Origin of the sequence: Thermococcus sp., assembly GCF_027052235.1 — an archaeon.
Lineage (GTDB): Archaea > Methanobacteriota_B > Thermococci > Thermococcales > Thermococcaceae > Thermococcus.
In genome coordinates, this window is sequence record NZ_JALUFF010000047.1 from 1 (window position 1) to 56,948 (window position 56,948).

The 56,948-nt window shown below is 54.1% G+C and carries 52 protein-coding genes and 1 other RNA gene (1 of these 53 running past the window's edge); 21 read left to right on the forward strand and 32 right to left on the reverse strand.

Features of this window, described 5'->3' with window-relative positions:
- Positions 1 to 279: 279 nt before the first annotated feature.
- From MVC73_RS04785 to MVC73_RS04800, 4 genes are all read right to left on the reverse strand, one after another.
- Positions 280 to 1,134, reverse strand: a complete 855-nt coding sequence (locus tag MVC73_RS04785) for a potassium transporter Kef (RefSeq protein WP_297507614.1) — start codon at positions 1,132 to 1,134, stop codon at positions 280 to 282.
- Between the two features lie 54 nt (positions 1,135 to 1,188).
- Positions 1,189 to 1,560 carry a type II toxin-antitoxin system VapC family toxin gene (locus MVC73_RS04790; RefSeq protein WP_297507617.1) on the reverse strand — a complete coding sequence of 124 codons (372 nt, stop codon included), beginning with the start codon at positions 1,558 to 1,560 and terminating at the stop codon, positions 1,189 to 1,191.
- Positions 1,530 to 1,760 (reverse strand): antitoxin VapB family protein, encoded by a 231-nt coding sequence (locus MVC73_RS04795; RefSeq protein ID WP_297507895.1) that lies wholly within the window; start codon positions 1,758 to 1,760, stop codon positions 1,530 to 1,532. The genes MVC73_RS04790 and MVC73_RS04795 overlap by 31 nt, the downstream gene beginning before the upstream one ends.
- Before the next feature lie 76 nt (positions 1,761 to 1,836).
- Complete coding sequence (locus MVC73_RS04800) at positions 1,837 to 2,922, reverse strand: radical SAM protein (protein WP_297507898.1); 1,086 nt, start codon at positions 2,920 to 2,922, stop codon at positions 1,837 to 1,839.
- Between the two features lie 62 nt (positions 2,923 to 2,984).
- Here MVC73_RS04800 and MVC73_RS04805 point away from each other — a divergent pair, with 62 nt between their 5' ends.
- Complete coding sequence (locus MVC73_RS04805) at positions 2,985 to 3,347, forward strand: ribonuclease P protein component 2 (protein WP_297507620.1); 363 nt, start codon at positions 2,985 to 2,987, stop codon at positions 3,345 to 3,347.
- Here the strand turns inward: MVC73_RS04805 and MVC73_RS04810 are convergent.
- Positions 3,344 to 4,696 carry a glycogen/starch synthase gene (locus tag MVC73_RS04810; RefSeq protein WP_297507623.1) on the reverse strand — a complete coding sequence of 451 codons (1,353 nt, stop codon included), beginning with the start codon at positions 4,694 to 4,696 and terminating at the stop codon, positions 3,344 to 3,346. The two genes, MVC73_RS04805 and MVC73_RS04810, sit on opposite strands and share 4 nt — an antisense overlap.
- 5 nt (positions 4,697 to 4,701) lie before the next feature.
- Positions 4,702 to 5,724, reverse strand: coding sequence for a TrmB family transcriptional regulator (locus MVC73_RS04815; protein ID WP_297507625.1), 1,023 nt, complete (start codon positions 5,722 to 5,724; stop codon positions 4,702 to 4,704).
- Between the two features lie 71 nt (positions 5,725 to 5,795).
- Here MVC73_RS04815 and MVC73_RS04820 point away from each other — a divergent pair, with 71 nt between their 5' ends.
- The 8 genes from MVC73_RS04820 to glmM all read left to right on the forward strand — a co-directional run bounded on the left by MVC73_RS04820 (position 5,796) and on the right by glmM (position 18,451).
- Positions 5,796 to 7,775: an alpha amylase N-terminal ig-like domain-containing protein gene (locus MVC73_RS04820; RefSeq protein ID WP_297507628.1), complete on the forward strand. Its 1,980-nt coding sequence runs from the start codon at positions 5,796 to 5,798 to the stop codon at positions 7,773 to 7,775.
- Between the two features lie 99 nt (positions 7,776 to 7,874).
- Positions 7,875 to 9,197, forward strand: coding sequence for an extracellular solute-binding protein (locus MVC73_RS04825; RefSeq protein ID WP_297507630.1), 1,323 nt, complete (start codon positions 7,875 to 7,877; stop codon positions 9,195 to 9,197).
- A 42-nt stretch (positions 9,198 to 9,239) separates the two neighbouring features.
- Positions 9,240 to 10,145: a carbohydrate ABC transporter permease gene (locus tag MVC73_RS04830; protein WP_297507633.1), complete on the forward strand. Its 906-nt coding sequence runs from the start codon at positions 9,240 to 9,242 to the stop codon at positions 10,143 to 10,145.
- The gene (locus MVC73_RS04835) at positions 10,142 to 11,377 is read left to right on the forward strand and encodes an ABC transporter permease subunit (RefSeq protein WP_297507636.1); all 1,236 of its coding nucleotides are present in this window, start codon (positions 10,142 to 10,144) and stop codon (positions 11,375 to 11,377) included. The genes MVC73_RS04830 and MVC73_RS04835 overlap by 4 nt, the downstream gene beginning before the upstream one ends.
- A 9-nt stretch (positions 11,378 to 11,386) precedes the next feature.
- On the forward strand, positions 11,387 to 15,481 hold the full coding sequence (locus MVC73_RS04840) for a glucodextranase DOMON-like domain-containing protein (protein WP_297507639.1): 4,095 nt from the start codon (positions 11,387 to 11,389) through the stop codon (positions 15,479 to 15,481).
- Between the two features lie 30 nt (positions 15,482 to 15,511).
- Complete coding sequence (locus MVC73_RS04845) at positions 15,512 to 16,630, forward strand: ABC transporter ATP-binding protein (protein WP_297507642.1); 1,119 nt, start codon at positions 15,512 to 15,514, stop codon at positions 16,628 to 16,630.
- Positions 16,631 to 16,662: 32 nt separating this feature from the next.
- The gene (locus tag MVC73_RS04850) at positions 16,663 to 17,073 is read left to right on the forward strand and encodes a UPF0146 family protein (RefSeq protein WP_297507645.1); all 411 of its coding nucleotides are present in this window, start codon (positions 16,663 to 16,665) and stop codon (positions 17,071 to 17,073) included.
- A 13-nt stretch (positions 17,074 to 17,086) separates the two neighbouring features.
- Entirely contained in the window at positions 17,087 to 18,451 is a 1,365-nt protein-coding gene (gene glmM, locus MVC73_RS04855) for a phosphoglucosamine mutase (protein ID WP_297507648.1), read from the forward strand.
- On the opposite strand, the gene MVC73_RS04860 is transcribed toward glmM, so the two are convergent.
- Positions 18,429 to 19,244 carry an MBL fold metallo-hydrolase gene (locus tag MVC73_RS04860; RefSeq protein ID WP_297507652.1) on the reverse strand — a complete coding sequence of 272 codons (816 nt, stop codon included), beginning with the start codon at positions 19,242 to 19,244 and terminating at the stop codon, positions 18,429 to 18,431. The two genes, glmM and MVC73_RS04860, sit on opposite strands and share 23 nt — an antisense overlap.
- A 112-nt stretch (positions 19,245 to 19,356) precedes the next feature.
- On the opposite strand from MVC73_RS04860, the gene MVC73_RS04865 reads away from it, so the two are divergent.
- The 3 genes from MVC73_RS04865 (at position 19,357) to MVC73_RS04875 (ending at position 22,738) form a co-directional block, all read left to right on the forward strand.
- A complete protein-coding gene (locus MVC73_RS04865; protein ID WP_297507655.1) occupies positions 19,357 to 20,625 on the forward strand; it encodes a M20 family metallo-hydrolase in 1,269 nt (422 codons plus the stop codon).
- Between the two features lie 80 nt (positions 20,626 to 20,705).
- Positions 20,706 to 21,965: a serpin family protein gene (locus MVC73_RS04870; protein ID WP_297507658.1), complete on the forward strand. Its 1,260-nt coding sequence runs from the start codon at positions 20,706 to 20,708 to the stop codon at positions 21,963 to 21,965.
- 29 nt (positions 21,966 to 21,994) lie between these two features.
- Entirely contained in the window at positions 21,995 to 22,738 is a 744-nt protein-coding gene (locus MVC73_RS04875) for an RlmF-related methyltransferase (RefSeq protein ID WP_297507661.1), read from the forward strand.
- A 76-nt stretch (positions 22,739 to 22,814) separates the two neighbouring features.
- Here MVC73_RS04875 and MVC73_RS04880 read toward each other — a convergent pair whose 3' ends face one another.
- Entirely contained in the window at positions 22,815 to 24,005 is a 1,191-nt protein-coding gene (locus tag MVC73_RS04880; protein WP_297507901.1) for a class I SAM-dependent rRNA methyltransferase, read from the reverse strand.
- Between the two features lie 69 nt (positions 24,006 to 24,074).
- Here MVC73_RS04880 and MVC73_RS04885 point away from each other — a divergent pair, with 69 nt between their 5' ends.
- On the forward strand, positions 24,075 to 24,383 hold the full coding sequence (locus MVC73_RS04885) for a DUF5748 family protein (RefSeq protein WP_297507904.1): 309 nt from the start codon (positions 24,075 to 24,077) through the stop codon (positions 24,381 to 24,383).
- Between the two features lie 13 nt (positions 24,384 to 24,396).
- On the opposite strand, the gene MVC73_RS04890 is transcribed toward MVC73_RS04885, so the two are convergent.
- The 3 genes from MVC73_RS04890 to MVC73_RS04900 are packed head-to-tail and all read right to left on the reverse strand — an operon-like array spanning position 24,397 to position 27,446.
- Entirely contained in the window at positions 24,397 to 25,512 is a 1,116-nt protein-coding gene (locus MVC73_RS04890; RefSeq protein ID WP_297507663.1) for a tripartite tricarboxylate transporter permease, read from the reverse strand.
- On the reverse strand, positions 25,491 to 26,651 hold the full coding sequence (locus MVC73_RS04895; protein ID WP_297507666.1) for a hypothetical protein: 1,161 nt from the start codon (positions 26,649 to 26,651) through the stop codon (positions 25,491 to 25,493). Before MVC73_RS04895 ends, MVC73_RS04890 begins: the two co-directional genes overlap by 22 nt.
- Before the next feature lie 42 nt (positions 26,652 to 26,693).
- Positions 26,694 to 27,446, reverse strand: coding sequence for an ATPase domain-containing protein (locus MVC73_RS04900; RefSeq protein WP_297507670.1), 753 nt, complete (start codon positions 27,444 to 27,446; stop codon positions 26,694 to 26,696).
- A 119-nt stretch (positions 27,447 to 27,565) separates the two neighbouring features.
- On the opposite strand from MVC73_RS04900, the gene priL reads away from it, so the two are divergent.
- From priL to MVC73_RS04915, 3 genes are read left to right on the forward strand one after another with little or no spacing between them, the layout of a single operon-like run.
- Complete coding sequence (gene priL / locus MVC73_RS04905) at positions 27,566 to 28,768, forward strand: DNA primase large subunit PriL (protein ID WP_297507673.1); 1,203 nt, start codon at positions 27,566 to 27,568, stop codon at positions 28,766 to 28,768.
- A complete protein-coding gene (gene priS / locus MVC73_RS04910; RefSeq protein ID WP_297507676.1) occupies positions 28,746 to 29,780 on the forward strand; it encodes a DNA primase catalytic subunit PriS in 1,035 nt (344 codons plus the stop codon). The genes priL and priS overlap by 23 nt, the downstream gene beginning before the upstream one ends.
- A complete protein-coding gene (locus MVC73_RS04915; protein ID WP_297507679.1) occupies positions 29,777 to 30,622 on the forward strand; it encodes a DMT family transporter in 846 nt (281 codons plus the stop codon). The genes priS and MVC73_RS04915 overlap by 4 nt, the downstream gene beginning before the upstream one ends.
- Here the strand turns inward: MVC73_RS04915 and rnpB are convergent.
- The 12 genes from rnpB to MVC73_RS04975 form a co-directional block, all read right to left on the reverse strand.
- Positions 30,608 to 30,928: RNase P RNA component (gene rnpB, locus MVC73_RS04920), an RNA gene on the reverse strand. The genes MVC73_RS04915 and rnpB overlap by 15 nt on opposite strands.
- A 37-nt stretch (positions 30,929 to 30,965) precedes the next feature.
- The gene (locus MVC73_RS04925; RefSeq protein WP_297507682.1) at positions 30,966 to 32,582 is read right to left on the reverse strand and encodes a hypothetical protein; all 1,617 of its coding nucleotides are present in this window, start codon (positions 32,580 to 32,582) and stop codon (positions 30,966 to 30,968) included.
- A 24-nt stretch (positions 32,583 to 32,606) separates the two neighbouring features.
- Positions 32,607 to 32,897, reverse strand: coding sequence for a hypothetical protein (locus tag MVC73_RS04930; RefSeq protein WP_366938932.1), 291 nt, complete (start codon positions 32,895 to 32,897; stop codon positions 32,607 to 32,609).
- Positions 32,897 to 33,304: a DUF61 family protein gene (locus MVC73_RS04935; protein ID WP_297507685.1), complete on the reverse strand. Its 408-nt coding sequence runs from the start codon at positions 33,302 to 33,304 to the stop codon at positions 32,897 to 32,899. The genes MVC73_RS04930 and MVC73_RS04935 overlap by 1 nt, the downstream gene beginning before the upstream one ends.
- Positions 33,305 to 33,404: 100 nt before the next feature.
- Entirely contained in the window at positions 33,405 to 34,262 is an 858-nt protein-coding gene (locus MVC73_RS04940) for an EamA family transporter (RefSeq protein WP_297507688.1), read from the reverse strand.
- A 9-nt stretch (positions 34,263 to 34,271) separates the two neighbouring features.
- Entirely contained in the window at positions 34,272 to 35,036 is a 765-nt protein-coding gene (locus MVC73_RS04945; protein ID WP_297507690.1) for an NAD+ synthase, read from the reverse strand.
- A gap of 4 nt (positions 35,037 to 35,040) precedes the next feature.
- Complete coding sequence (locus tag MVC73_RS04950) at positions 35,041 to 35,496, reverse strand: hypothetical protein (protein ID WP_297507693.1); 456 nt, start codon at positions 35,494 to 35,496, stop codon at positions 35,041 to 35,043.
- A 12-nt stretch (positions 35,497 to 35,508) separates the two neighbouring features.
- Positions 35,509 to 36,516 carry an oligopeptide/dipeptide ABC transporter ATP-binding protein gene (locus MVC73_RS04955; RefSeq protein WP_297507696.1) on the reverse strand — a complete coding sequence of 336 codons (1,008 nt, stop codon included), beginning with the start codon at positions 36,514 to 36,516 and terminating at the stop codon, positions 35,509 to 35,511.
- A 10-nt stretch (positions 36,517 to 36,526) separates the two neighbouring features.
- Positions 36,527 to 37,486 (reverse strand): ABC transporter ATP-binding protein, encoded by a 960-nt coding sequence (locus MVC73_RS04960; protein WP_297507699.1) that lies wholly within the window; start codon positions 37,484 to 37,486, stop codon positions 36,527 to 36,529.
- A gap of 10 nt (positions 37,487 to 37,496) precedes the next feature.
- On the reverse strand, positions 37,497 to 39,044 hold the full coding sequence (locus tag MVC73_RS04965) for an ABC transporter permease (RefSeq protein WP_297507702.1): 1,548 nt from the start codon (positions 39,042 to 39,044) through the stop codon (positions 37,497 to 37,499).
- An 11-nt stretch (positions 39,045 to 39,055) separates the two neighbouring features.
- Positions 39,056 to 40,096 (reverse strand): ABC transporter permease, encoded by a 1,041-nt coding sequence (locus MVC73_RS04970; RefSeq protein ID WP_366938933.1) that lies wholly within the window; start codon positions 40,094 to 40,096, stop codon positions 39,056 to 39,058.
- A gap of 190 nt (positions 40,097 to 40,286) precedes the next feature.
- Positions 40,287 to 42,770, reverse strand: coding sequence for an LPXTG cell wall anchor domain-containing protein (locus tag MVC73_RS04975; RefSeq protein WP_297507705.1), 2,484 nt, complete (start codon positions 42,768 to 42,770; stop codon positions 40,287 to 40,289).
- A gap of 389 nt (positions 42,771 to 43,159) precedes the next feature.
- Here MVC73_RS04975 and MVC73_RS04980 point away from each other — a divergent pair, with 389 nt between their 5' ends.
- Genes MVC73_RS04980 through MVC73_RS05000 form a run of 5 tightly spaced genes read left to right on the forward strand, consistent with a single transcriptional unit; the run spans position 43,160 to position 47,551 of the window.
- On the forward strand, positions 43,160 to 44,383 hold the full coding sequence (locus MVC73_RS04980) for a dihydroorotase (protein WP_297507708.1): 1,224 nt from the start codon (positions 43,160 to 43,162) through the stop codon (positions 44,381 to 44,383).
- Positions 44,367 to 45,068: a dihydroorotate dehydrogenase electron transfer subunit gene (locus tag MVC73_RS04985; RefSeq protein ID WP_297507711.1), complete on the forward strand. Its 702-nt coding sequence runs from the start codon at positions 44,367 to 44,369 to the stop codon at positions 45,066 to 45,068. Before MVC73_RS04980 ends, MVC73_RS04985 begins: the two co-directional genes overlap by 17 nt.
- A 47-nt stretch (positions 45,069 to 45,115) precedes the next feature.
- Positions 45,116 to 46,018: a radical SAM protein gene (locus MVC73_RS04990; protein WP_297507714.1), complete on the forward strand. Its 903-nt coding sequence runs from the start codon at positions 45,116 to 45,118 to the stop codon at positions 46,016 to 46,018.
- Between the two features lie 27 nt (positions 46,019 to 46,045).
- Entirely contained in the window at positions 46,046 to 46,699 is a 654-nt protein-coding gene (locus MVC73_RS04995; RefSeq protein ID WP_297507717.1) for a hypothetical protein, read from the forward strand.
- 30 nt (positions 46,700 to 46,729) lie between these two features.
- A complete protein-coding gene (locus tag MVC73_RS05000; protein WP_297507719.1) occupies positions 46,730 to 47,551 on the forward strand; it encodes a 7-cyano-7-deazaguanine synthase in 822 nt (273 codons plus the stop codon).
- Here the strand turns inward: MVC73_RS05000 and MVC73_RS05005 are convergent.
- The 9 genes in view from MVC73_RS05005 to MVC73_RS05045 are tightly spaced (at most 40 nt apart) and all read right to left on the reverse strand, a layout consistent with a single transcriptional unit that may run on beyond the window.
- The gene (locus tag MVC73_RS05005; RefSeq protein ID WP_297507721.1) at positions 47,520 to 48,752 is read right to left on the reverse strand and encodes a DHHA1 domain-containing protein; all 1,233 of its coding nucleotides are present in this window, start codon (positions 48,750 to 48,752) and stop codon (positions 47,520 to 47,522) included. The genes MVC73_RS05000 and MVC73_RS05005 overlap by 32 nt on opposite strands.
- A 38-nt stretch (positions 48,753 to 48,790) precedes the next feature.
- A complete protein-coding gene (locus tag MVC73_RS05010) occupies positions 48,791 to 49,438 on the reverse strand; it encodes a V-type ATP synthase subunit D (protein ID WP_297507724.1) in 648 nt (215 codons plus the stop codon).
- 31 nt (positions 49,439 to 49,469) lie between these two features.
- Positions 49,470 to 50,858, reverse strand: a complete 1,389-nt coding sequence (locus tag MVC73_RS05015; RefSeq protein WP_297507727.1) for an ATP synthase subunit B — start codon at positions 50,856 to 50,858, stop codon at positions 49,470 to 49,472.
- Between the two features lie 5 nt (positions 50,859 to 50,863).
- Positions 50,864 to 52,621 carry an ATP synthase subunit A gene (locus MVC73_RS05020; protein ID WP_297507731.1) on the reverse strand — a complete coding sequence of 586 codons (1,758 nt, stop codon included), beginning with the start codon at positions 52,619 to 52,621 and terminating at the stop codon, positions 50,864 to 50,866.
- A 6-nt stretch (positions 52,622 to 52,627) separates the two neighbouring features.
- The gene (locus MVC73_RS05025) at positions 52,628 to 52,936 is read right to left on the reverse strand and encodes a V-type ATP synthase subunit F (RefSeq protein ID WP_297507734.1); all 309 of its coding nucleotides are present in this window, start codon (positions 52,934 to 52,936) and stop codon (positions 52,628 to 52,630) included.
- Positions 52,933 to 54,027 carry a V-type ATP synthase subunit C gene (locus MVC73_RS05030; RefSeq protein ID WP_297507737.1) on the reverse strand — a complete coding sequence of 365 codons (1,095 nt, stop codon included), beginning with the start codon at positions 54,025 to 54,027 and terminating at the stop codon, positions 52,933 to 52,935. The genes MVC73_RS05025 and MVC73_RS05030 overlap by 4 nt, the downstream gene beginning before the upstream one ends.
- Positions 54,028 to 54,033: 6 nt before the next feature.
- On the reverse strand, positions 54,034 to 54,645 hold the full coding sequence (locus MVC73_RS05035; RefSeq protein ID WP_297507740.1) for a V-type ATP synthase subunit E: 612 nt from the start codon (positions 54,643 to 54,645) through the stop codon (positions 54,034 to 54,036).
- 40 nt (positions 54,646 to 54,685) lie between these two features.
- The gene (locus MVC73_RS05040; protein WP_297507743.1) at positions 54,686 to 55,177 is read right to left on the reverse strand and encodes a V-type ATP synthase subunit K; all 492 of its coding nucleotides are present in this window, start codon (positions 55,175 to 55,177) and stop codon (positions 54,686 to 54,688) included.
- A 3-nt stretch (positions 55,178 to 55,180) separates the two neighbouring features.
- A protein-coding gene (locus MVC73_RS05045; protein ID WP_297507746.1) for a V-type ATP synthase subunit I crosses the window boundary here: on the reverse strand, positions 55,181 to 56,948 show its 3' portion. The gene runs 230 nt beyond the window's last position; the window shows 1,768 of its 1,998 coding nt (coding positions 231-1,998); the start codon falls outside the window, past its right edge; its stop codon occupies positions 55,181 to 55,183.

Consider the following 56,948-nt stretch of genomic DNA (forward strand, 5'->3'; position numbering starts at 1 on the left):
CATTTGCTTATATAAATTTTTTCTTTTACTAGTTGGATTAGCTAACGTTTTTTTTTTTTTTTTTTTTCAATTTCCAACCGTATCAAAACAACGAGAATTAATCAAAAGAAGCCAGAGTAAAAGAGCGAACAAAAGAACACAAATGTCCATTTTCCAGTTCATTCCCAAGGGACCCTCAACCTCACCCACCCGAGAAACGTTCCGAAGGGAAGGAAAATCGCCGTGAACAGATAAAGTAGCCTAAACATCGTTAGTAGGAATCTCCTGATGAAAGAGACGTTATAATTTCCAGTGACCCCAATCAAAACTACCATCGCTCCAAACAGATAAAAGATTGCATAAAAAGATTGCATAAAACAGACCACCGGCCCCCCTCTCGGCGTATCCCCTATCCAGAAGTCCCGTTTCCACGAGCTTCCTTGTTATCCTGTAGTCTTTCTCCGAGGCAAACGCAAACAGCACTCCCATTAAAACACTTATGAACACGTTTTTGATGACAAAAAGGTAAAGTCCCAAGCTGACGGCCACGAAATTGATAACTGTCCGGATTTTAAGTATCCTCTCGGGTATGATATACCTATGCGCCATCATGGAGTAGTACCAGCCGGCCATAACAAAAACGTAAAACGCCATCGAGATGCTTTTTTCCAGCTCAACACCAGAGAGGTACGCAACTGTAAAGAGGAGGAGAGATGCTGAAAGTTCTCTCAGAAAGTTCTGCCCAGAGTAAGTGATTTTCTCAGACGTCTTATTCTTGCTATAAAACACCGAGGCGAGGAACATCAGGGAGGAGCCTATTGCAAAGAGAGCGCCAAGCACCTTGACGAGGGAAACGAACGAAGTTCCCGGTTTTGCAAAGACCAGATATATAAGCCCGAATAAGAGCACACTGAATCCAAACGAGCCCAGGAAAAAGATGAGATATCTCACACTCTTAGATTTTAAGAACCCAGACTTTCTCCATTTATCCGGTTCCTTCCGAAGCCCACGGGCCAGAGTATAGAGAAGAGTCAGAATAACCGCGAATGAGAAGCTTTCTTCCGGCGAAAGTGAGAGTGCATAGCCAAATAGCATTGCCAGAAAGATTGTCCCGACAAAGAAGCTTGGAAGAAGGAGAGATTTCCCCAATCTCAACCCCCACCACCTTGGAAGGCCAAACTCATCATTATGCAAACGGGAGCAGGGGGATTACTTTTCCAGAATTTTCACCCTGAGCCCGTACTCCTTGAACCTCTCAAAGCCCCTGTCGCAGGTATAAAGGCTCATGTTGTGGGCTATTGCAGTTGCAGCGATGAGTAGATCCTTGAAGGGAGGCCTTTGCCCCTTCTTCATCAAGTCCCTGAAGATTGCCCCCGCTATCTTAGCGGCCTCCTCGTTGAATTCGACTTTTGGCATCATTTCGAGCATGAGCTCTTCCCGCTCCTTCAAATGGCCGCAGTAGAGCTCAAAGACGACTATGGCTGGAAGTGCGTAGGTTTCCCCGGGAGAAAGACCTTCGATAACCTTCCTGTTTCCCCCAAAGAGCTCTATCACCACACTGGTGTCCAGGAGTCCATCCATTCCTCGACCTCCTTGAGCTCTTTCCTAAGTTTCTCGACCTCTTCGGGGGTTCTCGTCCCGAACGCTATCATGAGCACGTCGAGGTTGCCCTTCTTTTTCTTACCTATGAGCTCCCTGAGGAGTTCCGAGAAGCTCTTCTTACCCTTCATCTTGACGAGCTCGTAATAGACGTCATCGGCGATGGTTATCGTCTTGCCCAAGGGCATCACCTATAAGTGCATGCATGCACGAAATAAATAAGCCTTTCGAAACCCCAACCAACATGAAAAGCAAAACTCACGGAAGGGGAATTCTCTCAACCTCAATTCTGTCAAAGGTTGGATACTCCTCTACAATAAAGAACCTAACGTCCCCCTCTATTGCCTCGGCGAGCTCGATTGCAACTTCTTCCGGCATCTCTATCCTGCCCTTCTCACGGTTGATGTAGAGCCACTCCTCTGGCACTTCCGCCTCCTCAATGAGGAAGTGGTAAAGCTCGTCGAGGTCATCGTATTCAGCTATTCCAAAGCGGAGCGTTCCGTCCTCCGTGATTTCCATATAGGGTTTTGCGACCTTCCTCGCGGTTCTCCTCAGCCGGTTTCTCAGCTGGACAGCGTCTTTCAGCTTGGCGGTGCAGAGGTGGTAGCTCAGGGAGGTGTTCTCCTCACCCCATTCGAGTAGCTTAAGGCCCAGCTCAAGGGAGCCCTTTATCGCGGAGCTTTCGTTGCTTATAGGCTTGTAACCCCTGTCGAGGAGATTCCTAAGGTTGGTCTCGCTGAACTCAAGCTCATTGACGTTGAGGAACTTCGCGCCGAGCTTATCGAGAAACTCGGCGTACCACTTCATCCTCTCGAACTGGCCCGGGATTGAGGGTATCTCTCCACCAAAGTCCCAGTCGAAGTCGAAGGCCTTCCTTATGTTCTCTATCTCAACCTTGAAGAGCCTCGAATTTGGATTGAACAGGTCGGGGTGAAAGCGTATCTCGTCCAAGCCGGCATCGTAGAGCTTTTCGAGGTTCTTTTTTGTTGCCAGCGCGCCGGTGGTGTAGAGGTGGATGTGGAAGTCCTCCCCAAAGGCCTCCTTGAGGGTCTTGATGTATTCAACAGTCCTGTCAAGCCTCGCGAGCGGGTCACCGCCGGTGACGCCGGCCCCTTTGGCCTCCTGCAGGAGGGCCTCCTCGATAACGTCTTCGACACTCTTGACAGGTCTCTCGTTGGCGTAAACCACATCCTCCCTGCGCCATGGACTTAGAGGGCAGTAGAAGCAGTCCCTCGGGCATTTCCCGGTGGTGAAGAGGACGAGCTTCTCGCCCCTAACGCAGAGCTGACAGCCCTTCGGCAACTCTCGCACGGCGTATGAGAAGTAAGGCGTCTCCCAGACCAAAGCTCTCACCACCCGAAGGCTCTGGAAAGGGCTTAAAAAGGTTGGCGGACAGAGTTGGGAACATGAGGGAGAAGCCGAAGTACCTGCCACCAACCCTAAGGGACAAGCACCGCTACATAGCATTCCAGCTAATCGGTGAGAGGCCCTTCAAGAAGGAGGAAGTGAAGAGGGCCGTATGGGAGGCTTCGCTTTCAACGCTCGGTGTTCTCGGTTCTGCCAGGGCGAAGCCGTGGTTCATAAAATTCGACGAGAAAACTCAGACAGGTATAGTTAGGGTTGACAGGAAGCACGTTGAGGAGCTCCGCTTTGCTTTGACGCTCATTACTGAGATAAACGGCTCGAAGGCCATCCTTAGAACCCTTGGCGTTTCAGGGACGATAAAAAGGTTGAAGAGGAAGTTTTTAAGCGACTTCGGCTGGCGCTAGCGGAGGAAGGACATGGCCCTGTCAACGCTCCCTGTGTAAACGCTGGTGTACCTCCTACAGGCACTTTCCCATGTGAAGTCCTTTCTTGCCCTCTTCTTCCCGTTCTCCCTGAGCCTCCGGAGGGTTTCCTCCTCAAGGTTTTTGGCACTCACCAGGGTGTTGGCCAGAGCGAAAGCATCTCTCGGCGGGACAAGGAAGCCAGTTCCCCTCTCAGGGTCGGTCCTGAAGTCTATGATGGTGTCCTTTATCCCCCCAACGGCGCTCCCTATTGGGATGGCCCCTAGGCACATAGCCTCCAGCTGAACCAGACCAAAGGGCTCGAAATAGGATGGTATGACGACGAAATCCACGGAACCGTAGAGTTCCCTAACCATCTCCCTCGGGAGGAGCTCAGTGATTACCCTGACGTTCTCTGGGAAGCGCCTCTCAACGTCCTTCGCCCACTTCTCCAGCTCCGGGTCACCCTTGCCTATTATTATGAACCTCATATCCCCGAAGGCCGGGTCCGTTGAGAGTATCTCAATCGCCCTGAGGAGAGTATCAACGCCTTTCTGGGCCCTGTCGAAGCGCCCTATGAACATGAAGGCCTTTCCATCTTTGAGGCCAAAGCGCTCCAGAATGAGCTTCCTGCGCTCTTCCCTCGGCAGGTTTGCCGTTTCCATGAGCTCCTCGTTCCAGAAGGAGCAGTCTATGCCGTTGAAAACGTGCGTAACTTTCCCCTCGAAGATTCCGAAAAAACTCCACTCTTCCAGCATGTAGCTCCTGCTGACTGTGGTTACCATGTCTGCTATATAGGCAGCCGTGTGCTCCGGGTCTATGTCCGGGTAAGGTGCAAGCTCACCGAGGTTCGCCTCGTGGAAGTAGTGACCCGGTATCTTCCCCTTGTTGAGCCTGTGGACTGTGAAGACGCTCCTCACTCCAAAGTACTTCTTCAGGAGACCGAGTGAGAAGACGGTGTGCCAGTCGTGGGCGTGGACGACGTCGGGATTGAACTCCTCAATAAGGCTGTTCATCAGACCGGCGCTGGCCTTTCCAAAGAGAACCGCCTTCTTCAAAAGCCCTTCCCAGCTCGGACCGTAGACGTCGCTCTCGCTCAGCAGTCCTCCAGCTAAGGAGTAGATTGTCACCCCGTTCTCCTCTCGCTTTCGGGCCTTGATTTCAACTTCCTCCCCGAAGGCTATAACCTTGAACCTCTCAACGGCTTCTCCGAGGCCCTTTCCGTGGTCGGGAGTAAAGACGATGACCTCGTGGCCGAGCTCTGCCAGCCCCTCGGCTATGCTAGTTACCGCCTCGGCTAGGCCCCCCACCTTGACGGGAAGGTATTCAAAGGAAAGCAAAAGCACCCTCATGAGAATCACTCCAGGAGTATGAACTTCTCCCCTTCAACGTCCTCGAAGTAGCTGCCTATCCCGCCAACTTTGAGTTCACTGCCGTTGTACCTGAAGGTTATGTTTGCTGTGAGGGGGGTGTATTCGTAGTCAACTATTGTGCCCCTCAGGTTAACAGGCTCCTTAGTGTCCACCATCTTTCCAACGATTTCGGCCTTTCTCGGGAGACCGGCCATCTTGAGAACCGTGATGAGGGTTCTTATGTTAACGAGGGTGAGGGGTTTGGGAAGCTTCTCGTAGTTGAGCGGTTTTATGAGCTCGCTGTTGTCGAAGTATATCGTGTAGAACCAGTGCATGTAGTTCTGGATTATCTTTGGGCTTTTGGCCCAGAATGAGTAGAACTTCTCCCTCCTCCTGTCCTTTGGCAGGGCACCGAAGAACAGGGCGTACTCTATGTCTCCGATTATCCAGCTGGCCATCAGCCATGGTGCCCCACCGCTCTTGGCGAGTATCACGTTGTCCCCCTTCAGCCAGTCCGGGATTTCCTCGAAGTTGCTGACTATGACGAAGATGATGTCCTTTCTGGCCCTTATCTCGCTCTTGAGGAGCTTGAGGAACTCGAAGGGAGTGTTGATGAGAACCTCATGCTTTGCCGTCCTTATCACGTATTCTGCCCTCTCAACGGTGTTGTCGAAGCCCTGTATCGTCCATATCTCGGGCAGTTCCTCACCGTGGACACCGCGGTAGAGGTCCATGAAGGCTTTCTTCAGGTTCTCGATGTCCTCGATGAAGTCCTCCTTTATGCGCTCAAGCACGACCTCGGGGTTCACGGGCTTGTAAAGCCTCGGCGAGCCCTGCATGACGTCAACGAAACCCTTCCTGTGGAGTGAGCTTAGGACATCGTAAACCCTCGTGTGGGGAATCCCGCTCTCCTTTGTTATGTCGGTTGCCTTGCTCGGCCCGAGCTTCAGAAGGGTTATGTAAGCGAGACTCTCGTACTTCGTGAGGCCGAGCCTCTGAAGTTTCTCAACAATCTCTTCCTCCTTCATACCGAGACCTCCAAGTTTTTAAGTTCACTATCCTTAGTTTATTCATCAGTAGTGATACTTGGGTGAGCTAGGTGTATAAAATTTTCGGGTTCGAACCTGACGAACGCTTTGGAAGGGCCGCCATAGTCGAGTTCTCGCTCCCCCGGGAAGGGGAGTCCTACGCTTACCTCCTCGGAAGCTTCAACGCCTTCAACGAGGGCTCCTTCAGGATGACTCCCGACGGTGGGAGGTGGAAGGTTAGGATTGCCCTCCCCGAGGGTCTCTGGCACTACGGCTTTTCGCTGGGAGGGAACTTCACGCCCGATCCGGAGAACCCGAGGGTGGAAACCTACAGGAGGCCCGCTTACAGGTTCGGGAGGAGAGTTAGCGTTGCCGAAGTCGCTGGAGCTGAGGAGCTCTTCCACAGACCATCCCTTACCTATCTTTACTCCTTTGTCGATAGAACGCACGTCCTCCTGAGGGCTAGGAGGGGTTTTCTGAGTTCGGCCTCACTCCACATTGGATATGGGGAAGTCGACATGTCCCTGAAAGCCCGGGATTCGCTCTTCGAATACTGGGAGGCCGTGGTTCCCGGGCGTTCCAATGAGATAGAGTATTCCTTTTCGGTTGAAACTAACTCCGGAGCGAGGGAGACTCTCGGGCCGTTTAAGGCCGTTCCAAGGGAGCTCGAAGCCCCCGACTGGCCGTTGGGGAGCGTCTTCTACCAGATAATGCCCGACAGGTTCGCCGTTGGTATTCGGGAGAAAGAGCTACCCCTTGAGGGCGAGTTCTTTCACGGGGGAGACTTAAAGGGAATCGTGGAGCACATGGACCACCTGGAGAGCTTGGGTGTTAACGCCCTCTACCTGACCCCCATATTTGAGTCCATGACATACCACGGCTACGACATCATCGACTACTACCACGTGGCCGAGAGACTCGGAGGAGACGAGGCTTTTAGGGAGCTCGTAGAAGCTCTGAGGGAAAGGGGCATGAAGCTCGTCCTCGATGGAGTTTTCCACCACACGAGCTTTTTCCACCCCTACTTCCAAGACTTGGTTAAGGAAGGTGAGAAGAGCAGATGGAAGAACTTCTACCGCCCACTGGACTTCCCCGTCGTTGACCCGGAGTTTCTGAAGCTCCTCGGAAAGGATATGCCTTGGAGGGAGAAGTACCGCTCCCTAAAGGAACTCGACTGGAACTACGAGACCTTCTTCTCGGTCTGGTTGATGCCGAGGCTCAACCACGAGAATCCGGAGGTCGTGGATTTCATCGCCGATGTTATGAGGTTCTGGCTTGAGAGAGGTGCCGACGGCTGGCGCCTCGACGTTGCCCACGGCGTTCCCCCGGAAGTCTGGCGCGAGGTGAGGAAGAGGACGAGGGCATACCTCTTCGGGGAGGTCATGGACGACGGAAGGCTGTGGCTCTTCGACGTCTTTCACGGGATCATGAACTACCTCCTCTACGATGCCATTCTGAGGTTCTTCGCCTTTGAGGAGATTGACGCGCGGGAGTTCCTGAACGAGCTGAACCTTTTGAGCGCTTACTATGGCCCGGCCGAGCACTTCACATACAACTTCCTCGACAACCACGACACCGAGCGCTTCTTAGATTTAGTTGGTGGAGACAAAAAAAGATACCTCTGCGCCATGGCTTTCCTGATGACGTATAAAGGAATCCCTTCGATTTTTTACGGGGATGAAGTCGGCCTGAGGGGCTCGGGAGATGGGATGAGCTCCGGAAGAACTCCTATGCCCTGGAAGGAAGAGGCTTGGGATACCGGGTTGCTGGAGGTGACCAAGTCCCTGATAAGGCTCAGGCGGGAGAGTAAGGCACTTCAGGTGGGCCTTTTCCGGCCGGTCTATTTTGAGGGGAACATTGTTGCCTACGAGAGGGTTCTTGAGGGTGAGAGGGTTTTCGTCGCCATAAACCGGGGCTCAAAATCGGTCAAAGTTAATCTTGGGCCAGTAAACGATGGCAATCTTTCCCTTGAAGCTTCATCCTTTGTCATCATCGGGCCCACTAGAAAGCTACGCTACCTTGATTTGAATGATACTCATGAACACTTGTAAGTCCTACCTCAAGGTGTACCCCGGGGTTCGGGGGAGCGCAAGATATATATATCACTAAGGATGATACTAAACCACCCAAGATTAGAGTGGGTGGTTATCATGAAAAAAACGTTGTTTGGCCTGTTGTTGGTGGCCGTTTTGGCCCTTAGTGTGGTGGCCAGCGGCTGTATAAGCGGTGGTGGAACGACTACCTCCACCGCGAGTCCCTCCACAACCCAGAGTTCAGCGACTTCAAGCACTACCTCCTCAACGACTCAGACTACCAGCACTCCTCAGGTCGAATGCGGGAGCGGGAAAGTTGTCATCTGGCATGCAATGCAGCCCAACGAGCTTGAAGTCTTCCAGAGCATAGCCGAGGAGTACATGGCCCTCTGCCCGAACGTTCAGATAGTCTTTGAGCAGAAGTCCGACCTTGAGAGCGCCCTGAAGGCTGCGATTCCAGCAGGAAAGGGCCCAGACCTCTTCATCTGGGCTCACGACTGGATTGGAAAGTTCGCCGAGGCAGGTCTTCTCGAGCCCATCGACGACTCAATAACCCCCGATGTTCTCAACCAGTTCGCTCCAGTTGCCAGGGAGGCAATGGAGTACAAGGGACACTACTATGCGATGCCCTTCGCCGCTGAAACGGTCGCCCTGATATACAACAAGGACATGGTTCCGAACCCGCCGAAGACCTTCGACGAGATGAAGCAGATAATGCAGAAGTATTACGACCCCAACAACGAGAAGTACGGCATCGCTTGGCCCATAAACGCCTACTTCATCTCGGCGATAGCACAGGCCTTTGGAGGCTACTACTTCGACGACAAGACGGAGAAGCCGGGCCTTGACGACCCGAGGACGATAGAGGGCTTCGAGTTCTTCTTCAAGGAGATATGGCCCTACATGGCGCCGACTGCAGACTACAACACCCAGCAGAGCATATTCCTTGAGAAGCGCGCTCCCTTCATGGTCAACGGCCCGTGGAGCATAGCCAGCGTCAAGAAGGCGGGCATAAACTTTGGCGTTGAGCCTCTTCCACCCATCGAGAAGGACGGTAAGGAGTACTGGCCGAGGCCCTACGGTGGTGTGAAGCTCTTCTACTTCGCCAAGGGTGCCCAGAACAAGGACGCAGCCATAAAGTTCGTCAAGTGGTTCACCACAAGTCCGGATGTCATAAAACAGCTCGCCCTTCAGCTCGGCTACATACCCGTTTTGAGCAAGGTTCTCGACGACCCGCAGATTAAGGCCGACCCGGTTCTCTACGGCTTTGCTCAGGCGGTCCAGCACGCCTATCTGATGCCCAAGAGCCCGAAGATGGGCGCCGTCTGGGGCGGTGTTGACAAGGCCATCACCGATATCCTCAAGGACCCTGCCCACGCGGACATACCGGCCATACTCAAGAAGTACCAGCAGGAGATACTCCAGAATATGAACGGATGAAACCTTTTCTCTTTTCTTTTCTCAACTTGGGAGGGAGACAGGATGAAGAAGACGACAATGGTGGCCCTGTTCCTCATAATTCCCGGAATCACCGCGTTCCTGTTTTTCAACCTCTGGCCTATAGTGTACTCCATATACCTGGCATTCACCAACGCCCAGCTCGGCAACTTCCCAATCTACAATCCCAACAGCTCAGTTGAACCACTTCACTTCGTTGGTCTTGAGAACTTCAGGTGGATTCTCAGCGACCCGGGTTTCAGAGATGCCTTCGTCTGGACATGGATATTCGTTATTACGAGCGTTACCCTCAAGGTGACCGTTGGAGTATTGCTCAGTCTGCTCTATACAAACAAGTACGTGAGAGGTAAGGTTATTTATCGCTCGCTACTCATAATACCCTGGGCTCTGCCCCTGCTCTTCTCGGTCACCGTCTGGAAGTTTATGTTCGATCCGGTCTTCGGGCCGATAAACAAGGTGTTAAAATCAATTGGGGTTGCCTCTCCTCCAAACTGGATTAGCGACCCAACCTGGGCCTTTATAGCACTCAACGTAATAGAAGTCTGGCTGGCCTATCCATTCATGATGACGGTCGTCACCGCCGCGCTTCAGTCCGTGCCGGAAACTCTCATCGAAGCAGCAATTCTCGACGGCGCCAACTACTGGCAGAGGTTCAGGAACGTCGTCCTTCCAGCCGTAGGAAAACCGATAGCCTTCGCGACGATACTCACGAGCGCCGCCAGCTTCCAGTACTTCATGGTGCCCTATATCTACAACGCAGGCCTCTTCGAGAACAAGTTCATACTGCTCTATGGCTTCAGAAAGGCCTTTGGTGCGACGCCACACTACGGAAGAGCATCGGCTGTGATGGTAATAGCCACTCTCGTGCTGGCGATATACATGTACGTCAACGTTAGGGTTACAAGACTGCAGGAGGGTGCGAAGGGATGAGGAAAGTAAGCCTTAAGAGCGCCGGGATGACCCTCCTGGCAATCTTCGTAATGTTCATAATCCTCTTCCCCGTCTACTACATCTTCATAGTCTCAATAAGCCCGACGTCAACCCTAGCAACCACCGAACTGCACCTCGTGCCCAGAAAGGTCAGCTTGGATTCCTACCGCGAGGTTCTCTTCGGGCTCTCGGGCAACAGGATAATGACGAACTTCACCGGTACGATAACCGGGGACGCTTACGTCAAAGACGGCAGGCTCTACGTCACCAGCGGGATAATAACTGGCAAGATAAAGTACGGGCCCTTCACCGGTGCCAAAATAACTGTCAACGTCAGCAACGTCGTCTTTTTGGTAAACGCCCCCGATGCGAAGGGCACCCTCAACGCCAAGATACGGGGACTGTTTGTACTGACGAGACTTGAGAACGACGAGAAGATAGGCTTCGGAATAATCAGGGGTGCAACTTTAACGGACGGCAAGGTTGGGAATGTCAAAGTTACGGGCAGGATGGAGGGATACGTTCTCATAAGGGGTAACGGAAAGGCCCACTTTACGCTCCTCGGCAAGTTCGTCAACTCAACCTTCTTCAAGTACCTCAAGAACAGCACTATCCTAGCGGGCCTGACGGTTCTTCTAGCGTTGCTCTTCGTCGTCCCAGCGGCTTACGCCTTCTCGCGCCTGAAGTTCTTCGGAAGGGAGCACGTGCTATACTTCTACCTGATGTTTACACAGGTCGCTGGAGGTCTTGGAATAGCCGGCCTTATAGCGCTCTATGGTATGGTCGTCAAGCTCGGCCTTTACGACAAACTACCAGCGCTCTCGCTAATATACGCCGCGGGAAGCGTTCCCTTCAACACGTGGCTCCTTAAGGGATACATAGACTCCATAAGCCCCGATTTTGATGAAGCGGCCCTCGTTGACGGGGCGAGCTACCTCCAGATAATCAGGTACGTTCTGCTACCAATGGCACTGCCGGGAATAGCGACAGTTGCAATATTCGCCTTCATTGGAGGGTGGACGGAGTTCATTCTGGCAAGCTTGCTGTTGACGCAGGATAATCAGCCGCTCGCGGTATGGATATACACTTTACTGGGAGGCATAGGCAGGGGGATTGACTGGAGCTACTTCGCGGCGGCGGCTCTGCTCTTCGCACTGCCGGTGTTTGTGACTTTCATGCTTGCCCAGAACTACATAAGGAGCGGCCTCACGGTTGGAGGCCTGAAGGAATGAGGTGATAGTATGAGGAGGGTATTTGCCCTTTTCCTTGCAATTTTGATGGTTGGGAGCATCGTGGGAGCGAACCTGAAGACCGTTGGGGCGGTTGAACCAAAGCCCCTCAACGTCATAATAGTGTGGCATCAGCACCAGCCCTACTACTACGACCCGATACAGGACATCTACACAAGGCCATGGGTCAGACTTCATGCATCAAACGACTACTGGAAGATGGCCTACTACCTGAGCCTCTATCCCGATGTCCACGCGACAATAGACCTCTCCGGTTCACTTATAGCCCAGCTGGCGGACTACATGCACGGGAAGAAGGACACCTACCAGATAGTGACCGAGAAGATAGCCAAGGGCGAGCCACTCACAGTCGATGAGAAGTGGTTCATGCTTCAGGCCCCGGGAGGGTTCTTTGACACCACCATACCCTGGAACGGTGAACCCGTCACGGACAAGGACGGCAATCCTATAAGGAAGTTCTGGAAGAGGTACACCCAGCTCAAGGACAAGATGCTCCAGGCTAAGGCCAAGTACGCCAACCTTCCCCTTGAGGAGCAGAAGGTTGCAGTTACGAGCGAGTTCACCGAGCAGGACTACATAGATTTGGCCGTCCTCTTCAACTTAGCGTGGATTGACTACAACTACATAATGACCCACCCCGAACTCAAGGCCCTCTACGACAAGGTTGACGTCGGTGGCTACACCAGGGAGGATGTTAAAACCGTCCTCGACGCCCAGATGTGGCTCCTCAACCACACCTTCGAGGAGCACGAGAAGATAAACTACCTCATCAACCCCGAGAAGGGGAACGTTGAAGTCACGGTCGTCCCCTACGCCCACCCGATAGGGCCGATACTCAACGACTTCGGCTGGGAGAGCGACTTTGATGCCCATGTGAAGAAGGCCCACGAGCTCTACAAGAAGTACCTCGGAAACGGAACCGTAACTCCAGTTGGCGGTTGGGCCGCCGAAAGTGCGCTCAACGACAAGACCCTTGAAATCCTCGCCGAGAATGGCTGGACATGGGTGATGACCGACCAGCTCGTCCTCGACAGGCTCGGGGTTGAGAAGACCGTTGAGAACTACTACAAGCCCTGGGTTGCCGAGTTCAACGGAAGGAAGATATACCTCTTCCCGCGCGATCACGCGCTGAGCGACCGCGTTGGATTCCAGTACGCCGGGATGAACCAGTACCAAGCGGTGGAGGACTTCGTCAACGAGCTCCTTAAGATACAGAAGGAGAACTACGATGGGTCGCTCGTTTACGTCGTCACCCTCGACGGAGAGAACCCGTGGGAGCACTATCCCTACGACGGCAAGCTATTCCTCAACGAACTCTACAAGAAGCTTGAGGAGCTCCAGAAGGCCGGCCTCATAAGGACGGTTACGCCGAGCGAGTACATCAAGCTCTACGGGGACAAGGCCAACAAGCTCACCCCCAAGATGATGGAGAGGCTCGACCTCACCGGGGACAAGGTCAATGCCCTCCTCAAGGCACAGAGCCTCGGGGAGCTCTACGACATGGTCGGCATTAAGGAGGAGATGCAGTGGCCAGAGTCGAGCTGGATAGACGGCACGCTCTCAACTTGGATAGGCGAGCCTCAGGAGAACTACGGCTGGTACTGGCTGTACCTCGCGAGAAAGACCCTCATGGAAAACAAGGCCAAGATGAGCTCAGAGGACTGGGAGAAGGCCCACGAGTACCTTCTCAGGGCTGAAGCGAGCGACTGGTTCTGGTGGTATGGAAGCGACCAGAACAGCGGGCAGGACTACACCTTCGACCGCTACTTCAAGACCTACCTCTACGAGATGTACAGGCTCGCGGGAGTTAAGCCACCGAGCTACCTCTACGGAAACTACTTCCCCGACGGCGAGCCCTACACAACGAGGGCCCTCGATGGTTTGAAGAAGGGCGAAACAAAGAGCTATTCAAGCCTTTCCCCGGTAGCGGAGGGGGTTGACGTTTACTTCGATGACGATGGAATTCACTTCGTCGTGAAAGGCAACCTCACGGAGTTCGAGGTCAGCATCTGGGAGAAGGAGAGAAGGATAGGCAACACCTTCACACTGCTCCAGGAGAGGCCGAGCGAGCTGAGGTACTCGATGTTCCCGTTCTCGGCCGACAGCGTCGGCCTGCTGATAACCAAGCACGTGGTTTACAGGGACGGTAAAGCGGAAATCTACAACGCCACCGACTACGAGAACAGCGAGAAGCTTGGAGACCTCGAAGTCAAGAAGGCTGAGAGTGGCGTTGAGGTCGTCCTGCCGTTCAAGTACCTCGCCAACCCGAGCGACTTCTACTTCGCCGTCTCCACCGTGAAGGACGGAAAGCTTGAGGTCATAAGCACGCCTGTCGAGCTCAAGCTACCGACTCAGGTCAAGGGCGTTGTTCTAGCCGATATAAAGGATCCGGAGGGAGATGACCACGGGCCGGGAACCTACACCTACCCAACCGACAAAGTTTTCAAGCCCGGCGTCTTCGACCTCCTGCGCTTCAGGCTCCTCGAGCAGACGGACAGCTACGTGATGGAGTTCTACTTCAAGAACCTCGGCGACAACCCGTGGAACGGGCCGAACGGCTTCAGCCTGCAGATCATAGAGGTTTATCTCGACTTTAAGAAGGGAGGAAATACCTCAGCAATAAAGATGTTCCCGGACGGACCCGGTGCAAACGTTAACCTCGACCCAGATCACCCATGGGATGTGGCGTTCAGGATTGCCGGCTGGGACTACGGCAACCTGATAGTCCTTGCCAACGGGACCGTTATTCAGGGCGAGCTTCAGATCAGCGCCGACCCGACGAGGAACGCGATAGTCGTCAAGGTTCCCAAGAAGTACATCCAGATAAACGAGGACTACGGCCTCTGGGGAGACGTCCTCACCGGAAGCCAAGACGGTTACGGGCCGGACAAGTGGAGGCCTGTGGCCGTTGAGGCCGAACAGTGGAAGGTCGGCGGGGCTGATCCTGATGCGGTAATCGCTGGAGTTGCCCCAAGGGTTATGGACGAACTCGTTCCGCCCGGCTTTAAGCCGACTCAGGAGGAGCAGCTTAAGAGCTATGACGCCCAGAACGGCAGGCTTGCGACGGTCAAGGCAATACCCCTCCTCAAGCAGGGCATAGTGGTCAAGGATCCGGAGGGAGATGACCACGGGCCGGGAACCTACACCTACCCGACCGACAAGGTCTTCGTTCCGGGCCACCTCGACCTGCTCAAGTTCAAGATGACCGAAGGCGATGACGCTTGGACGCTGGAGTTCTACTTCAAGACCCTTGGAGGGAACCCCTGGAACGCTCCCAACGGCTTCAGTCTTCAGATCATTGAGGTCTACTTCGACTTCAAGGATGGAGGGAACACGAGTGCCATAAAGATGTTCCCGGACGGGCCGGGAAGCAACGTCAACCTCGATCCCAACCATCCGTGGGACATTGCCCTTAGAATAGCGGGATGGGACTACGGTAACCTGATAGTCCTCGCCAACGGAACGGTTATACAGGGGGAGATGCAGATCAGCGCCGACCCAACGAGGAATGCGATAGTGGTCAAGCTCCCGAAGAAGTACCTCCCCGGGATAGGGAAGTACGGGCTCTACGCCTCCGTACTGGTTGGCTCTCAGGATGGCTACGGACCGGACAAGTGGAGGCCCGTGGCCGTTAAGGCAGAGCAGTGGAAGCTCGGTGGCGCTGATCCTGATGCAGTAATAGCCGGTGTCGCGCCGAGGGTAGTGGATGAACTCGTTCCTCCGGGCTTTAAGCCGACTCAGGAGGAGCAGCTTAAGAGCTATGACGCCCAGAACGGCAAGCTCGCGACAGTGCTCATGATACCTCTCGTCAAGGGAACCGGTGGGGAGCAGGGTGGAGGAACCCAGACCTCGACTACATCTAGCACCACCACAACGAGCACAACGACAACATCTACAACCTCAACAACGACCACCACAACTACATCATCAGGAGGGGCAGGCGGTGGAAGCGCTCCAACTACAACCACGACAACAACCAGCAGTTCCACTTCAAGTTCCTCCTCCAAGGCCGGCGGCAAGACCTGCGGTCCGGCTCTGCTCGTTGCCCTCGCGGTGATACCGCTCCTCCTCAGGAGGAGGCGCTGACTCCCTTTCAAATTTTTGAGGGGTGATAAAATGGCTGAGGTGAGGCTCATTAACGTCTGGAAGAAGTTTGGTGACTTTACTGCTGTCAAGGACATGAACCTTCACATCAAGGACGGGGAATTCATGATTCTGCTTGGGCCGAGTGGTTGTGGGAAAACAACAACGCTGAGAATGATAGCCGGTCTTGAAGAACCGACAAAGGGTCAAATCTACATTGGGGACCGGCTCGTTGCTGACCCAGAGAGAGACGTCTTCGTCCCGCCGAAGGATAGGGACGTGGCAATGGTCTTTCAAAGCTACGCCCTTTACCCGCACATGACGGTTTACGATAACATCGCCTTTCCACTCAAGCTCAGGAAAATCCCGAAGGACGAGATTGACAAGCGCGTTAGAGAAGTCGCGGAAATGCTCGGCTTGACTGAACTCCTCCACAGGAAGCCGAGGGAGCTCAGCGGTGGGCAGAGGCAGAGAGTGGCCCTCGGGAGAGCGATCGTGAGGAGGCCTCAGGTTTTCCTCATGGACGAGCCGTTGAGTAATTTGGACGCGAAGCTTAGAGTGAAGATGCGCGCTGAGCTGAAGAGGCTTCAGAGGCAGCTCGGCGTAACTACGATCTACGTGACTCATGATCAGGTTGAGGCTATGACGATGGGTGACAGGATTGCGGTGATTAACGCGGGTCAGCTCCAGCAGGTTGGTTCTCCGGATGAGGTTTATGATAAGCCGGCGAACACTTTCGTGGCTGGGTTTATTGGTTCTCCACCCATGAATTTTCTTGAGGGGACTCTTACTGAGGATGGTTTCGTGGACTTTGGTGAGTTCAGGCTTAAGCTGTTGCCTGATCAGTTTGAGGTTTTGAGGGAGAGGAACCTCGTCGGCAAAACAATCACCTTCGGCATAAGACCAGAAGACATACACGATGCTTTGTTTGCGCAGGTGAAGGTTCCGGGGGAGAACATGGTTACGGCGGACGTGGACATCATTGAGAACCTGGGGAGTGAAAAGATTGTGCATTTACGTGTCGGTGTTCTGAGGTTCCTAGCTGTGTTCAGGAGTGAGTCGAGGGTTCAGGAGGGGCAGAAGATAGACGTCGTCTTCGACATGAGAAAAGCCCACGTCTTCGAAAAGGGAAGCGGAAAAGCCATCTTCTGAAGCCTTTTAAACCCCCATTCCAACTTTTTTCCATGGGGATTGAGGGTCTGGCAGACTTCATAGCGGAGACCGTTGAGAGGGGGAAGATCGTCGAGGCGGGAATCGGCTTCCAGCTCAAGGTTGCCTTGAGGCTGAAAGAGCTCGGCTACGATGTTCTGGCCGTTGACTGGAACGAGAAAGTCATTGAGAACGCCAGAAAAGCCGGTATAAACGCGGTGAGGGATGACCTCTTCAAGCCGAAGCTTGAACTCTATCAGGGTGCAAAGGCCGTCTATTCCGTCAGGCCAACTCCCGAGATAGTTGTCCCTATTCTGAGGCTCGGGGAGGCCCTTAAGGTTCCCGTTTACATCCTCCCGTTTTCTGGAGACCCGAGGGTGAGGGGAACGAGGCTGGTCAACTTCAGGGGGCTGGCGATATACGTTTATAACCCGAAGAGAAAATAGGCCCGGTGGTGCTATGAGGCTCTTCGGAACCGCTGGAATACGCGGAAGGCTGTGGGAGAAGGTAACGCCGGAGTTAGCTCTGAAGGTCGGGATGGCGCTCGGAACGTACAAAACCGGAAGGGCAGTTGTTGCGAGGGATGGAAGAACCTCAAGCATCATGCTTAAGAACGCCATGATAAGCGGACTTCTCGCGAGCGGGATGGAGGTTTTAGACGCTGACTTGATCCCGACGCCGGCTTTAGCGTGGGCGACGAGGGAACATGGCGATGCAGGGGTTATGATAACCGCGAGCCACAACCCCCCGACGGACAACGGCATAAAGGTCTTCAACGGGGACGGAACGGAGTTCTACGTTGAACAGGAGAGGGAGCTTGAGGAGATCGTATTCTCGGGGGACTTCAGGAAAGCCGAGTGGAACGAGATAAAGGGCGTGAGGCCAATTGAGGTTGTTTCCGATTACATCGGCGCGGTCCTCGACTTCGTGAACCACGAGACGAAGCTTAGGGTTCTCTACGACGGGGCAAACGGGGCTGGAAGTTTGGTTGCTCCCTATCTGCTCAGGGAGATGGGGGCGACGGTTTTCAGCGTTAACGCCCACGTTGACGGCCACTTCCCGGGGAGGAAGCCCGAGCCGAGGTACGAGAACATAGCCTACCTCGGAGAACTCGTTAGGGAACTCAAGGTTGACGTTGCCTTTGCCCAGGATGGAGACGCCGACAGGATAGCGGTCTTCGACGAGAAGGGGAACTACGTTGATGAGGATACAGTGATAGCGCTCTTCGCCAAGCTGTACGTGGAAGAGCACGGGGGCGGGACGGTCGTTACGTCAATAAACACCGGTTCCAGAATAGACGAGGTCGTCGAAAGAGCGGGCGGAAAAGTCGTCCGCGTCCCCCTTGGCCAGCCCCACGACGGGATAAAACGCTATAAAGCAATCTTTGCCGGCGAGCCTTGGAAGCTGGTTCACCCGAAGTTCGGCCCCTGGATTGACAGCTTTGTAACGATGGGTCTCCTGCTCAAGATGATAGATGAAGAAGGCCCGCTCTCAAAGATAATCAACGAAAACATTCCGATTTACTACATCAGGAAGGCCAACGTGGCCTGCCCGGACGAGCTGAAGGAGAAGGCAGTCGAAAACTCCGCTAAGAGGCTTGAGGATATTCTCGGGGGGGAGATAAGGGAAGTCCTGACCGTTTCGGGCTACCGCTTCAACCTGAGCGACCGCTCGTGGGTTCTTGTCAGGCCGAGCGGAACCGAGCCGAAGATAAGGGTCGTCGTTGAAGGGCCGACTGAGAAGAGGAGAGATAGGCTCTTCGAGATGGCCTACGGGATAGTGAAGGAGGAGGTTGAAAAGCTCAAACGAACCTCGCGGGCCTGAGCGTTCTCACGGTTATTTCCTTTCCCTCCATCATCACCCGGAAGCCTTCCTTCGCTACGTATGTCTTCACCCCGGTTACGGTTTCTATGTACTTCGCTTCCTTGTAGGGATTTGCGAAGTGCATCTTCATGCCGATATGGCTCATCACGAGGACTTCCGGTTTTTTCTCCATGCTCTTGAGCATTTCGACGGCGTCGTCGGTGCTGAGGTGGTAGGGAATGCCCATGTCCCTGGGTCTAGTTATCGCCGCTATGAGCAGCCTCGCGCCGTCGTGCCATTCGATGAGGCCATCAAAGTAGGCGGTATCGGGTATGTAGGAGACGTCGCCGAACCGGGTCTTCATGCGGAAGCCTATAGTCGTTGGGTCAGAGTGCTGGCTCGGCGTTATCACGAACTCCTCCCCGCCGATCGGTATCTTGCTCCCTGGCTCGGGTATGTGGACGCTCTCCAATACGTCGAGGTGGTACTTGCTTATCGCAGGGGTGTGGGTCTCGTCGCCGTAAACGACGCTTTTTGAAGCTATCAGAGTCCCCCTCTTCTTGAGCGCCCCGCCCGTCATTGCCTCGACGATGACCTCAAGGTCGTTGCAGTGATCGACGTGCCTGTGTGAGACGAAAACCGCGTCGAGCTTTCTTGGGTCGAGCTTGTAGCGCCAGCTCCTCACGAGGGCCCCGGGCCCTGGATCAACGTGGATGTTTCTGCTCGCCCTTATGTGAAACCCTCCGGTGGCCCGGAACTGGGTTATTGTGATGAACCTCCCGCCACCGCTCCCGAGGAATGTTATCTCTATCACTCCAACACCTCCTTTCCTTCTGCGGACGTGAGGGGTATATCGTGGGGAGTATATAGGCATTTGGGTGGCAAAAATTGTTTAAGCACCTGACACTAGTCACTACGGTGATAGTATGGAGAGGTCTTTAAGGGAAGTTTCGAAGGAGGTGGAGGGTCTCCGCGATGATATGGTGGAGACCCTCGTCGAGCTGATAAAAATCCCCGCCATAAGTCCCGACTACGGGGGAGAGGGTGAATACGACAAGGCCCAGAAACTGCTCGAGATAATAAGGGACTGGCCCTTCGACAAGGTGGAGGTCTACAACGCTCCCGACGAAAGGGCCAAGAACGGTGTCAGGCCGAGTATCTTGGCTTATTATTACGGCGAAAAGGGCGAAGAGAGCGAGAGACTGTGGATTCTAACGCACCTCGACGTGGTTCCGCCGGGGGATTTGAGCAAGTGGACGGTTACCGAGCCCTTCAAGCCCCTCGTGAAGGATGGAAAGGTCTACGGAAGGGGCGCTGAGGACAACGGGCAGAGCCTTGTCGCGAGCCTCTACGCCGTTAAGGCCCTCATGAACCTCGGAATAAGGCCGAAGAGGACGGTAATTCTCGCCTTTGTCAGCGACGAGGAAACCGGAAGCCATTACGGCGTTGAGTGGTTGATAAAGAACCATCCCGAGCTCTTCAGGAAGGACGACCTCGTTTTGGTTCCAGATGGTGGAAACGAGGACGGAACCTTCATCGAAGTTGCCGAGAAGAGCATACTCTGGTTCAAGCTCAAGGTCAGGGGGAAGCAGGTTCACGCGAGCATGCCCGATAAGGGATTAAACGCCCACCGCGTTGCCCTTGACCTTGCCTACCATCTCGATAAATACCTCCACGAGAAGTACTCCAGGAGGGACGAGCTCTTCGAGCCACCTGAGAGCACCTTCGAGCCGACCATGGTCAAAAATCCCGCTGATAGTCCGAACATAGCGCCCGGGGAGCACGAGGTTGTCTTCGACTGCAGGGTTCTGCCCGATTATAGCCTTGACGAAATTCTCAATGATGTGAGGACTTTCTCGGAGGAGGTGAGAGGAGCCTATCTAAAGGAAGTAGAGGGGAGAATCCTCCCAGAGATAGAGGTCGAGGTGCTCCAGAGGCTGGACGCTCCAAAGCCAACTGATCCGAACAGCGAAATCGTCAGGCTCCTCAGGGAGGCGATCAAGAAGCTCAGGGGTAAGGAGGCCAAGGTCGGGGGAATAGGCGGCGGAACCTTCGCCGCATTCTTCAGAAAGCTCGGTATTCCGGCTGTAGTCTGGGCGACCCTTGATGAGACAGCCCACCAGCCCAACGAGTACGCAAGGATAGACAACATGGTGGAAGATGCAAAGGTGATGGCCGTTCTCCCGCTCCTTTAACTTTTTGCTTCAAACTTCTTTGGAGTCATCACCAATTATTTATACCCCCTCCCTCCAATATCTCCCGGTGGTGGAATTCCATGAGGAAGGTCCTTCTGCTCGTTCTCGTTCTAGTGGTCATCGCTGGAGGCTGTCTCGGGCAGGTCGAAAACGAAAAGCCCTCAACAACTGCCACCACCTCGTCTCAGCCTTTAAGCACCGGCTACGACGTGCTGGAAGAGGGACAGGAAAAGTCCGTGGTGGGGGCAATTAACGCCTTTGCCGTTGACCTTTACCTTGAACTGGCCAAGGACGAGGCTAACGTTTTCTTCTCACCCTACAGCGTTGAAACGGCCCTTGCCATGGCATACGAGGGGGCGAGGGGCGTAACGAGGGAGGAGATGGGGAAGGTTCTCCACTTGCCCCCTGATAACGAGGCGAGGTGGACGGGCTTCAGGTACCTTCTGCTCTCCTTGAAAACATCAAACGGGTCTTCCTACGTTCTACGAACAGCCAACGCGCTCTGGGTTCAGAAGGACTACCCGTTCAGGGAAGAGTACCTTAGGATTATCCGGGCGTTTTATACTGGCAACGTGGAGAGCCTTGACTTCGTTAACGACCCTAAAGGCTCTGCGAGGAAGATAAACGAGTGGGTCGAGAACCGGACGAACGGGAGAATTAAGAACATCGTGTCAAGGCTCAGTCCCGACACGAGACTGATAATAACGAACGCCATCTACTTTAAGGCCAACTGGTCAAGCAGGTTTGAGGCCGCCAACACTAAAAACGAGACCTTTTACTCCCCCAGCGGTTCCGTTGTTGTTCCAATGATGCACCAGACGGCTAAGCTCCCGTACTTCGAAAACGATGAGCTCCAGGCCCTCGTGATGCCCTACGAGGGCGGAAGGCTGAGCATGCTGATAATCCTGCCAAGAAGGGGGAAGTTTGAGGACGTGGAGGAGAAACTGAGCACGGGGTTCATAGCAGAAATCCTCAACGGCACGGCGGAGGAGAATGTGGAAGTAGCCCTCCCCAAGTTCAGGCTTGAGAAGGAGTACCACCTGAGGAAGGAGCTCGCGGAAATGGGTATGGGGAGCGCCTTCACGGTGCCGGACTTCTCGGGAATCTCTTCGGAGGGCAAGCTGGTGATAAGCGACGTGGCACATAAAACCTTCATAAGCGTCGCCGAGAATGGAACCGAAGCTGCGGCTGCAACGGCCGTCACGATGACCCTAGCAGCTGCTCCCCGGGAAGAGAACGTGAAACTCTTCAAGGCCGATAGGCCCTTTATATTCCTCATTTACGACAGAGAGACCGGGGTGATACTCTTCATGGGGAGGCTGGTGAACCCGAAGGAGTGAGCTTTTAAATCTCCTCCCCAACTTTTTCCATGCCCCTCTGGAAGGACGGAAAGCTAGGTTTGCCGGTGAGGGAAGCGGTTGAGCTCTTCCCCGACCTCGAAAGGTATCTCGACGAGCGTGGAAGGCTAGACTTCTCGAACAGAAACGCTAGGATACTCTACAACAGGGCTGTAGCCAAAGCCCTCTTTGGGTTGGACATCGAGTACCATCCAAGGGGCCTTGTCACGACCCCTGTTTCCCGCTACATCTTTCTTAAAACGTTCCTCCGTGGTGGTGAGAAGGTTTTGGAGATTGGAACCGGGCACACTGCCTTAATGGCCCTTATGGCGGAGAAGATCTTCAGCTGCAACGTTACCGCGACCGAGCTCGACGATGAGTTCTTCGAGTATGCCAAGAGAAACACCGAGAGGAATAACGCAAGGATAAGGCTCATCAAGAGCGACGGAGGAATAATCCGCGGAGTAATTCCCGAAGGCGAGAGGTTTGACGTTATCTTCTCGGCTCCACCCTACTATGAGGCCCCAACGAAGGGCGTTTTAACGGAAAAGGAAGGCGTCGGTGGTGGGTTGTACGGTGAGGATTTCTCGGTGAGGCTGATAGATGAGGCGCTTGACTATTTGAAGCCCGGTGGAAAAGTTGCCCTGTTCCTCCCAGATAAAAAGCCGCTTTTAGATGCCATAACTGAAAAGGGGAAAGAATTGGGCTACTCGCCGAAGGACGTTAAGTTCAAGGCCGGAACTAGGTGGAGGCACAGCCTGGTTTTAACGCTTTAGGGACTCAGACCGTGGGCGTCTCAGCACTCACGCCGGTCTCAGAGGAGGTGCTTTCTCCTCATCGTCCCTACATCAGTCACTTCATATCTTCCACGTAGAGGAAGAGAGCCTTAAGGTATTCCGTGTCCTTTGAGGCCATCAGTATTGGGTGGTCAGGAGCCTGCGTCCTGTAGGGCTCGAGCATCTTGAGGAACTTTCCGGCCTTAGCGGCCGCGGCAATGACCATATCCTTGAAGGTCTGCATGTCGACGTGCTGGGAGCAGGAAGCTGTCACAAGTATCCCACCTTCCTTAACGAGCTGAAGGCCAGCGTAGTTCACGTTGAAGTAGGCCCTTAATCCGCGCTTGAGGTCTTTTTCGTGCTGGACGAAGGCTGGTGGATCAAGGATTACCATGTCGAACTTCTCGCCCTTCTTTATCATCTCCTCCATAACCGGGAAGGCCGAGCCAACGATGTACTTCATTCTATCTTCAACGCCGTTCAGTTTCGCGTTCTCCTTGACCATGTTGATGGCCCAGGGAGATTTATCGACGGCGACAACTTCCTCGGCCCCTGCAACGGCCGCGTGGATGGCAAAGCCACCGGTGTACGTGAATACATCCAGAACGCGCATTCCCGGCTTGACGTACTTCTCCAGAGCGATTCTGTTCTCCCTCTGGTCGAGGAAGAAGCCGGTCTTCTGACCGCGCATGTCAACGATGAACTTGGCTTTTCCTTCCTCTATAATCGTCCGGTACTTCTCCTTTCCGAGGAGTACGCGCTCTATCTCAGGTAACCCTTCTCTCCTTCTCGAACGACCGGTGTTCTTCTCGAAGACGGTCTCTATTTCTGGCTCGACTTCCATTATTGCCTCCGCAACATCGAGCTTGAAGCGTTCCATCCCAACGCTCGAAATTTGGAGTGATGCTATCTCGTTGAATCGATCCACGATAAGACCGGGCAGGTAATCAGCCTCGCCGTAGACCATTCGGTAAGCTTTATCGTAGCCGAGAACCCTCTTCCTGTACTCGTTGGCCTTTCTGATTCTCTCGCGGAAGAGCTCCTTGTTTATCTCGGTCTCCCTGTCCTTGGTAACTAGCCTGACCATTATGTTGGAGTTGGGGTTGACGAAGCCCCTTCCGAGGAACTTGCCCCCTCGGGTGTAAACCTCAACGATGTCGCCGGGTTCAAACTCACCTTCGGTTCTCACAACGCCCTTCTTGAAGACTATCATCGCGCCTTTGCCTATTGCCCTCGCCGCTTGAGCGTCAACGATTACCCTCGCCATTTTCATCACCGGCCTTCTTTCGGCGATAGGTATTTAACCCTTCGCTCCCTATTAAGAACGGTGGTTTCTATGCACTTCGAGGTTATAAAGGAGTTCTTGGAAGAGATCGGTGCAGACTGGATTGAGCTTGAAGACGAAATCCATCTCGAACCAGGGGTCTTCTATGAGGTATGGAAGTACATCGGCCAGCCGGAGCTCAAAACCTACGTGATAGAAGACGAAGTCATCGAACCCGGCTCATACGATCCCCCAGAAATGAAGTACACGGACGTTAGGAAGGTCAAGATTAAGAAGGTTTACTTCGAGACTCTCGATGGGAAGAAGATTGTTACGGACTACTCCGAGTTCCAGAAGATTCTCAAAGAGAAGTCAGCGTGATTTCTTCCTCCTTCTATCTCAGAATTAGGGGGAGCATTAAAGCTCCCATGCAGTTGGTTCTCTTCACGCCAAGCTCAAGGGTCAGATATCCGATCATGGAGGACGCTGTAAGCGCTAAAAGACCCTGAAGGCCATCAAATGCAATGGATAGGATGAAAAGGAAAAGAAGGACTGTCCCATTTATGAGTCTGTATGGCACCCTTGAAATGAGGCCCGCGAGAAGTCTGGAGAGGGGCTCGCCGTAGAGGAGTACTGTCACTGATGTCAGCAGGGCAACTAGTAGAAAGGCCGGAAGATAGGAGAGCCCCACCGGTGGCATCATCGCCACTATACCGTTCCTTACCCTGCCAGTCTGCAGGTAGTTGACTGTCGAGAAGAGAAAGTTCGCCGTGTTCACCGAGTATACGACCGTTAAAAAAGAGCGCTCGTCTCTGGAAATGAACGTGCCTATGAGAGCCGCCTGAGAGGCCGTGAAGGCAGGAACAAGAGAGGCCACCATGCCAAGGGTGGTTCCGATGAGAGAAAATAGAACCAGCCGGGAACGGGCTATGAGGAGTTCCGCCCTGCCCGGAGTTATCGCCTTTTCCCCCGAGAGTCCAGCCAGTAGGGCAGGAACCCCAAAGAGCCCCGTGAGGAGGTGGTAAAGGGGCTCTCTCAACGATCCGGAGAGGAGTAGAAGCCCTAAAAAGCCTGAGAGTAAGTAAATGAGAAAGGCCGAGACCTTATCCCTTTCGGTCGCTATTAAGAGGGCCGAGAGGAGCAGGATGATTACTTTTCCCGCCTTGGGCGTGTAAAGGGGGGCAAGTAGGGTATAAAGGGGAATCATGGGAATCGAGAGGAGAACCGCGAGGACACTTGAGAGGATTGCTATCCTGATAACCTCCATTCCTCTCCCCCTGAGGACAAGCCTGTGGGCAGGGAGAACCGAGAGTGCGCTTCCCTCGTCTGGAACCCCGAGAAAAGTCGATGGGAATACATCCAGAAATGTGTGGGTCAGGCCCATTGCAAACAGCGTCACCGCCGATGGTATGGAATTCCTAACCATAAGGGCAAGGGTGTTGACGTGTATTCCGGGAGTTATACCACTGAGGGTTCCTGTGATTATTCCTAACAGCGCCTCCCATAGCATATATCATCCCCCGATGTAACCTGAAAGGCCGGCATACCCCGGTAGGTAGTGAACTCCCCGTATGCCACAATGGACTCGTTTCCTTCTACAGAAATTCCCAGCCTTGAGGGCAGTTTAAGGAGAACCCAGCAGGTCCCGTTGGTCACGTTGGCTATTCCAAAGCCGTTCCTGTAAACCTTTACCCATGCAACTTTCCCCTCAATTTTCCCAAAATGTCCCTTACCCGGGGAGCATATCGAGTTTGGAAGGGCCTCACGGGGCTTGATTACCCTGCAGGAGAGACACAGAAGACTTGACTTCCTCTTGAGGGCCATGAATCGAATCATATCACCAACCCTTGCGCTGAAGTTGTAGAGCCTCAACCGGGTGCAGTTGAGGCTCAGAGAACGGCCGGCTTTGATGACAAGACACTCGCCCTCCGCTATCTGGCCGTAGCGGGCCTCTGAAACTGGTGCCCTCTCGGCCATTCCGAGGAGCCTTACGTCACCGGCGTCCTCCACGTAAAGGGTGATTGTGGAATAAAGGCGGGCTATCCCAAGGACATCGACTTTCCTTCCCGCTTTGAGTGTTAGACTGTGGGGTAAGTAGACTCTAAACGACTCGCTCCCGTTCCACACCTCTGCGGGATTTCCGGGCTGTACGACGACTCCGTGAAGGAAGTAGGGCATTCCGTTTTCTGGCCTTTCCAGATACCGAAGTTCCCTGACCTTTAAGGGATAGAACCTGTTGCCGTAGAATAGTCCCTTGACTGAGATTAACATTCCTTTTGTTGCGTTCAATCGCACCGCTAGGCGAACTCTTGAGGGGGTTAGCAGTTGAGGGTAGCCTGAGTCCCAATAAGCTCCGGTAAGTGTTTCTAGGGGAAAAGAGGGTTTGCTTTCTTTTATGCCTGCAACGTCCATCCAGAAGCCGTTTGATGTTTCTCTCAGTCTTCCCCAAACCGTATAAACCTTCCCGACCTCCAGTTCCCTGCCAACCCCAAGGGTTGCCGTTCCGTTGTAGAGGAGCGAAAAGCCCGGACGGGAAAGGATGCAGAGGCCTGTAAAAGAGTCCTGTTGCGGAGAGTAGTGACTAAGGGCGAAGCTGACAACCAGGAGAGATACCGCCAAAACAATGATTCTGAAGTTAACTTTAACCATCAGACCTAGTAAAGCGAAAGAAGCTTAAAAAATTTGTGGAAGTCAGTAAATCTCACCGCTGGGATAGACGACTATGCCCTCGTCGGTTATCTCGAAGGGAAACTTCTTCATGGAATGCTTGGTTTCGCGCATCTTCCTTATCAGGAGATATCGCTTCAGCTCGACCTCCTTCTCGATGAAGTCAAGTAAAACTACTCCTCTTGAAATGTACTCTTCGACCCCGTACCTGCTTATCCTGCCGTGGGATGGATCGGGGGCCTCTGTTGTCAGTATGGAGGTGACACCCATTTCAAGGAGGATGGTGTTCAGCTGGAGCAGGACTTCTCTTATCTGGTTCTCCTTTCTGAGTCTGAATGCTATCGACGGTATGGAGTCAACGAGGAGCCTCTCGGCGTTTATTGCTTTAACTACACGATAGATGTAACGGAGAAAATCCTCCGCGTTGATGTTCCCTTCAAGGACGTACTGCTCCTCTGAGGGGAGACCAACGACCGCGCTGACACCGTCCACTATCGCTATCAGCCCTTCTTTTTCGTATTTTTCAAGGTCCCACCCGAACGATTTCATTTCACGCCTGAGATCCACGGCACGCTCTTCCATTGTTACGATAACACCCGGTTCGTTGTACAACTCGGCTCCCTTGTAGATAAACTGGACGCCGAAGGTCGTCTTTCCGCTTCCGGTTGGGCCGGTGACTAAAACAGTTGTGCCCTTGGGAAATCCACCCTGAATGAGTTCATCAAAGCCTGGGATTCCACTGCGGACCCTTTCAACAAAATGTCTCCTCGTGAGCATGCCAATCACCCAAAGGAATGGGGTTTATCTACCCGGTAAGGTTTAGGGTACTATAGATATAAAACTTTTGGGAGGGAAAGTGTTTTTAGGCTTTTTCCCTAGCTTCACAGGGTGCTGGAATGAAAGACCCCTTCGGGAAGGATGCTGAAAGGCTCATCAGGGAGGAGTTCGGCGACCTGCTCACACTGCTCCAGAGGATACCATCGAGCATGAGCGTTGAAGATGTGCTAACTCTCATCGAGTGGGTGCTCACCTCAGATGAACCCCCCGAGGAACTCCTCAGGAGAGGGCCCCTTGAGGAAACCAAGGACGTCTTCAGATTTTACGCAATACTCGGGGCCTTGGCCCTCTCTCCCTACGGCATAGAACTTGAACTGGTTGAGAATGCCCTCGTGAAGCTCTACGGGAGAAGGGTTGAGGGAAGCGACCTCTCGGAAACGATGCTCAAGGTTGAGGAAATCAAACCCGGCGATGTTCCGGAGAGGGACAGGAAGATACTCGAAAAGCCGATGGATAGGAACGTTGACCCCTCCGATAGGGAAAGGAGAAAGCTCAGATACAAGATGGAACTCAAAGAGTTCTTGGAGCTGTGGGACGGCTCCCTTAAGGAGGTTTACATAAGGGGAGGCTACGCCTATCTCACGCAGGAGACCGCCCTCCAGCTCTGGGAGAGGGCCTTCGCGAGGAGGATTGAGAGAGCATCCCGACTGCTCTCAGAGATGAGCGACGAACTGCCCGGATTTTACGAGAAGTTAAGGGAGAAGTTAAGGGAGATTGCCGAGAAGCACTTCAGGGAGAGGCTTGAAAAGCTCGGGAAGGTGGGTGCTCAGCCCCTCCGCTTCGACCTCTTTCCACCCTGCGTTAAGGAAGCCCTGAAGGGAGTCCCAGCCGGCATGAGGAACTATGCAATAACCGTTCTTCTCACGAGCTTCCTGAGCTATGCGAGGATATGTCCCAATCCACCCAGAAAGGACATCCGGGTTAGGGACTGCGTCGAGAGCCTCGACATCATTGAGAGGGAGATACTCCCGGTCATAATCGAGGCGGGAAACAGATGCACGCCACCTCTCTTCGAGGATCAGCCCCACGAGATAAAAAACGTCTGGTACCATCTCGGTTTCGGCCTAACTGACAGGCCAACCCTTGAGGACAGCGGAAACTCTACATGGTACTTCCCGCCAAACTGCGACAAGATAAGGGCCAACGCTCCCTCTCTCTGCAAGCCGGACAAGTACTGCAGGGGGATAAAGAACCCCCTGACCTACTATCTGAGGAAACTGGCAAGGGAGGGCAGGAGAGATGTTGCTGAGGGAAGTGAGTAAGGAGGAGAGGAAGCTCTACTACAAGGGCGAGTGGGACGCTGGCAGGATACCCGACTTCATACTCGACACCCTTGAGCTGAGGGAGTTTGGCTTCGACCACACCGGCGAGGGCCCGAGCGACAGGAAGAATACCTATTCCGACGTTAGGGATCTTGAGGACTATGTTAAAGCGACGGCACCCTACGCGATATACTCCTCCGTTGCCCTCTACGAGAACCCGGAGAGAATGGAGGGCTGGAAGGGTGCCGAGCTCGTGTTCGACATAGACGCCAAAGACCTCCCCCTCAGGCGCTGTCAGAACGAGCATCCGAGCGGTCAAGTATGCCCCATCTGCTTGGAAGACGCCAAGGAGCTCGCGAGGGACACTGTGGTTATCCTGAGGGAGGACTTCGGGTTTGATAACGTCCACATAGTTTATTCGGGTAGGGGCTATCACATCAGGGTTCTCGACGACTGGGCTTTAAGGCTTGACACAAAGGCGAGGGAGAAGATTCTGGCCTATGTAAGTGCCTCAGAGGAGGTTACCTTTGATGATATTCAGAGCAGGAGGATAATGCTGTCCTCTGGCTACTTCAGGGCCTTTCGCCTGCGCTTCGGCTACTTCATAGAGAGGGCCAGCCTAAACCACCTCCTAGGCATAGGGCTGAGAAAAAGCCTCGCCGAGAAACTTCTTGAGGAGGAAACAAGGAGGAAAATCGTCGAGAGCTTTGTTAAGAAGGGCCTCCTTGCCTCTTTCCCGGAGGGCACAGGCTATAAGTCGCTCCTCAGGCTCTTTGGCCTCTCTTCCACCTTCTCAAGGGCATACTTTGACGGTCGCGTTACCGTTGACGTGAAAAGAATCCTCCGCCTTCCTTCGAGCCTCCACTCCAAAGTTGGACTAATCACGACCTACATCGGCTCCAGTGAGAGAAAGCTTGAGCGGTTCAACCCCTTCAGGGATGCTGTTCCAAAGTTCAGAAAAAAGGAAGTCGAGGAGGCCTACAGGGAGTGGCTAGAGGAGCATGGTCAATGAGGGGAAAGGCCGAGATAGTTGCTTCCATGCTCATCTGGGGAAGCGTTGGGATATTCTCACGCCTTTCAGGGTTAAGTGGTCTTGGGGTGGCGTTTGCCAGGGTTTCGCTCGGCTCGATGGTTCTCCTGCCCGCCCTACTATTTAGGGGGAAGCTCAAGAAAGCATTCGAGACGTTGATGGAGAGAAAACTTTCCGCTCTTCTTCTCGGCCTCGTGCTGGCCCTCAACTGGGTCTTTCTGTTCACGGCCTTCAACAGGACGACCATAGCCAATGCCGTCCTCGTCTATTACCTCTCACCCGTTATGGCAACGCTTATGTCGTGGCGTTTCCTCGGGGAGAGCATAGGAAGAAGGTGGATGCTCATCGGGATGGCCTTTACTGGCTTTCTGATAATAGCCCTCGGCAACGGCTTTGATGTCGGGAGCAAGGACTTTCAGGGGGTAATCCTCGCCCTGATTGCCGGGTTCTTCTACGCCATGATACCGAACCTCGGGAGGGCTATGCGTGACGTTGACGGTGAGGTTCTGACTTTTCTCCAGCTTGCCCTGGCGTCTCTCTTCCTCCTGCCATTTGTCCTGTTCCTCCCCGTTGGAAAGCCAGTTCCCTGGGCGGTTGCCATCTTAGTCCTCGTCCACACAGTTCTGGCCCTCTACATCTACATGGACGGCCTCAAGAAGGTTGAAGTAAACGAGGTTGCCCTCCTCAGCTACCTCGACCCTTTGAGCGCGGTGGTTTATGCCTTTCTGGTCTTTGGGGAAGTTCCAACCCTAGAAACAGCTATAGGTGGAGCTTTAATTCTGCTGGCATCTGCAATGGATGTTGTTCTGGCGAGGGGGCCGTAGCCCGCCTTCTGTATGGAGGGGGCATTCGACTGAGCGGCCTACCACGGGGCTCACACCGGGAACTCATCGCCCCTCCCTCGGCCTTGCACCCCGCGGGACGGCCGTTTCACCGAATCCCCCGGGATAGTCTGCGGGTTAGCTCGGGGCTCTCGCGAGCCCCTTCGCACGCTTCATCCACATCCCCCGGGGGCCGTGTCGTTTCTGCGCCGTTGCCCGGCCTCTCGGCCGGTGCCTTGCGGCACCGCGGCCCCGGTGCGGTGGGCGGAACTTCCTCGGGAGCACCCCGGGAGCCCCCGACCCCCTCGCCAGAGGGGGTTAAGGAATGGATAATAAAAAGGTTTGGTCACTTCTTTGGCAAGGAGTCCCTCTCACGGAACTTCGGAATTCTGGGTTTCCTGAACCTCCCGAGGGGAGAGCGACGCTTTGGTCTTGGTCTCTTGTACTTCTCCCCTCTCCGCCTGTAATACCATACTCCAGCTAAGAAAGCTACCACAAGCAGTAAGAGTATTAGAGCAATCCACGTCGAGCTTTTTCCTCCTTCAGCCCGCTTCTCAGTGCTTGACGTTGTGGACGTTCTTGGGGGCCTTGGACTGGCTGTTGAGGTGGTTGAAGATGTCGGCGCTGGGGTTGTCGCACGAACGCTACCGTTTATGGTGCTTACGTGACCGTTGGCCTTCAAGGCGAAGGAGTAGGAAACGTTACCCGGCGGAATTTGGAAGACCATCTTCAACGTGCTGTTGCCGGGAGGGATTTTGTGGACTATGGAGTCCTTGTAGAGGGTCTTTCCTCCCTCAGAGATACGGTAGGACAACATAGCCTCAACGGTGTCACCGGGATTGAAAATTGAGAGAACAAAGGAAAGCCTGCCGTTGGAATAGTCCGCTTTGAGATTGACTATCTTTGGAGGGGCGATTACCTGGTATTTAACCTCACTGCTCCCCACGAGTCTGTCCCCAAGGAAGAGTCTGACGTGGGCCGTGAGATTGCCCCCGACGTTGGTTGGAAGTGGGAGCTCAAAGACCCCTGTTCCGGGTGAAAGGTTCAGCTCCTTTGAGCTCTTTCCAACGCTCTCGTTTCCTCGAAAGACCTCGACTTCGAGCCTGACCTTGGCCTTTCTCTCCGATAGAATCGTCACGTAGAGCCCGTTCTTTTCATTGGGCTTTACTCTGTCTCTCTGAAGCGAAATGCCCGCGAGCTTAATTCCAACGAGGACTGTGAAGTTCTTGGTGAAGGTGTAGCTTCCTCCCCCTCCAGAGAGGGAATACTTGAGTGTGTACCTGCCTTCAGGATAATGAAGCCCTATCGGAACCGTGAACTTTATCAGAGAATCGCCAGGGGAAACTCTGATGCGCTCTGTTTTTGAGTAATACCTCTTTCCTCCTCTCTCCAGGGAGACGCTCGCGGTTACGGTAACGTTTTTGTGGCCTATGTTGAGGACGTGGGAGTACACCACAACGTTTTCACCAACGAAGGCGTACGAGAACTGGCCCCTTCCGGGAATGTAGGTTTCGGCCCCCTTGAAGATAAGTGGTGAAGCCAGAACCATAAGTGGCACATCGGCGCGAACTATGACAACCTGTCCTCCGCTCTTCCCAAGAAACCTTAGATGGAGGGTGTAGTTGCCGGGGGTAACGTTCCCAGAACAGGTAAGGCGGTAGGCTACCCTCTTTTCCTCCCCGCTCTTCCAGCTTGAAAAGACCCGGGGGGATATCGTCAGGTTGAAGCCTCCAACTTCCCTGCCAGACTCATCCTCCACCCAGAAGCGCTGGTAACTGATGAGCGAATAGGCCAGCGGTGCCTCGTTCTTTAAGGTTATCTCGCCTTGGGCGTAGTCCCCCTTGACAACTGTAATCGTTGCGCCCGTTGTGAGCCTTCCAAACTGAGCCGAGACGTTAGGCAGGAATGAAACAAAGAGCATCAGTGCTATCAATGGGGGTAAATACCTCCGCATGTTCTTCACCGCTCAAAATAGGGTGTTCAGGATTTAAAGGCTACCCCTGACGGCGGGGAGCAGGAGCGCGATTCCCAGAATTCCAATCAGTACTGAGAAGATCATGTAGAGCCTGTAAACCAGCAGGCTGGAGAAGTGGGGCCTGACGATGAGGCCGATTATTGTCAGCATAACCCCATAGAGGGTCGCGAAAATGCCAAGCGAGAGCCTGAGGTCAATCCCTATCAGGAGGAGTATTCCGAAAACAGCCCCAGCAAAGACCGTAACGTGAGGCACCGTAAATGCCAGATAGTTCATGAAGGTTCTTTCCTCGCCCATACCCATCACTCCGAGATGAAAGCGTAGGTTGTCGTTGTTGGAAGCTCACGCCTGACCCTCGAGAGGAGGTATCTCAGGTAGAGCCTTTCCTCCGGCTCGTCGAGGGGGTCGTAGGTTCCCAAAACCCTGTCTATCAGCTTTACCGCAGTCCTGCCCCTGACCCTGAAGTAGCCCCTGAAGTCCGTGACTATCTCAAGGACAACGGGCAGGAGGAGCTTTTCATCGTCACCCGGGTCGAGGAGCAGGGCAATCTTTTCGAGCTCGCTCCTTCTGAAGCTGTGCCAGCTCCCGTCGCGAAGTTTAACCCCCGGCCGTTCCTCGGCCAGGAGGGACTTCAGTGTTACCCTCCGTGCCGGCAGGTGGACGTTTATCCTGTATATCTCCCTGATGAGGGCGTCCTCAATTTTCCCCATGGTAGTGGGGAAACCCCTTTAAAGATAAAATTTGCTTAACTTTTAAACATCAAAATTCTGGGTTTGGGACTTCAGAATTTAACTTATAATGTCAAAGAATTCAGCGGATTTCCTCTTCCTCAACACCTTTTGAGTGGACTATTATTGATGCCCCAACTATGAGAACCGCGCCTATAATCTGTGGCGGAGTCAGCTTTTCCCCGAAGAGGACGTATGCAAGGGCTATCGCAACAACGGGTTCGACCGTTGCCACTATGCTGGCTCTGCTAACCTCAACCTCCCGGAGTGCGTGGTTGTAGAGGACGTAGCCGAGAAAGGTCGGAAAAAACGCCAGTCCGAGAAGGTAGGGGATAGCCCCTGATGGGACTGAAAACTTTGCAAAGGGGGCCAGGTAAAGCAACCCGAAGAAGAGCGTCATGAAGAGAACCCTCTCGGGTCTCTCGTCCCTGACACCGAACTTTGCCAGGATTCCATAGAGGGAGTAAACGAAGCCAGTGCCTACCCCCGTGATGAGGGGCAAAAGGCCCACATTGAAGTTCACGTTACCAGCGACGAGGACGACGCCGAGCATGACCATAATGAGGGAAACCGCCTTCTCGGCCGTTATCGGCTCCCTGAAAATTAAACGGCCAAGCAACACAGAAAATGCCGGGGCGGTGTAGACCAGAAGGACGGCGAAACCGACCGATGAAATCTTGACGGTGTAGAAGTAGAGGGTGTAGAAGGCAAAGACACCAACGAGGCCGTAGATTGCGTAGAAAGAGAGCCTTCTTCTTGTAAAGGGGTTCTCGTGGAGGAAGAGTGCTATGTAGGAGCCGAGGATTATGAGGGCAAAGAGAACCCTCCAGAAGACCATTGTGAAGGAGTCAACTCCGTAGCGGTAGATGTAGGTGGCGAATATTCCCAGGGTTCCCCACATACTCGCAGCGAGAAAAACCAAAAGGTAACCGCGTTTCATGGGGTCACCTCAAAAAGAAGGTCCGGTTGGAAGCCTTCTCTTGTGCTCGCTTGACTTTACGAGGTTCTCCACGTGTTCGACGGTTTCAACGCTTATTCCAAGCTCCCCTGCAATCTTCTCCTTTGGCATCTTTAGGTCTACCAGACGCCAGAGTATCTCATCGAGGAGCCGGTAGCTTATTCCCAGCTCGTCTTCGTCCGTCTGGCCCTCCCAGAGGCCAGCCGTTGGCTTCTTCTCGATTATCCTCTCCGGGACTCCGAGGAGCTTCGCTATCTCCCACACTTCAGTCTTGTAGAGGTTTATCAGCGGTGCGTAGTCGCTGGCCCCGTCGCCCCATTTTGTGAAGTAGCCAGTCAGGAACTCGCTCCTGTTGCTTGTCCCGAGGACGAGACGGTTTAGGGCGTTTGCATGGGCGTAGAGCAGAACCATCCTTGTTCTGGCCATTATGTTGCCGAGGCTCTTCTTGTCCGGCTCAAAACCGAGGGACTTGACGAACTCCTCAACTATAGGCCTTATGTTGACAACCTTGCACTTTATACCAAGGCTTTCGCAGACGAGCTTTGCGTCCTCAACGTCTCTGTTCTCGTAGTAGGGCATTATGAGGCCGAGAACCTTTTCGCTTCCGAGGGCCTTCACGGCGAGGTATGCTGTGGTGGCACTGTCTATTCCACCGCTTATGCCAACTACAACGCCATTAGTTCCCGCTTCCCTGACCTTCTCCGATATAAAATCCACTATTCTCTCGATGGCCTTCTCGTAATCGAGGGTTCTCACGAGCTCACCCCCTGAGGATCCTCTCAAGGCCAATCCAAGCCAGTATCGTGCCCACTATCGCGAAAATAAACGCAGGTATTGCCAAATCTGAGTAGGGGTACTCGATGGCCTTGACCTCATAGCTGTAGTTTACCTCGCCCTTAAAAACGTTTACAGTTGGCCTCTCACCGGGGTAAAGCGTGAGGTTTCCCGTCAGGTTGTATGAGGTGTAGTTTGACCCCCATGAGACCATAATGCTGGCGTTTTTGGAGCTGAGCCTCAGGCTTCTGTTGGTTACGACGTGCTCCTCGAAACTTGAGTTTCCTACGGGGTGCTCGCCGACCCCAAAAGTACCGGACTGAGAGTACGAGATTGGGTTTGAGTAGAAGACGGAAACCGCGGAAAGGACGAGGGCAAGTAAAAGAAATGAAAGGCCCAAGAGAAATAACTTGGAGCGGAAAATAATTGAGAGGGAGGGCATTGAAACCACCGGTCAGAACTTGCCGACGAGGTGGCACTCTGCAAAGTGGTTGTGTTCGTACTCGATGAGCTTCGGTTGCTGGACATCGCAGAGGCCCTTCTGAGTGTAGATACACCTCGGGTGGAAGCGGCAACCGGGTGGTATCTCGACGGCACTCGGAACTTCACCCTTGATTGGTAGCTCCTTGATGACGTTCCTTCTCTCGGGCTTCGGCTCCGGAACCGCCGCAAGGAGCGCTCTTGTGTAGGGATGGAGCGGATTGTCTATGACCCTTTTAGCCGGTCCCATCTCCACTATCCTTCCGAGATACATCACTGCTATCCAGTCGGCAAAGTACCTGGCCGTCGAGAGGTCGTGGGTGATGTAGAGGTAGGTGACCCCCATCTTGTCCTTGAGATCCTTCATCAGCTCAAGGATTTCAGCACGGATCGAGACGTCGAGCATCGAAACCGGCTCGTCTGCAACCACGAACGTCGGATTCAGGATAAGGGCTCTGGCTATAGCCACACGCTGTCTCTGACCACCGGAGAGCATGTGGGGAAACCTGCTGACGTAGTCTTCTGGTGGGGTAACCTTGACCATTTCGAGGGCCTTGTAAATGAGCTCCTCGCGCTCTGCCCTCGTTTCCCCAATGCCGTGTATCAGGAGGGGCTCCTCAAGGACGTCGAATATTCTGAAGCGCGGGTTTAGAGAGGCAAATGGATCCTGGAATATCATCTGCACTTTTCTCCTGTAAGCAAGGAGCTCTTCCTTGGTTGTTATCTCCGTGACATCCTGCCCTTCGAGGTAGATTTTGCCGTCAGTGGGTTCTAGAAGCTTGACGATGAGCCTTCCGGTCGTTGACTTTCCACACCCACTCTCTCCAACAAGGGCGAAGACCTGCTGCTTGTATATCTCAAAGCTGACTCCATCGACGGCGTGGACAAAGCGCTGTGGCTCACCGCGGAGGCTCGCTAGGAGACCTCTCTTGAGGGGGAAGTATTTCTTGAGGTTTTCAACCTTGAGTATTGGCTCCGCCATCGTTCACACCTCACAGCAACCAGCATGCGGCGTAGTGGTCTTTATCAATCTCCTTCAGTTCAGGCACCTGTTCCCTGCAGATGTCCATAGCGTAGGGGCACCTCGGGTGGAAGCGACATCCCTTTGGCGGGTTGATGAGGTTGGGTGGCTGGCCGGGAATGAATTCGAGCTTTTCAACGTCCTCGTGAAGCCTCGGTATCGCCGCGAGGAGCTTCTGGGTGTAGGGATGTGCAGGTTCGTAGTAAACCTTCTCGCTGTCACCGATCTCGACTATCTTTCCTGCGTACATTATGGCAACGCGGTCGCTGATCTCGGCTAGAATACTGAGGTCGTGAGTGATGAATATCATCGATAGGCCGAGCTCCTTCTTGAGGCGCTTCATTAGGTTTATGATCTGTGCCTGAACGACGACATCGAGGGCCGTTGTGGGCTCATCCGCTATGACGACGCTGGGTTCCATGAGCAGAGCCATGGCTATGATGACACGCTGTTTCATACCTCCGCTGAGCTCGTGGGGGTAGCGGTAGACTATCTCGGGATCAAGGCCAACCAGCTCAAGGTACTTCTGGGCCCTGTCGAGGGCCTCCTCCTGCGACATCCCCTTGTGGTAGAGGAGCGGTTCCGTCATCTGATAGCCAACGGTGTAGACCGGGTTAAGGGCGTTCATTGCTCCCTGGAATATCATCGAGATCTTTTCCCACCTGATCTCCTTCCTGAGGACGTCCTCCGGGAGGCCCACTATTTCCCTGCCGTCTATCTTGATGCTCCCGTCAACTATCTTGCCCGGTGGGGTTGGCATGCCCAAAAGGGTGAAACCGAGGGAGGACTTGCCACACCCACTCTCACCGGCAAGTCCAAGCACTTCACCCTTCTTGAGTTCGAAGGACACATCGTCCACTGCCTTGACGACGCCCTTGTTGGTGAAGTAGTACATCTTGAGGTTCTTAACTTCGAGGACTGTCTTGGCCATTCATACCACCTCACGCGCGCTTGAGCCTCGGGTTGAGGACGGTGTCGAGCGAGACACCAATCAGGACGAATATGAGTCCGACTGTGGCTATTGCAAGTCCGGGCGGAATGACCTGCCACCAGTAGCCGTTTATTGTTGCACCGTTCATCTGGGCGTCGTTCAGCATCCTGCCCCAGCTTATCATGTTCGGGTTGGTGAGGCCGAGGAAGCTCAATCCGGCTTCGCTGAGTATTGCTCCGGGAACGCTGAGGGCTATGTTGGCGAAGGCGTAGGGTAGCAACTGCGGGACGATGTGCTTGAAGACTATCCTTCCGGTTCCCGCACCGAGGGCCCTGGCTGCCTCGATATAGGTCTGCTCCTTAATCTGCAGTGCCATACTTCTGGCCACCTTGGCCGTACCCATCCATCCGAAAAGGACGAGGATTCCGACCAGCTGCGTCAGGGAGATTCTGCCTCCAAAGTACAGCGAGAGCAGGATAAGCATCGGGAGCACTGGAAGGGTCATCATGAACTCGTTGAGTCTCTGCAGGAACTCGTCCACCCAGCCTCCGAGGTAAGCACTTGTAACCCCGTAGAGGACGCCTATGAGGACGGTGCTTATTGCAACCGAGAGACCTATTGCTATCGCTATTCTGATACCCCAGAGCAGACCGACAGCTATAGGCCTTCCTTTTTGGTCGGTCCCGAGTAAGCCGAAGGTTCTTCCAACCATCGCGACCTCGAACTTGTCGAAGCTGACGCTTACGTATTTCGGAGCCGTTATTATGATCGTGAACTTGTAAGTTCCTTGGAGACCGGTTGAGTTGTATATGACTGTCTCAAGCGGGAGGAGATGGCCCTTTCCGTCGGTGATGCTACCGAAGAGTATCTTCATCGGGTCCGCACTCTGGTAGTAGCCGTAAAGGGTGTTGTTCATCTGGAGCTGCTGGTTGAGGTACATGAGCTTCATCTCAAGCGGGAGTTGCTGGGGTATTTGCATTGGGAGCTGGTAAACGCCGTTCTCGTAGAGCCAGTAGAAGAGGAGGCTCTTAACCTGGGGGGTGTAGGCCAGCTGAAGTGCACCCGTGTTGGGGAGCTGGGCCTCTCTGAGGAGCGTGAGGCTCTCGTATTTAACACCCTGCTCCGGAGGCCTCTGAACGCGTATCGAGACCTTTGGTGTATCCTGCGGGCGGGAGGCGTTTGAGATTAATCCGGTTATGACTATGTCCTTGGGTGGAACCTGGTAGGACATGTCGTAGTTGAATGTCAGGATGTAAACGTTGTTTGTGCCGTTTTTGGTAGATTCAACCTTCATCTGGTGGATGTTGAATACCTTCTGCGGGGCCTTCGTTTCCTTGACGAAGTAGTTCTCCCATGAGGGAGGAGCGTTCTTTGGATTGACTATCCAGGCCTGGCCGGTTTGCCACTTCTCGGGGATGTCTGGACTCGTCATGTAAGGGGCTGCGAGGGCGAGACCCACGAGGATTATGAGCAGGGCCAGTCCGACCATACCGGATTTCTGGTGCTTGTATTCGCTCCAAAACCTCTTGACGCTGTCCTTGAAGTCAACCCATCTCATTCCTCACCACCTCACGACCTCGCGGCGGCACCGACCCTGACACGCGGGTCAAGGTAGCCGTAGAGTATGTCCGCCAGTACCATTGAGAACACTGTCAGGAACGCGAACATGTAGTTCAGGGCCATCATGGTTCTCACGGCGTTGAGCTGGAGGGCCTCCCAGTAGAGACGGCCCATTCCCGGCCAGTTAAAGACGATCTCGGTAATTATGGCACCGCCGAGCGATCCTATCATGGCGAAGATTATCATGGTGACTATTGGTGGAGCCGCAGCCTTAAGGGCGTGGCCGTAGATGACCTTCCTCTCAGGGACACCCTTGGCCCTAGCGACCATAATGAAGTCTTCCTGCATGGTTCCTATCATAATGTTCCTTATTATCCAAGACCAGCCTCCAAAGGAAACCGTCACTATGGTCAGAACCGGGAGGCTCATCTTCTTGAGAATGTTGCCCCATCCACTAACTGCTGTCTGGGAGTAGAGGGTTATTGGTAGCCATCCGAGGTAGACGACGAAGAACAGTATCATGAGCATTCCGAGCCACCACATTGGCAGGCTGGTGGTAAGCATTGCGAGTATGGATATCGTCCTGTCGAGGAGGCTTCCGGGCTTTTGGGCGCTTTTGACACCAAGGGCAAGCCCTATGAATATTATTATCACCTGAGCGGTTGTGAACAGCAGGATCGTCCTTCCAAGGGCAGTCTTAATCTGCTCCGAGACTTTATGAGTACCAAAGACCGCCGGAATAGAATTGCCCCATTTGAAGAAGAACGTATCTATAGTGTACATCCACGCGCGCTCCCAGTATGGTTTGTCGAGGCCGTAGTAGTGCATTCTCTGTGCTCTATACTGCTCTATCAGCTCCTTACTGGGAGCCTGGTGGTGGCTTTGGGTGTACCCTCTAACCCACTGCTGGACTTCGGAATCAACCTGCGCCGTCAGTTGGATTGTGGCCAGCTTCGTAAAGAGGGCCGACATTAAGAGCACGGCGAGGAAGAGAATAATCACCGCGTTCACGAGTCTGTACGTCACGTACTTGCCGAAACCCATGGCCATTTTAACCCCTCCGAGGTTTCATTGGATGCTCGCAAAGGTCAACTTTTACGTGAAAGTTAAAGTTTAAATAGTTTTCCCCAAAAGTGCACATATGCACACATGTGTTCATCGAAATTTATGAAAATTTCTGTTGTAGAAGAGTCCGAATTTGACAAAAACAAAACAAAAAGATGGGTAGAGGCCAGGGGCCTCACTTCTTCTTGGCGAAGTACCAGGCGGCACCGATTATGATGATTATGACGATGCCGATTATGGCGTAGGTCGTGGTGTTGGTTCCTCCGCCGGTGGTCTGGGTGCCGCTGCTCTGGCTGGCCTGGCTCGTGCTGGTGCTGCTGGTGGTCTTGCTGGTAGTGGTGGTCTTGCTCGTGGTGGTCTTAGTTGTTGTGGTGGTCTTGGTAGTGGTTGTCTTGGTCGGGGTCGGGATGACCGACCTTGCCGCGAGGAAGCTTCCGAGACCGCTTATCGGGTCGGGCATGGTGACGGTTATCTTCTTGTTGGTCAGGAAGAAGTTCCAGGTTTCGACGGTGTAGACGCGTGGTGAGTTGAGCATGTGGGTTCCGTAGGCGAGCTTGTAGAGGTCCCAGAACTGGTCGAGGCTCTCGATGCTGACGCTGGTGTTGTTCGGTCCCTTCCAGCTGTTGTAGGCGAGAACCATGGCGAGGTCGTAGCCTCTCCAGTTGAGGAGTGGCTTGAGCTTGTCGGGAGTGTTGTAGTACTTGAGGTCGAGGGTGCTTATGAACTTGTTAACGTCGCCATCGGCTATGGTGTTGACGAGGTCCTGGACGGTCATCGGGTTCTGGTAGTTGGTTGCCCAGTTCGGGTCAACGTAGTAGTCGAAGAACCAGAAGTCCCAGGCAATGCTCGTGACAGACTGAATACCACTGCTGACCCAACCCTCAGTGTAAACGTGCCACTGGAGGGTCCTCGGGTCCTGACCGTAGACAGTCTTGCTGGCCTGGCTCCTCTGCCACTGCAGGAGCTCGACGTTGAAGCCTGCCTTCTGGAGGATCTGGGCGATGTACTTACCCTCGTCAAGCCTCTGGTCCTCGACACGGGCAATGACCTTAAGGGTCACGGGCTCGCCGTCGTAGTACCACTTGCCGTCCTTCTTCTCAAGTTTGTGGCCCTTGGCTGCGAGGGCCTTGGCGGCGTTGTTCATTGCCTGGTCGATGAGCTTGAGGGCGTAGTTCTCGTCACCCTGTGGGGTGAATCCGAGGGCCTTGGCGACTGTCATTATCCTCATGTAAGCGTCAACCTGTCCGCTGACCTCCGGGCCGAACATTGGGGCACCGCTACCCTGGAGTATCTGGCTGACAATGTTCTGCCTGTTGACGAGCCAGTTCATTGCGTACCTCACGCCACGGAGGGCCATCGGGTTGAACTTGAGGGTTCCGGATGAGTTGACGAGACCGGTCTCGGGGTCGCCGACGAGGTTGAGGTCAAGTGACCACCAGACGGCGATGGTCTTGATCGGGTTGAGGTTCTTACCGTACTGCTGCATGACCTTGGCTATGTCGCTGTACGGGGTAGCGTACCAATAGAAGTCGTACTCGCCCTTTGCGACGGCGAGAATAGCAGTGTCCTTGTTGAGGGTACCGTAGATGTCTATCTCCTTCCAGTTGGGCTCCCACGGCAGGGGCTTGCCGTTAACGGTTCCCGGGAAGCCAATCCTCTTGTTGTTGGCTAGCTTGAGGATGACGGTCATGGCCTTGGGGTCGTACTTCTCAACATAGTACGGGCCATCGCTTATGAGGACGTTCTTGTAGTTGTCAACCCACTTGATTATTCCCTGGTAGCCGGCCTTGGCGAGGTCGGCGGTGATTCCGGCCTGCTCCTCACTGATGCCCCACTTCTGGAGCCAGGGCTTGAGGGTGCTGAGCCAGACCGGTATCGGGTCCTTCATAAGGGCCTGGGCCTCGGCCTTGAAGTAGGGAGCCTGCTCGGGGTCGATCATGTCGAGCTGGTAACCGTTCTGGGGAGTGGTACTCCATGAGAACTCCTTGCCATTGACTCCGTTGGCGACCATGTTGCTCATGACGTTGTAGAGCTCCCACGGGAAGGCGGGCTTCTCCATGAAGTTACCGATGGCGGTGCTCCACTTGTCGTAGGGAACGACGAAGTCCTGGTAGAGGGTGTACTCGATGTAGTCGCTGGTGACCTTGTCAACCTTTAGACCCATAACCAGCTGGAGGGTTCCCTGGTAGTTGTTGGCGTAGTCCTCGCTGTAGAACTTGTCGCCCTTGCCGTCTTGGTATGCCCACTCCCAGGTCATGGCGTAGTCGAAGAGGTAGTCGGCGAGGGTTATCGGCTGACCGTCAACCCAGGTTCCGAGACCGCACTTCCAGGTGATTGCGCTCTTGGCGGTCTTGCCCGCGTAGGGTGCAACCCACTGCTTCTGGGTTCCGTTCCAGATGACTGCATCGTCAGGAACGGGGACGTTGTACTTTATGTCAACGAGCTGGCAGCGATAGGGGTGGTACTGGGCGTCGGGACCCATCGCAACGGCCCTGTCTCCGAGGAAGTACCAGACACGGACGGTGTAAACGTCAGTGAGTCCGCTTGGTGAGGGGTTGAAGACACCCATGAAGAGGCTGCCCTGGGCAGCAAGCTGGACAATCTTAAGGGTGTCCCCTGGAACCTCTGCTGCACTGGCGGGCTTGGCAACTAAGAACACGCTAAACAACATCAAGCCCATAACGAACAGGCTTAGGGCTTTCCTATTCATACTCCTCTGCCTCCTTTAGTTTTTGGCAACGTTGCCACATACGGCGTATAATGGCATGAAGCTATACATCCGAGTCCTATTTAAGGGTTACGTTGTTGTAGAAGTTCGGGGTAAATACCAGTGAATAAAACGGCTTGATCTTGTTTTTCTAAAATGTACGGGCATATATTAAGAATTGCGACATCAAAAATGGTATTGGTGACATAAACCACGTGATATTCAGATAAATGCCGAATTAAACCGTAATCATCTTTGTAGAAACTCGAAAAAACGATTGGGTTCGAGTTTGAACTAACAAAAATCTTAAAACTGAGGCCCATTAACCTTGGGCGGGCACTATGTACGAGCTGGTTCTCAAAGGGAAGTTCCTGTTTCGTGGAATGGTCTTTGAAGGAAGCGTGGGGGTGAACGAGGGCAAAATAGAGAGGATCTCCCGGTTACCCCTGAAAGGGGGAGAGACGATAGAGCTTAAGTCGGCCATTGTTCTGCCCGGCCTTATCGATACCCATGTCCACCTCAGGGACTTCAAGGAAAAGAAAAAAGAGACAGTGGAGAGTGGCACGAAGTCTGCCCTTCATGGGGGCATTACGGCGGTTTTTGACATGCCCAACACCAGCCCACCTGTGATGGACTCCAGAACGTTTGAAAAGCGACTGGAACTCTTCGAGGGGAGGGCCTATGCTGATTATGCCCTCGGCTTCCTACTGAAGGACAACTGCAGGGAGGCCGTTAACTCGGGAGCGGACTTCTACAAGGTTTTCATGGGGTCATCGACTGGGGGGATATACTCGGAGAACTTTGAAAGCGACTACTCCTGCTCTCCGGAGGTTCTGAGCGTCCATGCCGAGGACGCGGAGGTTATAGCGAAGAACCCCGAGAGGCCTCCAGAAGCTGAGAGCCGGGCAATAAAGAGGGCCTTAAACGTTGCGGAAAGCTTGAAAAAGCCCCTTAACATCTGCCACGTCTCAACGCGCGATGGCGTGGAGGAGATACTGAAAAGAGGCTTTTCCTGGGTAACCTTTGAGGTGACGCCCCACCACCTCTTTCTAACTAGGAGGGACTACGAGAGAAACCCGCTCCTCAAGGTTTATCCGCCTCTCAGAACCGAGGAGCACAGGAGGGCCCTCTGGGAGAACCTCCCAAGGGTTCCAATCATAGCGAGCGACCACGCACCCCACACACTTGAGGATAAAGCTGAGGGAGCCGCTGGGATTCCCGGGCTTGAGACAGAAGTTGCCCTCCTCCTGGACGCGGTTAACAGGGGGATTATGACCCTTGGGGAGGTAGTGGAGAAGATGCACGAGGGGCCAATAAAAGCCTTTGGTATAATGGGAAGGGATTTCGAGGTCGGTGGGGAGGCGACGTTCACTGTGGTTGACCCAAGAAGGGAGTGGAGGGTTAAGCCCGAGGAGTTCTACACCAGAGCCAAGTGGAGCCCATGGGAAGGGCGTAGGCTTAAGGGGAAGGTCGTGATGACTCTGATAAGGGGAAGGGTCGTTATGGAGGACGATGAAATAATAGGAAAGCCTGAGGGGGTCAGGTTAAATGTACAGGGTCGTTGAGATAACCGAGACTTGGGAAGCCGGAGAGGGGGTTAGGGCGTTCAGATTCGATGGGGAGTTCGACTTAAAAGCAGGCCAGTTCGTTATGGTCTGGCTACCGGGAGCGGGAGAAAAGCCCTTCAGCCTCGCCTGGCGCGACCTGATAGTTGTGAAGAGGGTCGGGAAGTTCACATCAAGGCTCTTTGAGCTTGGTGAAGGGGACAGGCTCTGGGTCAGGGGGCCCTACGGAAGGGGCTTCGAGGCGAGGGGGGAGCGGGTGGCTCTGGTCGCTGGTGGAATTGGAATCCCCCCGCTTTACGCCCTCGCGAGGCAGGAAAGGGGAAGTTTTGGGGAGATAACCTTAATATACGGGGCCAAAAGCGAGAGGGAGGTCGTTCTGCTGGACGTGGATAAGTACGTTGACGAGGTTGTTGTAACGACCGACGACGGCTCCCTGGGAAGGAGAGGCTACCCCACTGATGTTCTGGCCGAGAGAAAAGAGGACTTCGACTGGGTCTACGCATGTGGACCTGAACCAATGCTGAAGGCCGTTTTGAGGGTTATGGAATACAGGAACGTTCAAGTCTCTGCGGAGCGCTATATGAAGTGCGGAATAGGCGTCTGTGGGAGCTGTTCCCTGGGTAAGTACCTCGTCTGCAGGGACGGGCCGGTCTTTGATGGTTTTCAGCTGAGGGGACTACTCTGACCAATCACTTTTTTAAGCCCTTTCCCGTCCTCCGGATGGGTGTGGGAATGAAGTTAACCTGGGAAGAATTCGCGAGAAAGATGGGGGTCGAGCCCCAGATCCTTGAGAACAGGGAGGCGAGACTCCTGAAGAAGTTCGTGGAGGAGATAAGCTACCCGAGTCACTGCCAGTTCTGTCAGGGGCTTGATCTGAGCAACCCGAACCCGGTTCACCACCCGAGCTACGAGCTAACTCCAGCGTGCAACCACGACTGCATATTCTGCTACTCAAACGTTGCCGTAAAGCTCGGGAAAGCTCCGAAACCCGGCTACTACGGCTGGGACAATCCGAAGGCGATAACCGTCTCCCAGTATGGAGAGCCCCTGCTAAGCCCCCGCATCGTTGAGGTTAACAAAATGCTCCGCGAGCGCTTTCCCAACGCGAGGCTCGATTTGCAGACCAACGGCTCGCTTTTGACCGAAGAACTCTGGAAGAAGCTCGATTTTGACATTGTTATGATAAGTCTTGACGCGGCAAGCAGGGAAAAGCATCTGGAGATTACGAACGCCGACACCTTCGAGGCAGTCGTTAACGCCCTGAGGATAGTTGGAAGAGACAAGAGCGTCCGCTCCGTGGTCAGAACAATATTTATGCCCGGGATAAACGATGAAGACATCCCGAAGATAGCCGAGCTGGCCTCTTCCCTTGGCGTTGACGAGATGCACCTTCAGCCACTCACAATACACGAGCTCAACGTGGAGCGCCTTAGAAAAGCCGGCCTCGACTTTGAGAGGGCCGAGAGCGTTAGAGATCTCCTCAAGGTGTCTATGAGGGCGAGGGAACATATTGATGTCCGGATAAGTGGCTGTCTTCTCGCCCAGCTCAAGAGGATGGATGCGCTGACACTCTTCAGCGTCAAGAGGGTCGCGAGGGAAGTTGCCCCGGTCGTGAAGAGGGAGAGGCAAAAGTGATAAACCCCTTTCTCCTATTATTGAGCGGTGAGACTGTTGCTCTGGGAGTTGCTCTCGGTAGTCCTCCTCCTGACCTTCCTTGGGATCAATATTCTGGTCTGGTTCGTTAGGGTCGGTGGAAAGCTCGCAGGGATAACTCTCAGAAAGGCCTTGAGGGTAGAGGTTCCCGGAAATGAGAAAAAGGGCATTGAAAGGATTTTCACTCCAATCTGGATACTCATCGGTCTCTGGGCGAGCTTCAAGGTTCGATGGGATTTTCTGGCAATGCTCTTTGCGTTCTTAGCATTCAGGAGCGGTGCGAACATCACGAGAACCCTCGTTTACAGCATCCACGACGGCAAAATCCTTGAGGACTACACCGGTGACAGCAGGGTTCTCTCGCTCCTGAGCAGGGCCGTGAGGGCAAGCCTTCTCCTTGAGGGCCTTTTCGTCCTCGCCTTTGGTCTGGCCTACAAGGCCATATCCGTAACGGCCAGACCGGGCGGGCTCTCCCGCGGGCCGTTTATAATCGAACTCTGGCTGGCAGGTCTCGTCTTCGGAGTCTTCTTCGGCTGGCTCATAGCGAGGAACAACAGGGGAATCCTTCTCGAAAACCAGATAGCCGTGGTCTCTTTCTTCGCCGGGAAGAAGGGCAGGGAGAAGGCCGATGAACTCGGGAGAAAAGTTAAGCTCAAGAGGTAACGTTTTAAAGTCATCTCCCCTTCCCCCGACATGCTCAAATGCTCGCTATGCGTCAACGATGAGAGGACGGCGAGGGTAGAGGTAGTTGACGGAAAACCCCTCTGCAGGGAGTGTCAGGTCTATCTGAGGCATCCGATAGATAGAAGGGCCATCAGGAGAGAGCTCGAAGAACTCATGGAGAAAGTCGACAGGGCAATCGTAGCGTACTCCGGCGGAAAGGACAGCGTCGTTGCCCTCTATTTGGCCAAGGAAGTCTACAGAGTGCCGGAGCTTGAGGCGGTTATGATAGACCACGGCCTTATGGCCAAGGAGGCGATAGAGAACGCCGAGAGGATAGCGGGACACCTCGGGGTTCCCTTTACGCTCTTACGCTATGACTACTCCGATATCTTCAGGAATGCCCTTTTGAAGGCACAGAGTCCCTGCAGGGCCTGCTCAAAGAGGACGATGGAGAAGCTCAGGAAGTACGCCCTCAAAAAGGGTTACAAGTATATAATAACGGGCCACGAGTTGCCCTTTGGCCACCATCCCTACAGGCTGATGAGCGGTAGGGTAGTTCAGATAAGGCTCCTATCCATGATGAGCGAGAAGGAGCGCTTTGAGATTCTGAAAAAGCTCCCCTTCGAGTTTCCGGAGTTGCCCGGCTACACAACGAACTGCCTCGTCCTCGGTCCTGCATTAGAGCTCTACTGGGAGAAGCACGGCCACAGCTTCGAGCACAGAAGGATAGCGGCACTCGTAAGATATGGCCTGATGAGCAGGGAACGGGCCGAGAAAGAGCTTGAAAAACCTAAAGTGCCGGAGTGGCAGTGGGATCTCGTCAGAAGGAAGCTCGGCCTAGACGCTCTCTGATTGCCTCAAGAGCGACGTCCAAAACTCTCTCGGGAGTTTCTTTAAACCCTCCTCCTCGGGCGAGGTTTTCGCTTCCTCCACCGCCCCCGCCGACCTTTGAGAGAACCTCCTTCAGGACTTCCCTCATGTCGAGGTCTACCCCCCAGTTCTTCGCGAGGATTATGTAGTTCTTTCCAGCAAGAGCAATAACCGTTCTGGGGTTCTTGTCAACGAAGTTAACCGCAAAGGCCTGGGCGTCCTTCAAGGGCGAGCTCTCAACGTGGGTAACGACCTTGATTCCGCCGACTTCCATAGCCTCATTAAGCAATGCCCTTCCCTTCCACTCCCAGAGTTCCCTTCTGAGGGAGTCCCTCTTAGCCCCAAGGCCCTCAAGTTCTTTCTTTAGCTCCCTGACCCTCTCAACGAGCGGGCGGTTCTTGTTGGGCATTTCGTTTAAGGCGCTCCAATAGTCCTCAAGAAGTTCATCGAGGTATTTTAGAGCCCTTACTCCCGTCGCGAACTCTACGCGCAGGAGCTTTTTGCTCTTCCGGTAAATGCGCAGAACTTTGAGGAAGCCTACCTCTCCAGTGCTCCTTACGTGGGTTCCACCACAAGGGGTGACATCGACAGTTCCGATGCGGACTATCCTTATCGGTGGCCTGACCTTCGAGGAGACCTCCTTCCTGAGGAGTGACCTCAGTTCATCCGGGAGCTCTTCGTAAACCTCAACCTCAACGGGTACATCCCCCCATATGACCTCGTTCGTCTTCCTCTCAATCTCAAGGATGTCTTTCCACGTGAGCTCGCCAGAGTAGTCTATCTCTATCTTATTGTATTCCGGAAATATCTGAAAGCCCGTGGTCTCGGCCCCGTAGAGGCCTTTGATAACCGCCGAGAGGATGTGCTGTCCTGTGTGGGCGCGCATGTTCTCGTATCTCCATTCCCAGTCGAGTACAAGCCTCACTTCCTCGCCGACTTCCGGAATTCTGCCTTCAATAACGCCCTCGTGAACGATTTCGTCCTTTCCGGTAACCTTCTCAACGCGCACTTCAAAGCCGTTCCCTTCAATCCGGCCTCTGTCGGATGGCTGTCCACCGCCTTCGGGGTAGAATATCGTCCTATCCAGAGTCAGCTTCACCCACTTTCCCTTAACTTCGAGGCCGGTAATCCTGGCCTTCGCTTCCTTAAGGTAGGGGTCTCTATAGAAAAGCTTCTCCGTCATACCACCACCGCTGAAGAATCGAGGGGGAGAATAAAAGGTTAAGTCCCCTGGCTTCTAGCCTCGATTAACGCCTTAACCCTCTTCAGCCTGAAGAAGTTCTCGCGCTCCATCTCGTCAAGCCTCTGCTTGATGAACTTGACCGTTGCTTCCATGCGCGGGATTATGATGTATTCGAGGGCATTAACGCGCCTCTTGGTGGTTTCTATCTCCTTTGCGAGCCTCTTGAGGGTCTCCTCGACTTCGGCTAGTCTTACCGCTAGGTCGAGGACTTCCTCGAACTTGTCGGCTGCAACGTCAACCTTGGCGGAGCTGGAGACGAAGGCGTAGCCCCTCTCACCGGCGCTTCTCCTGAAGGATTCGGCCTCGATGAGTGGCACCGCAACGCCCATGACGTTCCTCTTTCTGATTTCTATCTCTTTGTTTGGCCTGACCGAGAGGCTTATCTCCTTCAGCCTGAGCGTTCCGACGTCTATCTCGGCCATCTGGAGGGCCTTGAAGGCCTCCTCCATCTTGAGGTTGAGCTCTCTCCTCAGGTTGAGGGCCTCGTCGTAGATTGTGAAGAACTCCATTATCAAAGCGTCCTGCTTGTCCTTGAGGAGCTTGTGACCCTTTTTAGCTAACGTAATGCGCCTCTTCAGGTTAAGGAGCTCCATTCTCGTTGGTTTCACGTTGAGCAGTTCTGCCATTTTGACCACCTAAAAAGTTGGTTCGAGGGCATTAAGCCCTCTTCCTGTACTTCGGGTGGTACTTGAGGATATACTCCTTCCTGACACGCTTGAGCTCGCTCTCCGGGAGTTCCGCGAGGAGTTCCCAGCCGAGGTCGAGGGTCTCGAAGATGCTCCTGTCTTCATCATACCTCTGGGCGACGAACTCCCTCTCAAACCTGTCGGCGAACCTGAGGTACTTCCTGTCGGTCTCGCTCAAAGCCTCCTCACCGACGACAGCAACGAGGTCTCTGAGCGATCTACCTTCAGCGTAGGCCGCGTAGAGCTGTTGAGCCAGTTGCGGGTGGTCTTCTCTGGTTCTTCCCTTACCGATACCGTCCTTCATCAGACGGCTAAGCGAAGGTAGAACGTCTATCGGCGGGTAGATGCCCTTCCTGTGGAGTTCCCTGCTGAGGACTATCTGGCCCTCGGTAATGTAGCCGGTCAAATCCGGAATCGGGTGGGTTATGTCGTCGTCGGGCATCGTCAGGATGGGCATCTGGGTTATGCTTCCCTTCTTGCCCCTTACGCGACCGGCTCTTTCGTAGATAGTGGCTAAGTCAGTGTACATATAACCCGGATAACCCCTCCTTCCGGGAACCTCTTCTCTAGCTGCCGAAATCTCACGCAGAGCTTCCGCGTAGTTAGTCATATCTGTGAGGATAACTAAGACCTGCATGTCGTAGTCGAAAGCTAAGTACTCTGCAACCGTAAGGGCCATACGCGGGGTGATGATTCTCTCGATGGCCGGGTCGTCCGCTAAGTTAAGGAAGAGCACCGCCCTCTCTATTGCTCCGGTCTCCTCAAAGCTCTTTTTGAAGAAGTTGGCTTCTTCGTAGGTTATACCCATCGCGGCAAAAACCACAGCGAACTGTTCCTCCTCACCGAGAACCTTTGCCTGTCTGGCTATCTGGGCCGCGAGCATGTTGTGTGGTAGACCAGAGCCACTGAATATCGGGAGCTTCTGACCTCTAACGAGGGTGTTCATACCGTCTATAGCTGAGATACCGGTCTGGATAAAGTCCCTCGGGTAGGCACGGGCGACGGGATTGAGCGGAGCACCGTGAACGTCCCTTCTATCCTCGGGGATTATTTCCGGTCCGCCGTCAATGGGCTTGCCTATTCCGTTGAATATCCTGCCGAGCATGTCCATTGAAACGGGAACCTTCAAGGTCTCGCCGGTGAAGCGGACTCTGGTTGTCTTGATGTCCAGGTCGCGGGTTCCCTCGAAGACCTGAACTACCGCCATGTTCTCCCTTGCCTCAAGCACCTGACCCTTCCTCTTCTCCCCGCTCTCGGTCTCTATCTCAACGACCTCACCGTAGGCAACGCCCTTAACTCCCTCGACGATCATGAGGGGCCCGTAGATTTTGCTAACTGTCGAGTACTCCATTCCCGGCATGACAATCACGCTCCGTACTTCTTAAAGAGCTCCTCAAACTGTGCGTTCGTCTCGTCTATCAGGGCCCTGATCTTCTCGATGTCTGGCTCGAACTTCATACGGCCTATCTTTTCTCTCACGGGGAGTTTGGCTATCTCGTCGACCGGTATTCCCCTGTCTATGGCCGACATTGTCTTCTCGTAGAAGTTGAGGATGACGTGCATCATCGTGACCTGCTTCTTCGGCGGGCAGTAGGTGTCGACCTCGTCGAATGCATCCTGCTGGAGATAGTCCTCACGGAGCATTCTCGTGACTATGAGGACTGCCTTCTCCCTGTCCGGTAAAGCGTCTGGACCGACGATTCTAACGATTTCCTGCAGTTCCGCCTCCTTCTGAAGGAGTGCCATCGCTGTATCGCGCATCTTCCTCCACTCAGGGTCAACGTTCTGTTCCCACCAGCTCTGAACTGCGTCAATGTAGAGCGAGTAGCTCCTCAGCCAGTTTATTGCCGGGAAGTGTCTCCTCCTAGCTAAGTCGGCATCCAAAGCCCAGAAGACCTTGACGACCCTCAACGTGTTCTGCACAACCGGCTCGCTGAAGTCCCCGCCGGGTGGTGAAACCGCTCCGATGACGGAGACACTACCTACTCTCTCGTCGCTTCCGAGTGTGATTACGCGTCCAGCCCTCTCGTAGAACTCCGCTATCTTGCTCGCGAGGTAAGCCGGATAACCCTCCTCACCGGGCATCTCCTCAAGACGGCCTGAGATTTCACGGAGCGCTTCCGCCCACCTTGAGGTTGAGTCAGCCATTAGAGCAACGTCGTAGCCCATGTCCCTGAAGTACTCGGCGATGGTGATTCCGGTGTAGATAGAGGCCTCACGGGCCGCGACCGGCATGTTCGAGGTGTTTGCTATGAGAACTGTCCTCTCCATGAGCGGTTTTCCGGTCTTCGGGTCCTTGAGCTTGGGGAACTCCTCAAGGACGTCGGTCATCTCGTTACCGCGCTCACCACAGCCGATGTAGACGACGACGTTGGCGTCGCTCCACTTGGCAAGCTGGTGCTGTGTAACGGTCTTCCCCGAGCCAAAGGGGCCCGGAATTGCGGCCGTTCCGCCCTTTGCTATGGAGAAGAACGTGTCAATCGTCCTCTGGCCGGTTATGAGGGGAACCTCGGGCGGGAGCTTGTTCTTGTAGGGCCTCTTGACACGGACAGGCCAGCGGTGGTACATCTTGAGCTCCTCGATGGTTCCGTCCGGCTTCTTGACCTTGGCTATGACCTCCTCGACGGTGTAGTCGCCTTCCTCGGCTATCTCGACTATCTCGCCCTCAACCCACGGGGGAACGAGTATTCTGTGCTCTATTATGCTGGTCTCGGGGACGACACCGAGGATGTCTCCCCCGACGACCTTGTCGCCCACCTTAACCTTCGGAGTGAAGTGCCACTTCTTGTCCCTTGGTAAGGGATGGGCCGTGAGACCCCTCGCTATGAAGTCACCGCTCTTCTCCCTGAGCACCTCAAGGGGCCTCTGTATTCCATCGTATATGGAAGTCAGCAACCCCGGACCGAGCTCAACGGTAAGGGACGCCCCGGTTCCATTAACTGGCTCACCGGGCCTTACTCCGGCGGTTTCCTCGTAGACCTGTATGACGGCCTTGTCTCCCTCAAGGCGGATGATTTCCCCGATGAGTCCCATCTCACCGACGCGGACGACCTCGTACATCTTCGAGCCCTTCATCCCGTCGGCAACGACCAATGGACCCGTAACGCGAATTATCCTTCCCATTTCCCTTCACCTCTTCAACTCAACGCCAATCGCCCTCCTCACTATCTCGCGGAGGGCCTCTTCACCGAATCTTGAGCCGGACTTGTCCGGCACCTGAAGGATGATCGGAATCGTTACATCTGGAAGCTCAATCCTCTGGGCGAGCCTTTCGGTTATGAGGATTATTCCCACGTCCCCCTTCTCTATGAGCTCCTCCAGCTTGTTCTTCAGGCGCTCGATGTCCAGAGGAGTATCATCGAAGGCGTAAACTTCGTGGACGCCCGCCAGTTTAAAGCCGAGTGCTGTGTCCCTGTCGCCGAGGACCGCTATCTTCATTCCACCTCACCCACGATGTGCTTTATCTCCTCTGGTTGGAGGCCATCCCCAATAAGCTTTGCCATGGCCCTCAGCTTCCTTACTTCCCTGTCCTTCTTCAGGATGTAGAGCAGGGGGGTTGCCACGCTCAGCGGGTAGAACCTGTCCAGCTCCGCGACCCTTTCGATTATGTAGTCGTCCATGGCCCTCTCAAGGGCGCTGAGGTCTCCCTCAATCTCCTCGCGGACTTCCCTGATTACCGGTCCGTATTTGGTCGAGTCAAGCTCCGCGAGCGCCATGTCGAGGGAGTCCACGTGCAGGACAGACTCCATGTTTACGGTTCCTCCAGGGATCAGCAGGGGCCTTATCTCGTCCGCTGACATTCCGGCGACCTTTGCCCTGAGCACGGTTGAGAGGTTCTTCTTATCTATCGAAAGCCTGACGAACTCGGTGAGGATTACTCTCTCCTCCTCTTTCCTTGAGAGTGCGTAGTTGAGGAGCTTTGAGTAGTAAATCCTGTACAGCTCGGTTTCAAAGCGGGTTGCGTCAATTTCGCCAAGGAGGAGCTTCTGGTATGGCTCCTCGTAGGGAGTCCCCTCAAGGATGACGAGTATCTCCTCCATGGTCTTTGCCTCTGCCATGGCCTTGACCTTGGGGAGCATTTTACCGAGCTCGACGACGTAGTCGCTCGCAGGTTCGCCGGCAAGCTTGGCCTTAACGACGCTCGCTATGTTTCTTACGTCCCACTCCTCCAGCAGTATTCCGAAGAAGTCCCTTGAGCGCTTGGGCAGTATCTTGTACATCAGCTCGTAGGTTCCGGCGAGGGCTCTCTCAAGGGCCCTCTCGATTTCCTCCACGCTGTAAGACTGGATGTCGCTGAAGTACTCCTTGTACTCGGTGTCCTCAAGGTTCACGACGAAGTTCTGAAGGGTTCTGCTCTCGGCGAGCTCGTTGAACTTCTGTCCGCTCAGGAGTTTGGCCTCCATCGCCCTTATCCTTGCGTTTGGATACGAGTAGGGGGTGTATTTGTAGAGGTACGCCCCCGTCTTGTAGGCGACCCAGGTGAAGACCACTGCGAGCGTCGTGTCAAGGATTGCCACTACCGGTTCCATTACCCATCACCCAAAGAGGGCCCTGGCTATCGTGGCCCTTAGCTCGCTCTTGAAACGCTCTATCCTCGCCTCGAAGGTGTTGTCAACCCTAACCGTTCCGTCCGGGCTCTCCACAACGACCCCGCCTATTGTCTGGAGGGGTTCGCCGATGGTTACCTCAACTTCCTTTCCGAGCCTCTTGGCGAGCTCTTCCTTGAACCGGGGAAGCCTCTCGACTATGAGCTTGAGGGTTCTCTCGTTGGAGCGGAGTACTGCTGAGTTCACGCCGAGCTCCTCTATGGCCTTTGCCGTCAGCTCCACGAGTATCGGGAAGTACTCCTCGTCGTCCAGACTTGCGAGCCTCTCCTTCAGGCCGTCTATAACCTTCCTAATGTACTCCTCCTGAACGGCGAGCTTCTTCTTCCTGACCTCCAGACGGGCACTGGCAATTATCCTCTGCTTCTCTATCTCCGCCTGCGTCTTGGCCTTCCTCAGTATCCACTCGGCCCTGGCCTCTCCCCTCTTTCTTGCCTCCTCCTTGAGCTTTTCAGCTTCCTCCCTGGCCTCGTTGAGGATGTACTGTATCTTCTGCTCGGCCTCCCTGTTTATCTCCTGAATTATGAGTTCTGCACCCTCCATTTTCAGTCCTCCGTTGGTCTGTAAAGTAAAAAGTAGGTGGTCAACCGCCGAGCCCGACGCCGGTGGCTATCATTATAAGCGCACCGACGAGACCGAAGATTGCCATCGTCTCTGCCATCGCCGCGAAGATGATGCCCTGGGTGAAGGTCTTCGGGTTCTTGGCAACTGCGCCGATGCCCGCACCGGCTATTATGCCCTGCGGTATTGCCGAGAGGCCGGTGAGGCCGACGGTAAGGCCCGCACCGAAGAGTATGGCGCTCTTCACGAGGTTGTCAGGGGTGTTGGCTGTGAACTTAAAGCCACCGCCTATGATTCCCGCGCTGAGCAGGATCAGGAAGAGCGTAATGAGGCCGTAGATACTCTGGGTCATTGGCAGGCCCTCAAGGATGAGGGCGTTCTTGAAGTTCTTTTCGTCCTCTGCGACCACTCCTGCAGCTGCTGCACCCGCAACACCAACACCGAAGGCCGAAGCCGCACCGGCAAGGCCTGCCGCGAGGGCTGCTCCAAGGGATACGTAAACTATCGGGTCCATCCTTCAAACACCTCCATCAGCTTTCAATTCAAGTTTTGAAACTTCTCTCTTTGCCCTGAAGGGCGTGAAGGGCTTTCCATCGCCCGAGTAAAACGTTCCGAAGAACTCAACGTACTGGAGACGGAGCGAGTGAACGAATGCTCCGAGTGCGTTTATGGCGGTCGAAAACAGCTGACCGCCTATAAAGATTATGATTCCCACGAGGGGCCCGATGTAGAGGAACTTTATCGACCAGACCATCCCAGTCAGAACGTTGATGACCATCGCTATACCGCTGGTTGCCAGTGCAAGGGCCATGAGCCTCGCGTAGCTGAGCCACGTTCCGATGAAGCCGAAGAAGTCCGAGATTATTAGGAGCGCTGCGAGGCCTCCGTTGTTGACCACCTCCCCGATGGCAAAGAGTATTATGCCAACCCCAAAGATGGCCTCTGCGAGGAGTGTGGACGTCTTCGTTGCAAAGAGAACTATTGCTATTATGATGAGCATCCACGAGAGCTGGTCGAAGAGGGCTCCCTTTTTGTCGCCGTTCTTCCACTTGACCACGAAGCCGATAGTGTAGCCGGTGAAGAGGTGGGCGAGGCCTATAGCGAGCGCCAATGTGAGCACGAACATCGGGTCTCTAAGCGAATCTGCTATCCTCCAGAAGTGGGCGTTGGGGTTTCCTGTGATGTACTGGAGAACGATGTCCCCGGCGTTGCCGAAGTAACTTCCAAAGAGTATTCCCATGAGTATCGTGAAGACCGAGCTCCAGAGGAGCGTGTAGGCGAACTTGTAGGTTCCGTCGTTGAACTTTCTGTGCCCCTTGACGAGGAGCGCCGCCACTATTCCGACGATGAGCCCGTACATGAAGTCCGTGAGCATGAAGCCGAAGAAGAAGGAATACGTGAAAGCTATTATCGGCGTTGGGTCGACCTCGTCGTACCTCGGGACGCCGTACATCTCGGTGAGCATCTCGAAGGGTCTTGCCCACTTTGGATTCTTGAGCTTTATGGGTATGTCCTCGATTTCTTCCCTTGTGGGCTCCCTGACGTTTATGTAGGCCTTGCCCCCGGTTATTCTCTTTATCCCCTCCAGAACCCTTGGAACCTCGGGCCTCGGGAGCCAGCCGGTAAGGGCAAAGGTCATGTTGGTTCTCGCGAGCATTGGAAGAACTGAGGCCTTGTCGCGCTCGTTTTCCATGAGCTCCTGGTAAAAGCGAACCTCCTCGTAGTACTTCTCCGCCAGCCCTTCGGCGTCTCTCTTGGCATCTTCAAGCTCTTTGAACTTCCCGTCGAGCTTTCTCTCGTACTCCCTCAGGAGCTCTGAAGGCTTCCCCTTTCCTTCGGGAACCTCTATCCTCTCGAAGGAGTGCTTGGCGAGAATCGAGTTCACCCTGTCGTGGTCTCTTCTGAGGGTTGCTATTACCATCAGAACCCTGTCCTTGAAGTCCCTTGTGACGACCGCTACCCTGCCCTCTGTGGCCTTTTTCAGCTCCTCAAGAAGGCCCTTGAGCCTCGGCCTCTCGACTGAGCCGACGGTTACCTCGACGAGACCGCTGTGCCTCAGGTAGCTGACCTCTATGTCGAGCGATGAGAGCATCTCAAGGGTGGCAATCGCTTCCCTTATTCTCTCTATCTCGGTCTGGATTGAGCTTATCCTCGACTCAACGGCCTTTATTTCAGGCTCAGCCTTGGATAAAAACGTTTCCACGTCCTTGATGAGCTTCTCGATGCCCTCATAGCGATACGTCCTCTTGGGTCTCTCTCTGGGGAAGAAGAACTCCTTTATCCCT

Excerpts from the sequence above, each read along its gene's own strand:
- MVC73_RS04790 (WP_297507617.1), bottom strand. The coding sequence starts at position 1,560 with ATGGATGGACTCCTGGACACCAGTGTGGTGATAGAGCTCTTTGGGGGA.
- MVC73_RS04805 (WP_297507620.1), top strand. The coding sequence starts at position 2,985 with ATGAGGGAGAAGCCGAAGTACCTGCCACCAACCCTAAGGGACAAGCAC.
- MVC73_RS04810 (WP_297507623.1), bottom strand. The coding sequence starts at position 4,696 with ATGAGGGTGCTTTTGCTTTCCTTTGAATACCTTCCCGTCAAGGTGGGG.
- MVC73_RS04815 (WP_297507625.1), bottom strand. The coding sequence starts at position 5,724 with ATGAAGGAGGAAGAGATTGTTGAGAAACTTCAGAGGCTCGGCCTCACG.
- MVC73_RS04825 (WP_297507630.1), top strand. The coding sequence starts at position 7,875 with ATGAAAAAAACGTTGTTTGGCCTGTTGTTGGTGGCCGTTTTGGCCCTT.
- MVC73_RS04830 (WP_297507633.1), top strand. The coding sequence starts at position 9,240 with ATGAAGAAGACGACAATGGTGGCCCTGTTCCTCATAATTCCCGGAATC.
- MVC73_RS04835 (WP_297507636.1), top strand. The coding sequence starts at position 10,142 with ATGAGGAAAGTAAGCCTTAAGAGCGCCGGGATGACCCTCCTGGCAATC.
- MVC73_RS04840 (WP_297507639.1), top strand. The coding sequence starts at position 11,387 with ATGAGGAGGGTATTTGCCCTTTTCCTTGCAATTTTGATGGTTGGGAGC.
- MVC73_RS04845 (WP_297507642.1), top strand. The coding sequence starts at position 15,512 with ATGGCTGAGGTGAGGCTCATTAACGTCTGGAAGAAGTTTGGTGACTTT.
- MVC73_RS04850 (WP_297507645.1), top strand. The coding sequence starts at position 16,663 with ATGGGGATTGAGGGTCTGGCAGACTTCATAGCGGAGACCGTTGAGAGG.
- glmM (WP_297507648.1), top strand. The coding sequence starts at position 17,087 with ATGAGGCTCTTCGGAACCGCTGGAATACGCGGAAGGCTGTGGGAGAAG.
- MVC73_RS04865 (WP_297507655.1), top strand. The coding sequence starts at position 19,357 with ATGGAGAGGTCTTTAAGGGAAGTTTCGAAGGAGGTGGAGGGTCTCCGC.
- MVC73_RS04870 (WP_297507658.1), top strand. The coding sequence starts at position 20,706 with ATGAGGAAGGTCCTTCTGCTCGTTCTCGTTCTAGTGGTCATCGCTGGA.
- MVC73_RS04875 (WP_297507661.1), top strand. The coding sequence starts at position 21,995 with ATGCCCCTCTGGAAGGACGGAAAGCTAGGTTTGCCGGTGAGGGAAGCG.
- MVC73_RS04880 (WP_297507901.1), bottom strand. The coding sequence starts at position 24,005 with ATGGCGAGGGTAATCGTTGACGCTCAAGCGGCGAGGGCAATAGGCAAA.
- MVC73_RS04885 (WP_297507904.1), top strand. The coding sequence starts at position 24,075 with ATGCACTTCGAGGTTATAAAGGAGTTCTTGGAAGAGATCGGTGCAGAC.
- MVC73_RS04890 (WP_297507663.1), bottom strand. The coding sequence starts at position 25,512 with ATGCTATGGGAGGCGCTGTTAGGAATAATCACAGGAACCCTCAGTGGT.
- MVC73_RS04895 (WP_297507666.1), bottom strand. The coding sequence starts at position 26,651 with ATGGTTAAAGTTAACTTCAGAATCATTGTTTTGGCGGTATCTCTCCTG.
- MVC73_RS04900 (WP_297507670.1), bottom strand. The coding sequence starts at position 27,446 with ATGCTCACGAGGAGACATTTTGTTGAAAGGGTCCGCAGTGGAATCCCA.
- priL (WP_297507673.1), top strand. The coding sequence starts at position 27,566 with ATGAAAGACCCCTTCGGGAAGGATGCTGAAAGGCTCATCAGGGAGGAG.
- priS (WP_297507676.1), top strand. The coding sequence starts at position 28,746 with ATGTTGCTGAGGGAAGTGAGTAAGGAGGAGAGGAAGCTCTACTACAAG.
- MVC73_RS04915 (WP_297507679.1), top strand. The coding sequence starts at position 29,777 with ATGAGGGGAAAGGCCGAGATAGTTGCTTCCATGCTCATCTGGGGAAGC.
- MVC73_RS04930 (WP_366938932.1), bottom strand. The coding sequence starts at position 32,897 with ATGGGTATGGGCGAGGAAAGAACCTTCATGAACTATCTGGCATTTACG.
- MVC73_RS04935 (WP_297507685.1), bottom strand. The coding sequence starts at position 33,304 with ATGGGGAAAATTGAGGACGCCCTCATCAGGGAGATATACAGGATAAAC.
- MVC73_RS04940 (WP_297507688.1), bottom strand. The coding sequence starts at position 34,262 with ATGAAACGCGGTTACCTTTTGGTTTTTCTCGCTGCGAGTATGTGGGGA.
- MVC73_RS04950 (WP_297507693.1), bottom strand. The coding sequence starts at position 35,496 with ATGCCCTCCCTCTCAATTATTTTCCGCTCCAAGTTATTTCTCTTGGGC.
- MVC73_RS04955 (WP_297507696.1), bottom strand. The coding sequence starts at position 36,516 with ATGGCGGAGCCAATACTCAAGGTTGAAAACCTCAAGAAATACTTCCCC.
- MVC73_RS04960 (WP_297507699.1), bottom strand. The coding sequence starts at position 37,486 with ATGGCCAAGACAGTCCTCGAAGTTAAGAACCTCAAGATGTACTACTTC.
- MVC73_RS04965 (WP_297507702.1), bottom strand. The coding sequence starts at position 39,044 with ATGAGATGGGTTGACTTCAAGGACAGCGTCAAGAGGTTTTGGAGCGAA.
- MVC73_RS04970 (WP_366938933.1), bottom strand. The coding sequence starts at position 40,096 with ATGGCCATGGGTTTCGGCAAGTACGTGACGTACAGACTCGTGAACGCG.
- MVC73_RS04980 (WP_297507708.1), top strand. The coding sequence starts at position 43,160 with ATGTACGAGCTGGTTCTCAAAGGGAAGTTCCTGTTTCGTGGAATGGTC.
- MVC73_RS04985 (WP_297507711.1), top strand. The coding sequence starts at position 44,367 with ATGTACAGGGTCGTTGAGATAACCGAGACTTGGGAAGCCGGAGAGGGG.
- MVC73_RS04990 (WP_297507714.1), top strand. The coding sequence starts at position 45,116 with ATGAAGTTAACCTGGGAAGAATTCGCGAGAAAGATGGGGGTCGAGCCC.
- MVC73_RS05000 (WP_297507719.1), top strand. The coding sequence starts at position 46,730 with ATGCTCAAATGCTCGCTATGCGTCAACGATGAGAGGACGGCGAGGGTA.
- MVC73_RS05005 (WP_297507721.1), bottom strand. The coding sequence starts at position 48,752 with ATGACGGAGAAGCTTTTCTATAGAGACCCCTACCTTAAGGAAGCGAAG.
- MVC73_RS05010 (WP_297507724.1), bottom strand. The coding sequence starts at position 49,438 with ATGGCAGAACTGCTCAACGTGAAACCAACGAGAATGGAGCTCCTTAAC.
- MVC73_RS05015 (WP_297507727.1), bottom strand. The coding sequence starts at position 50,858 with ATGCCGGGAATGGAGTACTCGACAGTTAGCAAAATCTACGGGCCCCTC.
- MVC73_RS05020 (WP_297507731.1), bottom strand. The coding sequence starts at position 52,621 with ATGGGAAGGATAATTCGCGTTACGGGTCCATTGGTCGTTGCCGACGGG.
- MVC73_RS05025 (WP_297507734.1), bottom strand. The coding sequence starts at position 52,936 with ATGAAGATAGCGGTCCTCGGCGACAGGGACACAGCACTCGGCTTTAAA.
- MVC73_RS05030 (WP_297507737.1), bottom strand. The coding sequence starts at position 54,027 with ATGGAACCGGTAGTGGCAATCCTTGACACGACGCTCGCAGTGGTCTTC.
- MVC73_RS05035 (WP_297507740.1), bottom strand. The coding sequence starts at position 54,645 with ATGGAGGGTGCAGAACTCATAATTCAGGAGATAAACAGGGAGGCCGAG.
- MVC73_RS05040 (WP_297507743.1), bottom strand. The coding sequence starts at position 55,177 with ATGGACCCGATAGTTTACGTATCCCTTGGAGCAGCCCTCGCGGCAGGC.